Genomic DNA, 50,029 nt, shown 5'->3' with positions numbered 1-50,029 from the left:
CCGACTGTGCCTGGCGGACTACTTCCGCCCGGAGGAGTCGGGGGAGACCGACGTCGTCGGACTCCAGGTCGTCACCGTCGGCTCCCGGATCGGCGAGGAGACGGCCAAGCTGTTCGCCGCCGACTCCTACCGCGACTACCTCGAACTGCACGGCCTGTCCGTGCAGCTCGCCGAGGCGCTCGCCGAGTACTGGCACGCCCGCGTCCGCTCCGAGCTGGGCTTCGCCGGGGAGGACCCGGACCGGGTCGAGGACATGTTCGCCCTGAAGTACCGGGGCGCCCGCTTCTCGCTCGGCTACGGCGCCTGCCCCGACCTGGAGGACCGCGCCAAGATCGCCGACCTCCTCCAGCCGGAGCGGATCGGCGTCCACCTCTCGGAGGAGTTCCAGCTCCACCCCGAGCAGTCCACCGACGCCATCGTCATCCACCACCCGGAGGCGACGTACTTCAACGCCCGCTGACCTGCGGCGGCCTACCCCGGCGAACTGCGACGCCCGGGCGGGAAAACCCACGGCGCGCCCGGCGGTGAACACCGCGACGCACATTGATCGGACAAGTCGTACACTGGTCGGTCCACTCCAGGCCGGTTCCCCGTGAGGGAACCGGCCTGGTCGTCCCTTCAAGGAGGTACGTGGATGACCAGCACGGTCCCCGCACTCGGAACCCGAACGGCCGAAGGATCAGCCCTCCAGGCGGTGCTCCTGGACATGGACGGCACCCTCGTGGACACCGAGGGCTTCTGGTGGGACGTCGAGGTCGAGGTCTTCGCCGGCCTCGGTCACATCCTCGACGACTCCTGGCGCCATGTCGTCGTGGGCGGCCCGATGACCCGCAGCGCGGGGTTCCTCATCGAGGCCACCGGCGCCGACATCGCCCTCGCCGAGCTCACACTCCTGCTGAACACCGGGTTCGAGGCCCGGATCGCCCAGGCCCTGCCGCTCATGCCCGGCGCCGCCCGGCTGCTGGCCGAACTGTCCGAGTACGAGATCCCCACCGCCCTGGTCTCCGCCTCGCACCGACGCATCATCGACCGCGTCCTGACCTCGCTCGGCCCCCAGCACTTCGCCCTGAGCGTCGCCGGCGACGAGGTGGTCCGCACCAAGCCCCACCCCGACCCCTATCTCCTCGCCGCCGCGGGCCTCGGCGTGGACCCCGCCCGCTGCGCGGTCGTCGAGGACACCGCGACCGGCGTCGCGGCCGCCGAGGCCGCGGGCTGCCACGTCGTGGCCGTACCGTCCGTCGCCCCCATCGCTCCCGCCGCCCGCCGCACCGTGGTGCGCTCCCTCGAAGAAGTCGACCTGGCCTTTCTGCGCGGCCTGGTGACCCACACGGTCTGACCCCGTCACCCGGCGCGCCGGCCCCACCGCCGGACCCGTGATCCGGACGGAAACACCCCCACGACGCCCCGGGAGACCGGCCGACGACCAGCGCGCGGCCGGGCACGCATCCCTACCCCACCCCGAACAGTCGGCCATGTGACATTCGCCACCCCGAACGGGGTCGACAGGCAGGGTGGCATGTGCAGGCCGCCCCGCTTTCCCGAGCGCCGAAGCGGCTTTGTGTCCCGATTGATGAGATCGTGCACCAATCCTTCCACTGTCGGGTTTTCGGTGTGTCCGCGCCCGGTTTCACTCCGTGATGGAGCCGCGCGTCCTCCGGCTGTGAACCGTCCCGCCGGTCCGGACTAATCTCATCGCGAAACATCGGCCTACCCCCGTGACCCGTCGCAACACCCCTGCATGCCGGGTGCACGGACTTGAACAGCTGGAGAAACCCGAGCATGAACCGCAAGACTTTGGTGCTGCCGGCCGTGATCGGTCTCATCGCGCCCGTGCTCGCCGCCTGCGGCGGGTCCGACAGCGGGAGCAGCGGCGGCGACTCCATCGTCGTCGGCACCACGGACAGTTTCACCGCGACGAAGGACGCGCCCGCGCCGCTCGACCCGGCCTACGCCTACGACGTCGGCACCTGGAACGTCCTGCGCCAGACCGTGCAGACGCTGATGGTCCAGCCCAAGGGCGACGGCGACCCGGTGCCCGAGGCCGCCGAGAGCTGCAGCTTCACCGACGCTGGCAACGAGCGGTACGCCTGCAAGCTCCGCAGCGACCTGAAGTTCTCCAACGGCGACGCCATCACCGCGGCCGATGTGAAGTACTCCATCGACCGCGCCCGCGCCATCAAGTCCGACTCGGGCGTCTTCGCGCTGCTGTCGACCATCGACACCGTCGAGACGCAGGGCGACGACCAGGTGATCTTCCACCTGAAGACCGCCGACGCGACCTTCCCGTTCAAGCTGTCCACCCCGGTCGCGGGCATCGTGAACCCCGACGACTACCAGAAGGACAAGCTGCGCGACGGCTTCGAGGTGGACGGCTCCGGCCCCTACACCCTCAAGGCCGAGGTCCAGGGCGACAAGATGGTCAAGGCCGTCTTCACCAAGAACCCCAACTACAAGGGGTCGCTCAAGGTGAACAACGACAAGGCCGAGATGGTCTCCTACGAGGACTCCGACGCCCTCGGCGCCGCGCTCGACAAGGGCGACGTCGACCTCGTCTCCCGTGGTCTGACCCCGGCGCAGGTCAAGAAGTACATCAACGCCGGCGGCGACATCGACGTCGTGGAACTGCCCGGACTCGAGATCCGCTACCTCGGCTTCAACACCGACGCCTCGTCGGTGAAGGACAAGGCCGTCCGCGAGGCGATGGCCCAGGTCATCAACCGCAGCGAGATCGTCTCCAAGGTCTACGGTTCCCAGGCCGAGTCGCTGTACTCCCTGGTCCCGGCCAGCGTCACCGGACACTCCAACGCGTTCTTCAACAAGTACGGCGACCCGAGCGCCACCAAGGCCGCCTCCCTGCTGAGCAAGGCCGGCATCACCACCCCGGTGAACCTGACCCTGAACTACACGACCGACCACTACGGCGCGGTCACCAAGCAGGAGTTCGAGGTCATACAGAAGCAGCTGAACAACAGCGGCCTCTTCAAGGTCGAGATCAAGGGCACCACCTGGGACAAGTACGTCCCGGCCGAGCGCAAGGGCCAGTACGACGTCTACGGCATGGGTTGGTTCCCCGACTTCCCCGACGCGGACAACTTCCTCGCGCCGTTCCTCGACAAGGACAACTTCCTCAAGTCGCCGTACTCCAACAGCCAGATCATCAACGACCTGATCCCGCAGTCCCGCCGCCAGGCCGACCGGCTCACCGCCGCCTCCAGCCTGAACGACATCCAGGACATCGTGGCCCGGGACGTCCCGGTGCTGCCGCTCTGGCAGGGCAAGCAGTACGTCGTCGCCCGCGACGACGTCACGGGCACCGCGTACGCCCTGAACTCCTCCTCGACGGTCCAGCTGTGGGAGCTCGGCCGAGGCGCGAGCAGCTGACACCCACCCCCGCGAACCCCAGGCCCTGACCGGCCGCGGGAGGCGGACGAGCAACGACACGTCATCAGCACGTGGACCCGCGCAACCAGTGGCCGGTCCTGCCCCCACGGCAGGACCGGCCACCGGCGTTTTGGCCCCACCGGCCCCGGACACGGCCCCCGCCCCGCCGACCCCCGACGCCGACATCGGCGAGCACCGACCGCACACGACGAAAGGGCGCCCCCGAGCAGGGGGCGCCCTTCCACCCGTACCTCACACGGCCCGACGGACCGCCCCTACTGCGCGCCGGGACGCACCAACCCGCTCTCGTACGCGTACACCGCGGCCTGCACCCGGTCACGCAGCCCCAGCTTCGTCAGCACGTGACCGACATGCGTCTTGACCGTCGTCTCACTCACGAACAGATCCGCCGCGATCTCCGCGTTCGACAACCCCCGCGCCACCAGCTTCAGCACCTCGACCTCACGGTCCGTCAACGTGTGCAGCGTGTTCGGCACCGGCTCGTCCCCGGACGGCAGATGCGTGGCGTACTTGTCCAGCAACCGCCGCGTGATGCTCGGCGCGAGCATCGCCTCACCACCCGCCACCACCCGGATCGCCTGCAGCAACTCGTTCGCCGGCGCGTCCTTCAGCAGAAACCCGCTGGCCCCCGCCCGCAACGCCTCCACCACGTACTCGTCCAGATCGAACGTCGTCAGCACCAGCACCTTCGCCGGACCGTCCCGCCCCGGACCCGTGATCTGCCGCGTCGCCTCCACACCGTCCATCCGCGGCATACGGATGTCCATCAACACCACATCAGGCTGCAGGGCCCGCACCTGATCGAGCGCCTGCAGACCGTCGCCCGCCTCGCCGACCACCGCGATGTCCTGTTCCGCCTCCAGAATCATCCGGAAGCCCGTACGCAGCAGCGGCTGGTCGTCGACCAGTAGGACGCGGATGGCCACGTAGATCTCCTTCGCTAGTCCGGCCCCATTCTGCCCTGCTCCCCGTCCCCGGACGCCTCCGCCCTCACCGGCAGCGGATACGGCGGAGGCGTACCCCCGAACTCCGGACAATGCGCCTGGTGATCGCACCAACCGCACAACTTCGTCGGCCGCGGCCGCCACTCACCCGTCTCCGTCGCCAGCCGGATCGCCTCCCACAGCGCCAGCAGCTTGCGCTCCACCCGCTCCAGATCCGCGGGCACCGGATCGTAGGCGACCACATCACCGCTGCCGAGATACACCAGCTGCAACCGCCTCGGCAGCACCCCCTTCAGCCGCCACACCACCAGCGCGTAGAACTTCATCTGGAACAACGCACCCTCGGCATACTCCGGCCGCGGCGCCTTGCCCGTCTTGTAGTCCACGATGCGCACCTCACCCGTGGGCGCCACATCCACCCGGTCGATGATCCCGCGCAGCGTCAGCCCCGACTCCAGCTCCGCCTCGACGAACAACTCCCGCTCGGCCGGCTCCAGCCGCGTCGGATCCTCCAACGTGAACCAGCGCTCCACCAGCCGCTCCGCCTCACCCAGCCAGCGCGCCAGCCGCTCGCCCCCCGGATCGTCCGCGAACAGCTCCACCACCTCGGGACGGCTCTCCCGCAACCGCTCCCACTGACCCGGCACCAACGACCTCGCCCGCGGCGCCGTCCGCTCCACGGCCGGCGCGTCGAACAACCGCTCGAGCACCGCGTGCACCAGCGTCCCCCGCGTCGCCGCCTCACTCGGCCGCTCCGGCAACCGGTCGATCACCCGGAACCGGTACAACAACGGACACTGCATGAAGTCACTCGCACGCGACGGAGACAACGACGCGGGCGGCCGCGCCCCGGGCACCGACGCCCCCACCACCCCGGCCTGCGGGTCCTGCCCTGCCGTACCACCGCCGTCGGACGGCCCGGCGCCCTGCGCACTCGTCTCCATGCCCAGACCATACGGCCAGCCACCGACAACGACCCAGCCACCGCCAGAGCCGCAGCGACGGGCGACCGGGCAAACACAGGGGGTGCCGGGGCCGAACGCGTCACCACGGCCGCATACCATCGACCACAGACCTTCCGTCCGGCAGGCGCGGAAGACGCTTCGAACGAGGGGACATCGTGGACGAGAGCGGCGGGAGCGGGCAGCCGCGGTCGGGCAACGACGAACCGGCCGAGCGCCACCCTGGCCACCCGGCCCCGGCAGGCGACTCCGCACACCCGGACCCCACCCCACGCGACCGGCCCACCGGACCCGAACCCACCGGCCCCGGCACCCACCCCACCCCCGACGCCCCCGCCCCCGACACCCCCACGGACACCGGCCCCACCCCGTCCGACCCCACCGGACCCGAAGCGCCCACCCCCGCACCCGGCGCGCCCACACCCCCCACCGGCACCCACCACGACACCCCGGACACCCCCGGCCGGCGCACCCTCGCCCACTCACCCACCGGCAACAACCGGCCACCCCGACGCGCCCCCGAACCCCGCGGCGGACTCCTCATGGGACGCCCCTTCGGCGTACCCGTCTACGTCGCCCCCAGCTGGTTCCTCGTCGCCGCCCTGATCACCTGGGTCTTCGGCAACCAACTCGACCGCGTCCTGCCCGAACTCGGCGCCGCCCGCTACCTCGTCTCCCTCTTCTTCGCCGTCGCCTTCTACGCCTCCGTACTCGTCCACGAACTCGCCCACACCGTCGCCGCCCTCCGCTTCAAACTCCCCGTCCGCCGCATCCAGCTCCAGTTCTTCGGCGGCGTCTCCGAGATCGAGAAGGAAGCCGAGACCCCCGGCCGCGAATTCGTCCTCGCCTTCGTCGGCCCCCTGCTCTCCCTGATCCTCGCCGGCCTCTTCTACCTCGCCATGCGACCCGTCCAGCCCGGCACCGTCCCCGGCGTCCTCCTCGCCGGACTGATGATCTCCAACCTCATCGTCGCCGTCTTCAACCTCCTGCCCGGCCTCCCCCTCGACGGCGGCCGCATGCTCCGCGCCGTCGTCTGGAAAATCACCGGCCGCGCCATGAGCGGCACCGTCGCCGCCGCCTGGGTCGGCCGCGCCCTCGCCGTCTCCGTCCTCATCGGCCTGCCCCTGCTCACCCAGTCCGGCGCCCTCGGCTCCACCGCCGAGGACAGCGTCGGCATGGACACCGTCTTCGACGCCCTCCTCGCCGCCATCCTCGCCGCCATCATCTGGACCGGAGCCGGCAACAGCCTGCGCATGGCACGCCTGCGCGAACACCTCCCCGAACTGCGCGCCCGCAACCTCACCCGCCGCGCCGTCCCCGTCGAGACCACCACCCCCCTCTCCGAGGCCCTCCGCCGCGCCAACGCCGCAGGCGCCCGCGCCCTCGTCGTCGTCGACGCCGCCGGCGAACCCCTCTCCCTCGTCCGCGAAGCCGCCATCGTCGGCGTACCCGAGCACCGCCGCCCCTGGGTCGCCGTCAGCGGCCTCGCCCAGGACCTCACCGACGGCATGCGCGTCTCCGCCGAACTCTCCGGCGAAGAACTCCTCGACGTCCTGCGCGCCACCCCCGCCACCGAATACCTCGTCGTCGAGGACACCGGAGAGATCTACGGCGTCCTGTCCGCCGCCGACGTCGAGCGCGCCTTCGTCAAAGCCATGGCCCGCCCCAGCTGAGACCCGCCCCACAGCCCCCCGTCACACCGCCCGCATGGTCGGCGGCCCCTCCCGGGACCGGTAGGCTGGTCACATGTCCGAACCGACCGGTGCCGCCCGCAGGCGCGGGCCCTTCAAGGTCGGGGACCAGGTTCAGCTGACCGACCCCAAGGGCCGCCACTACACGTTCACGCTCGAAGCCGGGAAGAACTTCCACACCCACAAGGGTTCCTTCCCGCACGACGAACTGATCGGCTCACCCGAGGGCAGCGTTGTCCGCACCACCGGTAACGTCGCCTACCTCGCGCTGCGCCCCCTGCTCCCCGACTACGTCCTGTCCATGCCCCGCGGCGCCGCCGTGGTCTACCCCAAGGACGCGGGGCAGATCCTCGCCTTCGCCGACATCTTCTCCGGCGCACGCGTCGTGGAAGCGGGCGTCGGCTCCGGCTCGCTCAGCAGCTTCCTGCTGCGCGCCATCGGCGACCAGGGCATGCTGCACTCCTACGAGCGCCGCGAGGACTTCGCCGACATCGCCCGGCAGAACGTCGAGCGCTACTTCGGCGGACCCCACCCCGCCTGGCAGCTCACCGTCGGCGACCTCCAGGACAACCTGAGCGACACCGACGTCGACCGCGTCATCCTCGACATGCTCGCCCCCTGGGAATGCCTCGAGGCCGTCTCCAAGGCCCTCGTCCCCGGCGGCATCCTGTGCTGCTACGTCGCCACCACCACCCAGCTCGCCCGGACCGTCGAGTCCATCCGCGAGATCGGCTGCTTCAACGAGCCGACCGCCTGGGAGACGATGATCCGCAACTGGCACATCGAGGGCCTCGCCGTCCGCCCGGACCACCGGATGATCGGCCACACCGGCTTCCTGCTCACCGCCCGCCGCCTCGCCGACGGCGTCGAGCCGCCCATGCGCCGCCGCCGCCCCGCCAAGGGCGCCTACGGCGAGGACTACGCCGGCCCCAACGCCGACGGAGGCGCCGCCGGCCGCTGACACCTCGAGCACCTCGAGGCGGCCCGCCCCAACAACACCGCGCCGTGGCCGAGTTCCCGCACCACACCCCGGAACTCGACCACGGCGCCCTTGCGTTGCCCACCCACCACCGGCCGACGTCGGCCCGCGGAAACCCCCCACCCCGCCGTTCCCCCGCACTGTGACGTGTGGCACGATGCTGGCCACCCCACCCCGGCACAGTCCTCGCAGGAGACGCACCCAGTGCTGCAACAATCCGTCGTCCCGGAACTGGCACCCGACCACACCCGGCCGATCCACTGGGTCGCCACCGCGACCGCCGTCGCCGGCGTCGTCGCCCTCACCTCACTCCTGCAACCCCACCCCGCGACCGCCGCCCAGAGCCCCGGCGCCGACCCCACGGGCGCCCCCACCAGCGTCCCCACGAGCGCTCCGCCACCGGCCACCACCGGCGTCGACTTCCCCCTCGACTGCGGCCCCGTCACCGCCGTCGTCCAGCGCAAGGCGAGCGGAGACCTCGACGGCGACGGCCGCCCCGAGACCGTCGCCACCGTCCACTGCGACGCCGGCATGGGCACCCCGCCCGACGCCCTCTACGTCCTCACCCAGGCCGCAGGCGACCAGCACGCCCGTGTCGTCGCCACCCTCGTCGCCCCCAAGGACCGCTTCACCGTCAGCGGCCTCACCATCGCCGACGCGGCCGTGCACGCCACGGTCCTCGGCTACTCGTCGACCGACATACCCAGTTGCTGCCCCGACGTCACCGAGAGCGTGAAGTGGCAGTGGAAGAACGGCGTGTTCATCCGCTCGACATCCGCCGAAGCCGACGGCAGCTGAATCAGGCCACCGCGCCTGTGAGAAACCAGACACTCATCACAGAGCGTCTCCGTGCGGTCACTCCGCGTCCGGGCCGTACACCTCGACCCTGTCCGAAACCCGACGCACATGAATGCAGTCACCCGGACACTCCCGCGCCGAGTCCACCACATCCACCAGCAGCGGCAACGGCACCGGAACCGTCGCACCCGGCTCCTGCAACAGCTCCTCGTCGACACCCTTCACATAGGCCAGACCGTCGATGTCCAGCTCGAACACCTCGGGCGCGTACTGGGCACAGATGCCGTCACCGGTACAGAGATCCTGGTCGATCCAGACCTCCAGAGCCTCACCGTCGACACCGGCCACCTGCTGCACGTCATCTCTCCTGACCGTTTACTACACAGAGCCGCGGGAACGATGCGGACCCTGACGGGTGTTGAACACTTCGACCCTACCTCCGTCCGCTTTCCAATCATGTTCGGTGGGTATTCCCCTGGCGTGAGGGAGAGCGCAAGGGTGAAGATCGGACACACCCCGACAGTCTTTGTGATCTAGGGGTTTCAATCGACACCCACCCAGGTAGGGTCTGGAAGCGTCCAGCTCCCCTTGGAGGAGGTGAGGACCGTGGCAGCCCACGACGACGACATGAACCGCGGCATCCGCCCGGGACGAGGGTCCGACGACCCCGTCGGGCAGATTGCCTACCTTGAGCAGGAGATCGCCGTCCTGCGGCGCAAGCTCGCCGACTCTCCGCGGCACACGAGGATTCTCGAAGAGCGGATCGTCGAGCTCCAGACCAACCTGGCCGGCGTCTCCGCCCAGAACGAACGACTCGCCAACACACTCCGTGAGGCCCGCGACCAGATCGTGGCCCTCAAGGAGGAAGTCGACCGGCTCGCCCAGCCACCGGCCGGCTTCGGAGTCTTCCTCACGGCGAACGAGGACGGCACCGCCGACATCTTCACCGGAGGCCGCAAACTCCGCGTGAACGTCAGCCCCGGCGTCGAGCTCGACGAGCTCAGGCGCGGCCAGGAAGTGATGCTCAACGAAGCGCTCAACGTGGTCGAAGCCATGGAGTACGAGCGGGTCGGAGACATCGTCACCCTCAAGGAGATCCTCGAGGACGGCGAACGCGCCCTGGTCCTCGGGCACACCGACGAGGAACGGGTGGTGCGGCTCGCCGAGCCGCTGCTGGACGTCACCATCCGCCCCGGCGACGCCCTCCTGCTCGAACCCCGCTCCGGCTACGTCTACGAAGTCGTGCCCAAGAGCGAGGTCGAAGAACTCGTCCTCGAAGAAGTCCCCGACATCGGCTACGAGCAGATCGGCGGCCTCGGCAACCAGATCGAAGCCATCCGCGACGCCGTAGAGCTCCCCTACCTCTACCCGGACCTGTTCAAGGAGCACGAGCTGCGCCCGCCCAAGGGCGTCCTCCTCTACGGACCCCCCGGATGCGGCAAGACGCTCATCGCCAAGGCCGTCGCCAACTCACTGGCCAAAAAGGTCGCCGAAGTCACCGGCGCGGCCGCCGGCAAGAGCTTCTTCCTCAACATCAAGGGACCCGAGCTCCTCAACAAGTACGTCGGAGAAACCGAACGCCAGATCCGCCTCGTCTTCCAGCGAGCCCGCGAGAAGGCCAGCGAGGGCACCCCCGTCATCGTCTTCTTCGACGAGATGGAATCCCTCTTCCGCACCCGCGGCTCCGGCGTCAGCTCGGACGTGGAGAACACCATCGTCCCCCAGCTGCTCGCCGAGATCGACGGCGTCGAGGGCCTGGAGAACGTGGTCGTCATCGGCGCCTCCAACCGCGAGGACATGATCGACCCCGCCATCCTGCGCCCCGGCCGCCTCGACGTGAAGATCAAGATCGAACGTCCGGACGCCGAAGCGGCCAAGGACATCTTCGGCAAGTACCTCACCGAGCGCCTCCCGCTGCACTCCGACGACCTCGGCGAGCACGGCGGCAGCAAGGCCACCACCGTCCAGAGCATGATCCAGACGGCAGTGGAACACATGTACGCCGAATCCGAGGAAAACCGCTTCCTGGAAGTCACCTACGCCAACGGCGACAAGGAAGTCCTCTACTTCAAGGACTTCAATTCCGGCGCCATGATCGAAAACATCGTCGGCCGCGCCAAGAAAATGGCGATCAAGGACTTCCTCGACCACAACCAGAAGGGCCTCCGCGTCTCCCACCTCCTCCAGGCATGCGTGGACGAGTTCAAGGAGAACGAAGACCTCCCCAACACCACCAACCCCGACGACTGGGCCCGAATCTCCGGCAAGAAGGGCGAACGGATCGTCTACATCCGCACCCTCATCACCGGAAAGCAGGGCGCGGACACCGGACGCTCCATCGACACCGTGGCAAACACCGGACAGTACCTGTAAAACCAGGGCGGCTGCGGGTGCCCACCACGGGCACCCGCAGCCAACTGTTTTTCCGGCCACAGCAGCAACAAGGCAATGACGCAAATGATCTCCCCACCAGCGCAAAGCCGTTCTAGGCTCTTCCGTACCGCCGGATCGCGCAGTGCGGGGACGGGCACCGCACACGACCGGAGCACCACCGGTACTTGAGCGGCGCCCACGACCGAGGGTGCCGCCGGGCAAGGAGGGCCGCATGACCGTACGGCGAGTAATGGGCATCGAGACGGAGTACGGCATCTCCGTCCCCGGCCACCCCAACGCCAATGCCATGCTCACCTCGTCCCAGATCGTCAACGCCTACGCCGCGGCGATGCACCGGGCCCGCCGGGCCCGCTGGGACTTCGAGGAGGAGAACCCGCTACGGGACGCCCGAGGATTCGACCTCGCCCGCGAAGCCGCCGACTCCAGCCAGCTCACCGACGAGGACATCGGCCTCGCCAACGTGATCCTCACCAACGGCGCCCGCCTCTACGTCGACCACGCCCACCCCGAATACAGCGCACCCGAGGTCACCAACCCCCGCGACGCCGTCCTCTGGGACAAAGCCGGCGAACGGATCATGGCCGAAGCCGCCGAACGCGCCGCCCAGCTCCCCGGCGCCCAGCCCATCCACCTCTACAAGAACAACACCGACAACAAGGGCGCCTCCTACGGCACGCACGAGAACTACCTGATGAAGCGGGAAACCCCCTTCTCCGACATCGTGCGCCACCTCACCCCCTTCTTCGTCTCCCGCCAGGTCTTCGCCGGAGCCGGCCGCGTCGGCATCGGCCAGGACGGCCACGAACACGGCTTCCAGCTCAGCCAGCGCGCCGACTACTTCGAGGTCGAGGTCGGCCTGGAGACCACCCTCAAACGGCCCATCATCAACACCCGCGACGAACCCCACGCCGACGCCGAGAAGTACCGCCGCCTGCACGTGATCATCGGCGACGCCAACCTCTCCGAGATCTCGACCTACCTGAAACTGGGCACGACCGCCCTGGTCCTGTCCATGATCGAAGACGGCTTCATCGCCGTCGACCTCGCCGTCGACCAGCCCGTACGCACCCTCCACCAGGTCTCCCACGACCCCACCCTCAAGCGACTGGTCACCCTCCGCAGCGGCCGCACACTCACCGCGGTCCAGCTCCAGATGGAGTACTACGAGCTCTCGCGCAAATACGTGGAGGAGCGCTACGGCGCCGACGCCGACGACCAGACCAAGGACGTCCTCACCCGTTGGGAGGACACCCTCAACCGGCTCGAACACGACCCCATGAGCCTGGCCGGCGAACTCGACTGGGTCGCCAAGCGCGAACTCATGGAGGGCTACCGCCGCCGGGACGGCCTCGACTGGGACGCCGCCAAACTGCACCTCCTCGACCTCCAGTACGCGGACGTACGGGCCGAGAAGGGCCTCTACAACCGTCTGGTGGCCCGCGGACGCATCAAACGGCTCCTGGACGAGGCGGAGGTCGAGCGGGCCAGGACCGAGCCTCCCGAGGACACCCGCGCCTACTTCCGCGGCCGCTGCCTGGAGCAGTACGCGGACGACGTCGCGGCCGCCTCCTGGGACTCGGTGATCTTCGACCTGCCCGGCCGCGACTCCCTCCAGCGGGTACCGACCCTGGAGCCCCTACGCGGAACGCGAAATCACGTCAAGGAACTCCTGGACCGATGCCGTACCGCAGAAGACCTGGTCAGGGTCCTCTCCGGCGGCTGAACCAATCCTCGGACCGGTCCCCTTGCGCGGGTGGAAAACCCCGCGCAAGGGAATCATCGAGGTGGGCCCCGTGCGTTGTGGCAACTGCGGGGCCGATGTCGGGCCCGGCTTGTAGGGTCTGATCACCACCGATCGGCAGGAATGCCTACCTGTCGACCATGTCGGGCGAACTGAGCGGGGTGAGGGTTATGGCGACCAAGGACACCGGCGGCGGCCAGCAGAAGGCGACGCACTCCACGGAAGAGGTCGAGGAGCAGACGCAGGACGCGCAGGCGACCGGCGACCTCAAGGAACGGCACGAGAAGCTGAGCGACGACGTGGACTCGGTTCTTGACGAGATTGACGATGTACTCGAGGAGAATGCCGAGGATTTCGTGAGGTCATTCGTGCAAAAAGGTGGAGAGTAGAGGGTCTGCGGCGACTTCTGCCTTTGAATTCAAGGCGGCGGGGGAGCGGGAGTGGCTGGCGATCCGAACGTGAAGCGCTGCAGGGGTTGTCGGCGCGACTTGCCTTTCGGGGAGTTCGCGAACGACAGGAACCGGCGCGATGGCCTTCAGCCCCGGTGCCGGGAGTGTGTGGCGGAGTACAGCGCTGCGCACTACCGGCGCCGCCGGGAGGTCATGGGCAAGCCGGTGCGGGAGAAGGTGGACGTTCCGCCCGGGCACAAGCTCTGCCGGACGTGCGGTGAGGTCAAGCCGCACAGCGAATGGCATCGCAACGCCACCGCATCGGACGGGCTGTCCACACGCTGCAAGGCGTGCCGGGCGGTCCAGGGGCGGCAGCGCCATCTGAAGCGCAACTACGGCCTCACCGAAGCCGAGCGTGACGCGCTGATCGCTTCTCAAGGGGGCGTCTGCTGCATATGTTTGTCAGCCCCGGCGGCTCATGTGGATCACTGCCACGAGACGGGTAGGGTCCGAGGCGTACTGTGCTTCAGCTGCAATGCCGCACTGGGGCAGTTCAAGGATCGGCCCGATGCCATAAGGCGGGCTGCCGCATACGTGGAAGGAAACGCGTGGAAGCCAACACTCGTAGCACCGGGCGTCTACCAGCTGCCTTCCTGACGCCTGGGTCGTCGTCCTTCATGGACTTTCTCTCCGAGCACCAGCCGGAGATGTTGCCCGGCAAGCGGCAACTGCCCCCGACGCAGGGCGTGATCGAGGCGCCGCACGGCACCACGATCGTCGCCGTGACCTTCCCGGGCGGTGTCGTGCTGGCCGGTGACCGCCGGGCGACGATGGGCAACATGATCGCGCAGCGGGACATCGAGAAGGTGTTCCCGGCGGACGAGTACTCGGCGGTGGGCATCGCCGGCACGGCCGGTCTGGCCGTGGAGATGGTGAAGCTGTTCCAGCTGGAGCTGGAGCACTTCGAGAAGGTCGAGGGCGCCCAGCTTTCGCTGGAGGGCAAGGCGAACCGGCTGTCGACCATGATCCGTTCCAACCTCGGCATGGCGATGCAGGGGCTGGCGGTGGTGCCGTTGTTCGCCGGGTTCGACGTGGACCGGGCGAAGGGGCGGATCTTCTCGTACGACGTCACGGGTGGCCGTTCCGAGGAGCACGGTTACGCGGCGACGGGGTCGGGTTCGATCTTCGCGCGGGGCGCGATGAAGAAGCTCTACCGTGAGGACCTCACCGAGGACCAGGCCACCACGCTGGTGGTGCAGGCTCTGTACGACGCGGCTGACGACGACTCGGCGACCGGTGGTCCCGATGTCGCCCGCCGGATCTATCCGATCGTCACCGTGATCACCGAGGACGGTTTCCGTCGGCTCACCGAGGGTGAGTCCTCCGAGATCGCCCGTTCGATTCTGGAGCGCCGTCTGGAGCAGCCGGACGGCCCGCGTGCCGCGCTGCTGTAGTGGGCGGTCGTGCTTCTTTCAGGTGATCTTGTGACTTCGACAGAAAGGGACGGATAACCGGTGTCGACGCCGTTCTATGTCTCACCCCAGCAGGCGATGGCCGACCGGGCGGAGTACGCCCGCAAGGGCATCGCGCGTGGCCGCAGTCTGGTCGTGCTCCAGTATGCCGACGGCATCGTGTTCGTCGGTGAGAACCCGTCCCGTGCGCTGCACAAGTTCAGCGAGATCTACGACCGGATCGGTTTCGCGGCCGCCGGCAAGTACAACGAGTACGAGAATCTGCGGATCGGTGGTGTGCGCTATGCGGATCTGCGTGGTTACACCTATGACCGTGACGACGTGACGGCGCGTGGTCTGGCGAACGTCTATGCCCAGACGCTGGGCACGATCTTCTCCAGTGCGGCCGAGAAGCCGTACGAGGTGGAGCTGGTCGTGGCGGAGGTCGGTGAGACGCCGGAGGGTGATCAGATCTATCGGCTGCCGCATGACGGGTCGATCGTGGACGAGCACGGCTCGGTGGCGGTCGGCGGTAACGCGGAGCAGATCAGTACGTATCTGGATCAGCGCCATGAGGACGGGATGAGCCTGTCGGAGGCGTTGAAGCTGGCGGTGCAGGCGTTGTCGCGGGACACCAACGGCACTCAGCGGGAGATTCCCGCCGAGCGTCTGGAGGTGGCGGTGCTGGATCGTACGCGTCCGCAGGCGCGGAAGTTCAAGCGGATCGTGGGTCCGCAGTTGTCGCGGTTGCTGGCGGCGCAGGGTGCGACGTCGGAGGCGGAGAGCGCCGACGAGGGCGCTGATGGTGCTGGGGACGTCGGCAAGGAGTTGTAGTTCGTTCCTGGTTCGCTCCGTGTGTGCCCCCGGCCGGTGACGGCGGTCGGGGGCACGGTGCTGTCCGGGGCGGTTCCGTCCGTGCGGGCCGTCAGGGGGTGCTGGGGGGTGCTGTGGAGCCGCGGACGACGAGTTGGACGGGGATGTCGCCGGCTTGGGGGGTTGTGCCGTCGAGGACGGCGAGGAGGGCTTGCATGCCGCGTTCGCCGAAGAGTTCGGCGTCGAGGCGGACGGTGGTGAGTTCGGGGTCGATGGCGGTGGCGAGGGCGAGGTCGTCGACGCCGGTGACGGAGATGTCGTCGGGGACGCGCAGGCCGAGGCGGCGGATGGCTTTGTAGGCGCCGGCGGCGAGTTTGTCGTCGTCGCAGACGAGGGCGGTGGGGTGGGGGCCGGGGGTGTCGAGGGCTGTGGTGGTGGCTGTGACCGCGTCTTCGATGGAGATGGGTGCGCGGGCGGTGGTGATGGTGGTGCCGGGTACGGCGGTGATGCGGGTGGTGAGTTCGCGGGCGCGGACTTCGAAGGTCCAGGAGGGGATGTCGGCCGCGAGGTGGAGGAAGCGGCGGTGGCCGAGGGTGAGGAGGTGGTCGGCGATCTGGCGGGCGCCGTCGGCGATGTCGAGGTTGACGGTGGCGGCGCCGAGGCTGCCGTGGGGGTCGCTGTCGAGCATGACGAGGGGGAGGCGGTCGCCGCCGCGCAGGGCGGTGAGGGCGTCGGCGGCCATGGAGGAGGCGATGACGCCGTCGAGGGCGCTCTGGGCGGAGGCGAAGGGGTCGCGGGCGGGGCCGATGCCTTCGGGGGAGGGGTAGAGGACGAGGCCGAAGCCGTGGTCGGCAGCGATGCGGGCGGCTCCGGTGTAGACGCCGGCGAAGAATTCGGTGGTGAGGGCGGGGATGACGAGGAGGACGGTGCGGGTGTGGCCGAGGCGGAGGTTGCGGGCGGCGAGGTTGGGGCGGTAGCCGAGGTCGTCTGCGGCTCGGCGGACGCGTTCGGCGGTGGTTGCGGAGACGCGGCCGCGCCATTTGTCGCCGAGTACCAGGGAGACCGCGGCCTGGGAGACGCCGGCGGCCTGGGCGACGTCGCGGCTCGTGGGGCGTGTGCTTCCTGGTGCCACCGGCTGCTTGCTCCTTCGTCTGGACTGGTGAACAGCGCACATGGTACGTATGGGCGAGGGGGTTATACGTAACACGTCGGGGCGGCGCACGGTCCCGGCAAGGCGATGGAGGCAGGCGGATGGCCGCGGGTTACCTGGAGATCCTCAGGGCGAGGCATGCCGCCCGGTTGTTGGTGGGCACGTTGGTGGGCCGGTTGCCGAACGCGACGGCGGCCATCGCGATCGTGCTGTTCGTGCGGGCGCAGGGCGGTACGTACAGCCTGGCGGGCGTGCTGGCGGCGGTGTACGGGGTGGCGAACGCGGTGGGGCAGCCGGTGCTGGGGCGGCTGGTCGACCTGTACGGGCAGCCGCGGGTGCAGTTGCCGGCGGCGGTGGCCTCGGCGCTGGCGATGGCGGTGTTCGCTGTCGTGGGCCTCGGCACGCTGCCGGCGGCGTATGCGGCGGTGGCGGCGGCCGGGCTGTTCACGCCGCCGCTGGAGGGTGGTCTGCGGGCGTTGTGGCCGGGGGTGCTGCGCGGGGAGGAGCGGGTGCACACGGCGTACGCGATGGACGCGGTGGCGCAGGAGGTGATGTTCACGGTGGGGCCGCTGCTGGTGACGGTGTGCGTGTCGTTGTGGTCGGAGCGGGCGGCGTTGCTGGTGCTGAACGGGGTGGGTGTGCTGGGGGCGCTGTCGGTGGTGGTGTCGGCGCCTTCGCGTGCGTGGCGTTCGGAGCCGCGGGAGGCGCACTGGCTGGGTGCGCTGCGCTCGCCGGGTCTGCTGGCGCTGCTGGGTGCGTTCTTCTTCGTGGGGATCGCGTTGGGTTCGATCACGGTGGCGTCGGTGCCGTATGCGGACGCGCACGGTGGTGACGTGGTGTACGGGTGGCTGATGGCGGCGATCGGGCTGGGTGCGCTGGTGGGGGGTCTGGTGTACGGGGCGCGGTCGTGGCCGGGGGTGCCGGAGCGGCGGTTGCGGGTGCTGGTGGCGTTTCTGGCGGTGTGTTACGTGCCGTTGATGTCGATGCCGGGTGCGGTGGCGATGGTGGCGTTGACGGCGCTTGCGGGGGTGTTCCTGGCGCCGGCGATCGCGTGTGCGTTCGTGATCGTGGATCGGCATGCGCCGCGGGGGACGGTCACCGAGGCGTTCTCGTGGCTCGTGACGACGTTCACGGTGGGTGCGTCGCTGGGGACGGGGCTGGCGGGGCCGGTCGTCCAGGCGGGTGGTGCGGTGTGGGGTTTCGCGGTTCCGGGGGTGGCGGGGGCGGTGTCGTTGCTGGTTCTGCTGGCCACGGGGCGGGTCCTCGCAGTTCCTGTGGGGGGTGCTGTGGTTGCGGCTTCATCGGAAAATGATCCAAATCGTGCTGTCGAACCCCGTTTCAGCTCGGGGGATCGGGCGTAATGTTCAGTCATGGACCGCCGCATTTTCGGGCTGGAGAACGAGTACGGCGTCACGTGCACGTTCAGGGGACAGCGCCGCCTGTCGCCTGACGAGGTGGCGCGGTACCTCTTCCGCCGTGTCGTGTCATGGGGCCGCAGCAGTAATGTCTTTCTGCGAAACGGTGCCCGCCTGTATCTCGATGTCGGGTCACATCCGGAATACGCGACACCCGAGTGTGACAACGTGACCGAGCTGGTCACTCATGACAAAGCCGGCGAGCGCATTCTCGAGGGACTCCTGGTGGACGCGGAACGACGCCTGCACGAGGAGGGAATCGCGGGCGACGTCTACCTCTTCAAGAACAACACCGACTCGGCGGGCAACTCCTACGGTTGCCACGAGAACTATCTGGTGGCGCGGCACGGGGAGTTCTCCCGGCTCGCGGACATCCTTATTCCGTTCCTGGTCACGCGCCAGTTGCTGTGTGGTGCGGGCAAGGTTCTGCAGACTCCGCGCGGGGCTGTGTACTGCGTGAGTCAGCGGGCGGAGCACATCTGGGAGGGCGTCTCCTCGGCGACGACCCGGTCCCGGCCGATCATCAACACGCGTGACGAGCCGCACGCGGACGCGGAGCGTTACCGGCGGCTGCATGTCATCGTGGGCGACTCGAACATGTCGGAGACGACGATGCTGCTGAAGGTCGGGGCGACCGACCTGGTGCTGCGGATGATCGAGGCGGGCACGGTGATGCGGGATCTGACGCTGGAGAACCCGATCCGGGCGATCCGTGAGGTCAGTCATGACATCACGGGGCGTCGCAAGGTGCGTCTGGCGAGCGGCCGGGAGGCCTCCGCGCTGGAGGTGCAGCGGGAGTACTACGAGAAGGCCGTGGACTTCTGTGAGCGCCGTGGTATCCGCACCGGTACGGTCGAGCAGGTCCTGGAGCTGTGGGGCCGTACGCTGGACGCGATCGAGGCGGAGGATCTGGACCGGATCGGCACCGAGATCGACTGGGTGATGAAGTACCAGTTGATCGAGCGGTACCGGGCGAAGCACAACATGACGATGTCGCATCCCCGGGTGGCGCAGATAGACCTCGCGTACCACGACATCCATCGGCGTCGTGGTCTGTACTACCTGCTGGAGAAGAAGGGGCAGGCCGCTCGTATCTGCAACGACCTGAAGATCTTCGAGGGCAAGTCGGTGCCTCCGCAGACGACCAGGGCGAGGCTGCGCGGTGACTTCATCCGAAGGGCCCAGGAGCAGCGTCGTGACTTCACGGTGGACTGGGTGCATCTGAAGCTGAACGACCAGGCGCAGCGCACGGTGTTGTGCAAGGACCCGTTCCGTTCGGTGGACGACCGGGTGGAGAAGCTGATCGCCGGGATGTGAGCGGGGCGTTCCGGTGCTGTGCCGGAACGCAACGCGGGCGCCGTACGTTTTCCGTACGGCGCCCTTTTGACGTCGTAGAGTTGCGCGCACGCCATCCGCAAGATCGACCGATTACGAGGCTTACACCGTGCGCCGACGCTCTCTCATCCTTGCCGCAGTTCCCGCTGGACTGGTCACGCTCGCCGGGTGCGGTGACGGCAAGTCCGACAAGAGCAAGACGAGCGTCAGCGAGTCGCCGTCTGCCGAGGCTCCGTCGTCGGCGCCGCCGCCGAAGATCGTCGACGGTCCGCTGCCGGCGATCACGGCGGGGACGAAGTTCGGTGAGAAGCCGACGGTGGCCAAGGGGACGGGTGAGCCGTCGGATCAGCTGGCGGTGAAGACGGTGATCGCGGGCGGCGGTCAGACGGTCGCGGAGAACGACTACATCCAGGCGAACTACCTGGGGCAGATCTGGGACACGGCGAAGGTGTTCGACAACTCCTGGGACCGTAAGACGCCGTTGGTCATCCAGTTGGCGCAGGGCAGCATCATCGATGGCTGGCGGTATGCGCTGACGGGTAAGAAGGCGGGCAGCCGGGTGGAGTTCTCGGTGCCGCCGACCTGGGGTTACGGCAAGGGCGGCAACTCTCAGGCGGGTATCAAGGGCACCGACACGCTGGTGTTCGTGGTCGATCTGCAGGACACGTTCAACGCGAAGAGCTCCGCCAAGGGCAAGGCTGTGGCGCAGGACGACGCGAAGCTGCCGAAGGTGGGGACGAACACCGACGGCAACGCGCCGTCCATCGAGGTGCCGAAGGCGGATCCGCCGAAGGATCTGGTGGCGAACTACGTCCTGGAGGGTGACGGTGACGCGGTGGGGGCGCAGGACAGTGTGCTGGTGCAGTACAAGGGTGTGCTGTGGGACAACGGCAAGGAGTTCGACTCGACGTACGGGCGCAAGTCGCTGACGTCGTTCGGTCTTTCGCAGGTCGTCAAGGGGTGGGCGCAGGGGCTGACGGGCAAGAAGGTGGGCAGCCGGGTGCTGATCGTGGTCCCGCCGTCCCTGGGTTACGGGGACAGCCCGCCGCAGGGCAGTGGCATCGGCAAGGACTCCACGATGGTTTTCACGGTGGACATCCTCGCGAAGATGTGAGGCCGCGTGATGTAAGACTGTGATCGTTGCTTTATCCAGACAAGCAGGAGCTAGAGACGTGAGCATCGAGAAGCCCGAGATCGACTTTCCGGAGGGCAACCCCCCGGCGGACCTCGAGATCAAGGACATCTGGGAGGGCGACGGTCCGGTGGCCGAGGCGGGGCAGACCGTCACGGTGCACTACGTGGGTGTCGCGTTCAGCACGGGTGAGGAGTTCGACGCGAGCTGGAACCGGGGCAACCCGTTCCGCTTCCCGCTCGGTGGCGGCCGGGTCATCAAGGGCTGGGACCAGGGTGTGCAGGGCATGAAGGTCGGCGGCCGTCGCCAGCTGACGATTCCCGCCCACCTCGCCTACGGCGACCAGAGCCCGACCCCGGCGATCCAGCCGGGTGAGACGCTGATCTTCGTGGTCGACCTGCTCGGAGTCTGATCGTCGAGCGATCGGACCCGATCGCCTGGGGCCCATGCCTGTCGGGCATGGGCCCTCGGCTTTTGCCGCGGCACCGCTGGGCGGTACGGTCATCGGTCGGAAGCACCATAGGGAAGGCGAAGGGCGTCGATGGCCATTGCCAAGGCCGAGCGGCTGATGAACCTGGCGTTGTGTCTGCTGGGGACGCGGCGGCCGCTCAGCAAGCGTGAGCTGCGTGAGTCCATCGAGGCCTATCTGGAGGCCGGGAGCGACGACTCCTTCAACCGCATGTTCGAGCGGGACAAGGACGACCTGCGCGAGCTCGGTCTGGTCATCGAGACGGTCGAGAACCTGGACGGCGAGGTCGGCTATCTGGCCCGCCGTGACAGCAACCGGCTGCCGCCCATCACGCTCGACGCCGAGGAGGCCGCCGCGCTCGGCCTGGCCGCCAAGGTCTGGCAGCAGGCCCGGCTGGCCGGCGCCGCCAGCGGCGCCCTGCAGAAGCTGCGCGCGGCCGGACTGCCCGAGGACGTCGACCCCTACGAGGCCCACGGCGCCCTGGAGCCCCGGATCCCGGTGCACGAGGCCGCCTTCGAGCCGCTGATGCTGGCCTGCCGCGACCGCCGTCCGGTCGTCTTCGACTACCGCAAGGCCACCGCCGCCCGCCCCGAGCCCCGGCAGGTCGAGCCGTGGGCCCTGGAGTGCTGGCGCGGCCACTGGTACCTGGCGGGCTGGGACCGCGACCGGGGGGCCGAGCGGGTGTTCCGGCTGTCCCGGATCACCGGCAAGGTGCGCAGCCGGGGCGGCCGCTTCACCGCCGAGGTCCCCGACGTGGTCACCGTGCGCGAGACGGTGGCGAGCTGGGCGGGGGAGACCGCCGACCGCAGCGCCCTGATCCGGCTGCGCCAGGGCGCGGGCTACCCGCTGCGGGCGAAGGCCACCGAGGTGCGGGAACTCGGTCAGGGCTGGGACGAGTTGGAGATTCCGTACGGGCACGGACTGGACGCGTGGCTGGTGGAGTTCGGGCCGGACGTGGTGGTCCTGGAGCCCGCGGAGCTGCGGGCCGACGTGCTGGAGCGGCTGCGCGCCGTGGCCAAGGGCTGAGGGGGAGCGAGCAACACAGTGGCAGGCAAACCGGTCAGGCCCACGAACGCCATCGACCAGACCCGGCGGATGCTCTCGTTGGTGACGTATCTGCGGGAGCGTCCCGGCGCCCGGATCGAGGACGTGGCGCGCGCCTTCGGCATCAGCGAGGACGAGCTGGTCTCGGACCTCGACGTGCTGCCCATGTGCGGCACCAGTTTCCGCGGCGGCGATCTGCTCGACATCGACACCGACGGCGAGCGGATCTGGTGGCACAACCCGGCGGCGCTCGGGGCGGACGCGGCCGAGCCGCTGCGGCTGGCCGCGGACGAGGCGACGGCCCTGCTGGTGGCCGCGCGTGCCGTGTCGACCCTGCCGGGGCTGCGTGAGGGCGACCGGCAGGCGCTGCTGCGGGCGACCGCCAAGGTGGAGGCGGCGGCAGGCGAGGCGGCCGGGGCCAGCTCCCGGCTGTCGGTGACCTTCGAGTCCGAGGGCGGGGTCTTCGCCGACGTCGACCGGGCGATCTCCGAGCGGCGCCGGCTGCGGATCCGCTACTACTCGCCCGCGCGTGACGAGGTCACCGAGCGTGAGATCGACCCCATCCGGCTCGTCAGCGTGGGACACACCTATGTTGAGGCCTGGTGCTACCGCTCGGAGGGCCGACGGACCTTCCGGCTCGACCGGGTCGCCGAGATCCAGGTCCTCGACGAGCCGTCCGCGCCGCCGGAGGTCGAGCTCAGGGACCTGTCGGAGGGGCTGGTCCAGCCGGCCGCCGAGGATCCGGAGGTCGTCGTCGAGGTCGGTCCCGGCGGGCGCTGGGTCGCCGAGTACTACCCGCACGACAGTGCCGATGAACTTCCCGACGGCGGTCTGCGTATCACTCTGCGTACGCCCGACCCGGCCTCGCTCAGACGGCTGGCACTGCGGCTCGGCCCGGACGGGCGGATCGTGTCGCCGCCGGAGCTGGCCGACAGCGCGCGCCGGGCGGCCCGCGAGGCACTGACGGCGTACGACGGGATCGAGGGGGCCGGCGGGTGAGCGGCGCGGGGGCGCGCGGGGACCGTGCCGGACGGGACGACAGGCGGGAGCCGAGTTCTTGAGCGAGTCGTTGAGGTCCGGGGTCCGGGGCATGTCGGTGGCGGCCGCGTTCGCGGGGATGAGAAGCGTGGGGCCGGTGGTCTTCAGAGCCGGCTGCCCGGACTGCCGGGGCCGCTTCGAGCTCGCCGCGAGCGCTCTGCGCCTGGCGATCGGTGCCAGCAGCCGCACCACCTTCTACTCCTTCACCTGCCCCGGCTGCGGCGTGTCCGTCCGCAAGCCGGCCGGCGAGCGCATCGTGGAACTGCTGACCGGAGGCGGAGTCAGCACCTTGCGGCTGCACTCCGCCTAGGGCGTGTTTCGAAAGTCCCGTCTGCCCGGCGACGCCTGGCACGCGCTCCCCCGGAGGGGGCACCCCCAGCTGCGTTGTCGGGATCGCCCCGATACAACCAGTATCGGGGCGACCCTCCGCCTTGCGATCGCACCAGACGCCGCCGGGCCCGCCCTTCGGGCGGACGACGCTACTTTCGAAACACGCCCTAGCACCCTTTCGGGAGAGCCCGACACGCCGGGCACGCGGCACAGGTGGGGCGGGCCCGGGGGAGCGGCTGCGGTGGCCGGTGCGGGACCTACTAGGCTCGGCCCATGTTCTGGCCGATGTTCGCGGTAGCTGTGGGTTTCCTGGGTCTCGCCGTGCTGGGCGTGTTCGCCGTGCGGGTGTTCCTGGAGGCGCAGCGTCTCGGCCGGCAGGTCGCGGACTCGGCACGCCGTATCAACAGGGCGGCCGAGGACCTGGAGAAGGCCGCGGTGAGCACCGCCCGCGCCGTGGACGCGCTGTGAGCGGCGCTGTGGCGTTGGTATGGGCCTGGTGTGAGTCCGTACAGGGCGGCGTTTCGCGGGACTTCGCCCTGTCGTTCGGGTCGCCGGGGCAGGTACCCTGCTGATCGCGGTGCGGAGAACGAGGCCCACGCCGCGGACCGGGAGTACGCACGGGGATTGCTTCGCGTTCACCCCTGAGCGTTACGATCGCTGAGACGATCGTTCGGATATGCGTCCGACTGGTCGGACAGCACGTCCCACCCAGCCGCCTCGGTGAGAAGGTAAAGACTTATGTTCGGAAGGCTCGGAGCTCCCGAGATCATTCTCATCCTCGTCGTCATCATCCTGCTGTTCGGCGCGAAGAAGCTTCCGGACATGGCGCGTTCGCTCGGCAAGTCCGCGCGGATCCTCAAGAGCGAGGCCAAGGCGATGAAGGAAGAGGGCAGCACCGCCCCGGCCCAGGCTCCCGCCACCGACGAGCAGCCCCCGGCGCAGCGCACCATCCAGGCAGCCCCCGGCGACGTGACCAGCTCCCGCCCGGTCGCCGAGCCGACGGACACCACCAAGCGCTGACGCGGGGCCGGTGAACCCCGGCCCGCCGTACGAGATGGGAACGTGGGTTGCTGAAGCCTGCCCGCAGTCAGGAGAAGGACCCGGAGGGGCGGATGCCCCTCGCGGATCATCTTCGCGAGCTCCGCAACCGGCTCGCGAAGGCGATGCTCGCCATCGTCGTCGTGACGGTCGTCGCCGCCTTCTTCTACAACGAGATCATCAACTTCCTCACCAAGCCGATCCTGGACTCGGTCGGCTGCGGGAAGTCCTTCGAGGAACTGGCCGCACAGACCGCGGACGGGCAGCAGTGCGCGCGGATCACGATCAACGGCCTCCTCGCCCCCTTCACGCTGGCCCTCCAGGTCTCCCTGATGGCCGGCGTGGTGTTCGCCTCGCCGGTCTGGCTCTACCAGCTCTGGGCGTTCGTCGCGCCCGGACTGCACCGTAGCGAGAAGAAGTACGCCTACGGCTTCGTGGCGAGCGGCGTGCCGCTGTTCCTCGGTGGCGCGTACTTCGCCTACCGGGTGCTGCCGACCACGGCGCAGGTGCTGATGCAGTTCACGCCGCACGGCGTCGACAACCTGCTGCCGCTGGACGACCTGCTCCAGCTCGTCACGCGCATGGTGGTCGTCTTCGGCCTCTCCTTCGAACTGCCGCTGTTGCTGATCATGCTCAACCTGACCGGTGTCCTCACCGGTACCCGCATGCTCGGCTGGTGGCGCGGCATGATCATGGGCATCACGGTGTTCGCGGCCGTGGCCACGCCCAGTACCGACCCCATCTCCATGCTGGCGCTGGCCGGACCGATCTGGGTGCTCTACTTCGCCGCGGTCGTCTTCTCCCTGATGAACGACCGGCGCAAGCGCCGCCGTGCGGAAGCGGGTCCCGGCGACGACGAGGCGTCCGAGCTTGACCTCACTCCCGAGGACATCGGCGAGACCGAGGCCGTGGCGGCCGGGCGGCAGCTGCCGGAGCAGGCGACCACGGACCGGGTCAACGGATACGACGACGTGACCTGACGGGCGGACGGCCCGGGCGGGCGGCGCCCACCGGCGGCAGGCGCAAGGCCGGCCGCGGACGGCACGCCCCCGCCCCGCCGGCTCCTCTCCGCCCCCTCTCAGCCCCCTCTTGAGGATCTTCGGCTCCACCGCGGAACGCGGCCGGGGCGCCCACCGGGCGTCGCCGGCCGTTCTGCGCTTCCGGGGCCCGGCCGGGCGTCCCGCCTCGGGCGGGACCGCGCGTCCCGCCCCGGGCGAGGTCGTGCGCCCACCCCGGACAGCAGGCCGCCACCGACGCCGTGAGCTGGGCGGATCCAAGGTTTCACGGACCTGGATCCGGATAATGATCGTCCTGTTGTCAGTGGCGCCCGGTACGCTCGAAAGCACGATGACAGAGGACCTCTCACCGGCCGAGCGGTACGCCGCCGCACGCAGGCGTGCGGCCGAGCAGGCCACCGCGCTCGCCTCCTTCCGCGAGATGTACGACTTCGGCCTCGACCCGTTCCAGATAGAGGCCTGCCGGGCGCTCGAGGCGGGCAAGGGCGTGCTGGTCGCCGCACCCACCGGCTCCGGCAAGACGATCGTGGGCGAGTTCGCCGTCCACCTCGCCCTGCAAGAGGGCAAGAAGTGCTTCTACACGACACCCATCAAGGCGCTGTCGAACCAGAAGTACGCCGATCTGTGCCGCCGTTACGGCGCTGACAAGGTCGGCCTGCTCACCGGCGACAACAGCGTCAACTCCGAAGCCCCGGTGGTCGTGATGACCACCGAGGTGCTCAGGAACATGCTGTACGCCGGCTCGCAGACCCTGCGGGGCCTCGGGTACGTGGTCATGGACGAGGTGCACTACCTCTCCGACCGCTTCCGCGGCGCGGTCTGGGAAGAGGTGATCATCCACCTGCCCGAGTCGGTCACCCTCGTCTCGCTGTCGGCGACCGTGTCCAACGCCGAGGAGTTCGGCGACTGGCTCGACACCGTCCGCGGCGACACCGATGTGATCGTCTCCGAGCACCGGCCGGTCCCGCTGTTCCAGCACGTGCTCGCCGGCCGGCGGATGTACGACCTGTTCGAGGAGGGCGAGGGCCGCAAGCGGGCGGTCAACCCCGATCTCACCCGGCTGGCCAGGACGGAGGCGAGTCGGCCCTCCTACCAGGACCGCAGACGCGGCCGCGCCATGCGCGAGGCGGACCGGGAGCGCGAGCGCAGGCAGCGCTCGCGGATCTGGACGCCCAGCCGTCCCGAGGTGATCGAACGCCTCGACGCCGAAGGGCTGCTGCCCGCCATCACGTTCATCTTCAGCCGCGCCGCCTGCGAGGCAGCCGTGCAGCAGTGCCTCTACGCGGGCCTGCGGCTCAACGACGACGAGGCGCGGGCCAAGGTGCGCCGGATCGTGGAGGAGCGCACCGCCTCCATCCCCTCCGAGGACCTGCACGTCCTGGGCTACTACGAGTGGCTGGAGGGCCTGGAGCGGGGCATCGCCGCCCACCACGCGGGCATGCTGCCGACGTTCAAGGAGGTCGTCGAGGAACTCTTCGTCCACGGCCTGGTCAAGGCCGTGTTCGCCACCGAGACCCTCGCCCTCGGCATCAACATGCCCGCCCGCTCGGTGGTGCTGGAGAAACTCGTCAAGTGGAACGGCGAGCAGCACGCCGACATCACCCCAGGCGAGTACACGCAGCTGACCGGCCGGGCCGGCCGACGCGGCATCGACGTCGAGGGCCACGCGGTGGTGCTGTGGCAGCGCGCCATGAACCCCGACCACCTGGCCGGACTCGCCGGCACCCGCACGTATCCGCTGCGCTCCAGCTTCAAGCCGTCGTACAACATGGCGGTCAACCTGGTGGAGCAGTTCGGCCGGCACCGCTCGCGCGAACTGCTGGAGACGTCCTTCGCCCAGTTCCAGGCCGACAAGTCGGTCGTCGGGATCTCCCGTCAGGTGCAGCGCAACGAGGAGGGACTGGAGGGCTACAAGACCTCCATGACCTGCCACCTCGGCGACTTCGAGGAGTACGCCGGGCTGCGCCGCGAACTCAAGGACCGCGAGACCGAGCTGGCCCGCCAGGGCGCGACGCAGCGGCGCGCCGAGGCCGCCGTGGCCCTGGAGAAGCTCAAGCCCGGTGACGTCATCCACGTGCCCACCGGCAAGTACGCCGGTCTGGCCCTGGTCCTGGACCCCGGGCTGCCCGCCGGGCGGTCCAACGGTCACCGCGGCTTCGAACAGCACGACGGACCGCGCCCCCTGGTGCTGACCGCCGAACGGCAGGTCAAGCGGCTGGCGTCGATGGACTTCCCGGTGCCCGTCGAGGCCCTGGAGCGGATGCGGATCCCGAAGTCCTTCAACCCGCGCTCCCCGCAGTCCCGCCGGGACCTCGCCTCCGCGCTGCGCACCAAGGCCGGGCACATCCCGCCGGAGCGGGCCCGCAAGCAGCGTTCGCCGGCCGCCGACGACCGGGAGATCGCCCGGCTGCGCACCGCGCTGCGCGCCCACCCCTGCCACGGCTGCGACGAGCGGGAGGACCACGCCCGCTGGGCCGAGCGCTACCACCGGCTGCTGCGCGACACCTCGCAGCTGGAGCGCCGTATCGAGGGCCGGACGAACACCATCGCCCGCACCTTCGACCGCATCGTCGCGCTCCTGACCGAGCTGGACTACCTGCGCGGCAACGAGGTGACCGAGCACGGCAAGCGGCTCGCCCGGCTGTACGGCGAACTCGACCTGCTGGCCAGCGAATGTCTGCGCGCCGGTGTCTGGGAGGGGCTCGCCCCGGCCGAACTCGCCGCGTGCGTCTCGGCGCTGGTGTACGAGGCGCGGGTCGGGGACGACGCGATGGCGCCGAAGGTGCCCTCGGGCAAGGCCAAGGCCGCGCTCGGCGAGATGGTCCGCATCTGGGGCCGGCTGGACGCGCTGGAGGAGGACTTCCGGATCAACCAGACCGAGGGCGTCGGCCAGCGCGAGCCCGATCTCGGCTTCGCCTGGTCCGCGTACATGTGGGCGTCCGGGAAGGGCCTCGACGAGGTGCTGCGCGAGGCGGAGATGCCGGCCGGTGACTTCGTGCGCTGGTGCAAGCAGGTCATCGACGTGCTCGGGCAGATCGCGGCGGCCCCACAGGCGGAGGGTTCCACCGTGGCGAAGAACGCCCGCAAGGCCGTCGACCTGCTGCTGCGGGGCGTGGTCGCCTACTCGTCGGTGGGATAGCCGCACGGCTGAACGGGTGCGGGGGGTGAGCCGCCGCACCCGGGCGGCCCCCTCAGGGAGCTTGCCGTCCAGCGTCCAGATACGCCCGCCAGCCGCCGTACGACGTGATGTCCTGGGCGTCGGCGAGCGCGCCCGGCTCGCACAGGAAGCCGGGCACCCGGCTGCCGTCCGCCAGTTCCACGCCGCCCAGGGCCATCGGGCGTGGAAGGGCGGTCAGCAGCAGGCCGAGGCCCTCCGCCGGGAGGCTCCAGATCTCCGTCTCGATCCCGGCACCCCCCTCGCCCACGTGGACGAGCCCCGGCTTGGGCGGATCGGTCCGCAGGGCGTGCAGCCGGTAGAGCGGCGCCGTCGTGGTCGTACGCTCGAGTCGGGCGCCCAGCGCCAGGAGCTGCGGGTTGAGGGGCTGACCCGACAGGTGTGCCCCGACCACCGCCAGCCGCGCCGGGGGCCTGAGCAGTGCGGCGATCCGGACCAGCCGCTCGTCCGTGTGCGCCGGGCCCACCAGCATCATGCCGAACGGCAGACCGTTCACCTCCCCGGCCGGGACGGCGACCGCGGCCAGGTCGAACAGGTTGGTGGAGTTGGTGAAGCGGCCGAGGCGGGCGTTCGCGCCCAGCGGGTCGGCGGCCACCTCGGCGAGGGTGGGATGCCCCGGTGCGGTGGGCAGCAGCAGGGCGTCCGCGTCGGCGAGCTCCGCGAGCGCCCGGCTGCGCAGGGCGGCCAGGCGGTCCTGGTCGGCGTAGAGCCGGTGTGCCGGGATGTCGCGGGCCCGGGTGATGATGCCGGCCACGGTGGGGTCGAGGCCGTCACCGCCCTCGGCGAGCAACTTGTCGACAAAGCTGCCGACCGCGGTGTACCGCTCGGCGACGAACGCGCCGTCGTAGAGCATCGTGGCGGCCTCGGTGAACGGGGCGAGGTCGATCGTCCGTACGTCGGCACCCGCCGCGGCGACCCGGGTGACGGCCGCCGCGCAGGCCTCGGCCCAGCCCGGGTCGAGCTCGCCGAGCTGCTCCGGCGCCGGGACCGCGACCCGCCACGGGCCGGGGGCGCGCGCGGGGACCGGCCGGCCGGGCGGCACCGTCATGTGCGCGAGCGCCTCCTCGGCCTCCGGGAGCGTACGGGCGAACACCGTCACGCAGTCGATCGACGCGCAGGCCGGGACCACGCCCGCGGTGGGGACCAGCCCGCGGGTCGGCTTCAGGCCGACGATGCCGTTGAAGGCGGCCGGTACCCGGCCCGAGCCCGCGGTGTCCGTGCCCAGGGCGAGATCGGCGATCCCGAGGGCCACCGCGACGGCCGAGCCGGAGCTGGAGCCGCCGCTGATCCGGTCCGGGGCGTGCGTGTTGCGGACGGCGCCGTAGGGGGAGCGGGTGCCGACCAGGCCGGTCGCGAACTGGTCCAGGTTGGTGGTGCCCAGGACGAGCGCGCCGGCCGCGCGCAGCCGGGCCACGACGGGGGCGTCGGCCTGCGGCGCGTAGGCGTACCCGGGGCAGCCGGCCGTGGTGGGCAGACCGGCCACGTCGATGTTGCCCTTCACCGCCAGCAGGCGCCCGGCGAGCGGCAGCCGCTCACCGGCGGCCACCCGCGCGTCGATCGTCTCGGCCTCGGCCTCGACCTCGGCGCGCGGCCGTAGACCGATCCAGATCTCCGGGCGGTCGACGGCCTCGATGCGCCGGTGGGCGGCCCGGACTCGGGACAGGACGGAGGGCATGGGTGCTCCTTCGATCTCGGCGGCCCGGGCGGTGAACGGGCCGTCGGGCGGGTCGGGCGGGTCGGTCGGGGCCGGACGGCGGGGCCCGGAGGGTGCGGGCGGGGTGGGGGCGTGCGGAGAGGTCAGGGCCGGTCGGCCGGGGCCAGGACGAGCAGCGCCGTGCCCGCCTCCACCTGGTCGCCGGGCCTGGCGAGGATCTCCGAGACGACACCCGCGGTCGGCGCGTGCACCCTGGACTCCATCTTCATCGCCTCCAGCGCGAGCAGCGACTGTCCGGCGGCCACCTCGTCGCCCGGCGAGACGTTCACCTGCCAGACGGAGGCCGCGAACTCCGCCTCGATCAGCCGGCCGCCGGGCGGGACCGTCACCGCGGCCGGGGGAGCGGCGGGCGCGGCGGCCGCCTCCGCCCGGGTGAACTCGCCCGCCGCCGCCCAGGCTTCCCGTTCGGCGGCGAACGCCGACTGCTGCCGTTCCTTGAACTCCCCTATGGAGTCGGCGTGTTCGGTGAGGAAGTCCTGGTATGCGGCGAGGGAGAAGGTGCCTTCCTCGATCCGGGGCACGAAGCGTCCGGAGGTGATGTCGGCGCGCAGCTCCAGCAGTTCGTCCGCGTCCACCGGGTACCACTTGATCCGGTCGAAGAAGCGCAGCAGCCAGGGCGAGCCCGGCTCGAAGGCGCCGCGCTGCTGCCAGGGCGACCACACCTGGGTCGTACGGCCCACGAACTGGTAGCCGCCGGGCCCCTCCATGCCGTAGACGCACAGGTAGGCCCCGCCGATGCCGACCGAGTTCTCGGCGGTCCAGGTGCGGGCCGGGTTGTACTTCGTCGTCACCAGGCGGTGGCGCGGGTCCAGCGGTGTGGCCACCGGCGCGCCCAGATACACATCGCCCAGGCCCAGGACCAGGTACTCCGCGTCGAAGACCGTGCGGTACACGTCCGCGACCGACTCCAGGCCGTTGACGCGGCGGATGAACTCGATGTTCCACGGGCACCAGGGCGCGTCGTCGCGCACGCCCGCCATGTAGCGGGCGATCGCCTCGCGGGTGGCCGGGTCGTCCCACGACAGCGGGAGGTGGACGGTGCGCGAGGGGACCACGAGCCGGTCGGTGGGCGGCAGCGCGGCGACCGTCTCCCGTACGCGGGCGAGGAGTTCGGGCAGCGCCAGGCGCCGGGGGTCGGTGTGGATCTGGAGCGAGCGGATGCCGGGGGTGAGGTCGACGATCCCGTCCGGCCCGGCCTGGGCCACCGCTTCCATCAGCGCGTGGACGCGCATGCGCAGCGCCAGGTCCAGCTGCATCGGGCCGAACTCGACCAGCAGGTTGTCGTCGCCGCTGCGCCGGTAGGTCACGTCGCCGTCCCGGGCCAGGATCCCGCCGTCGGTGATCTCGGCGCGCGGCGAGCCGTCGACGTCCACGGGCACGAAGCGCACGGTGTCGCCGGGGCGCAGTTGGCCCAGCTTCCACCGCTCGCCGCTCAGCACGGTCGCCGGGCACACGAACCCGCCCAGCGAGGGCCCGTCCGGGCCGAGCAGCACCGGCATGTCGCCGGTGTAGTCGACGGCGCCGACGGAGTACGGGGTGTCGTGGATGTTGGACGGGTGAAGGCCCGCCTCGCCGCCGTCGGTACGGGCCCAGCGGGGCTTGGGCCCGACCAGGCGCACTCCCGTGCGCGCCGAGTTGAAGTGGACCTTCCAGTCGGCGGCGTAGAAGGCGCGGATGTCGTCGGGGGTGAAGAACTCCGGTGCCGCGTGCGGGCCTTCGGCCGCGCCCAGGTGCCAGATGGCGCCGTGGGCGGGCCGGTCGGCGAGGGGCACGGGGGTGCCCTCGGCGACCGTGCCGCCGTGCAGCACGTCGCCGGTGCGCAGGGTCCGCCCGCCGTGCCCGCCGAAGCGGCCGAGGGTGAAGGTGCTCGCGCTGCCGAGGAAGGCCGGCACGTCGAGGCCGCCGCCCGCGAACAGGACGTAGGTGCGCAGGCCGTGCTCGGCGGGTGCCCCGACCGCGAGGACGCCGCCCGCCGGCACGGTCACCGGCTCCCACTGGGCGACGGGCGTGCCGTCGACGGTGACCGGTGCGGCGGCGCCGGTCACGCACACGGTCGTGGCGTGGCTGAACCGCAGCGTCGGGCCCTGGAGGGTGCACTCCAGGCCGGGCGCGCTCTCAGGGTTGTGCAGCGCGCGGTTGCCGAGCCGGAAGGACAGGTCGTCCATCGGGCCGCAGGGCGGTACGCCGACCTGCCAGTGGCCGGTGCGGCCCGGCCAGTCCTGCACGGTGGTCAGGGTGCCGCCGGAGACGACCTCGACGCGCGGGGTCGGATCGGTGACCTGGGCGAGGGTGGCGGTGGAGTGGGCCGCGGTCCGGAAGTCCCGGTCCGCCAGCGCGGCGCGCACCAGGCCCAGGTTGGTCTCGATGCCGTCGACCCGGGTGCGGGCGAGGGCCTCGTCGAGCCGCCGCAGCGCGTGTTCCCGGTCGGGGCCGTGGGCGATGACCTTGGCGAGCATCGGGTCGTACGACGTCGTCACCTCGGTGCCGGTCTCCACCCAGCCGTCGACGCGCACCCCGGACGGGAACTCCACGCGGGTCAACAGGCCTGCGCTGGGCCGGTAATCGCGGGTGGGGTCCTCGGCGTAGAGGCGGGCCTCGACGGCGTGGCCGCGCGGGGTGCCGGGGTCGCGCACCACGTCGCGTTCGCCGCGGGCCAGCCGCAGCATCCAGGCGACCAGGTCGACGCCGTACACCTCCTCGGTGACCGGGTGTTCCACCTGGAGGCGGGTGTTCACCTCCAGGAAGTACGCCTCCTCGCGGGCCGCGTCGTAGACGAACTCGACGGTTCCGGCGGAGCGGTAGTCGACGGATGCGCACAGCATGCGTGCGGAGTCGGCGAGTTGTGCGCGGACCGGCGCGGGGAGTCCGGGGGCCGGCGCCTCCTCCAGGACCTTCTGGTTGCGGCGTTGCAGGGAGCAGTCGCGGTCGCCGAAGGTGACCACCCGGCCCGCGCCGTCGCCGAAGACCTGGACCTCGACATGGCGGGCGTGTTCCACGAGCCGTTCCAGGAAGACCCCGGCCGAGGCGAAGGAGGCGGCGGCCACGCGCTGGACGCGGTCCCAGGCCTCGGTGAGTTCGGCGGCGGAGCGGCAGGCGGACATGCCGATGCCGCCGCCACCGCCGGTGGCCTTGAGCATCACGGGGTAGCCGATGCGCTCGGCGGCCGCCACCGCCTCCTCGACGGAGGCCAGCAGTCCGGTGCCGGGGGCCAGGGCCACCCCGGCCCGCTCGGCCGCCGCCCGCGCGGTGTGCTTGGCGCCGAACAGTTCGAGCTGGTCCGGGGTCGGGCCGACGAACACGATGCCGGCGTCCTCGCAGCGGCGCGCGAAGGCGGCGTCCTCCGAGAGGAAGCCGTACCCGGGGTGGATCGCGCCGGCGCCGGTGTCCTTGGCGGCCTTCAGCACCAGGTCGGCGTCGAGGTAGGACTCCTTGGCGGGGGCCGGGCCGAGCCGCACCGCCTCGTCGGCGAGCCGGACGTGCGGGGCGCCGCGGTCGGGGTCGGAGTACACGGCGACGGTGCGCAGTCCGAGGTCGCGGGCGGTGCGGATGATCCGTACGGCTATCTCGCCCCGGTTGGCGACCAGCAGGGTGTCGAAGGTCATGCGTCCGCTCCGGTGATCGTCATCTCCACGGCGGTCGGTTCGAAGCCGTTGCAGGGGTTGTTGATCTGGGGGCAGTTGGAGACGAGGACCAGGACGTCGCGTTCGGCGCGCAGGGTGAGGGCCAGGCCCGGCGCGGAGCGGCCGTCGACGATGCCGAGGGTGCCGTCCTGTTCGACGGGCACGTTCATGTACCAGTTGACGTTGGAGACGAGGTCGCGTTTGCCGAGGCCGTGCCGGGCGCCCTCGGCGAGGAAGTTGTCCACGCAGGCGTGCTGCGACCAGGTGTGGTGGCCGTAGCGCAGGGTGTTGGACTCCTTGGAGCAGGCACCGCCGATCGTGTCGTGCCGCCCGACGTCGTCGGCGAGCACGGTCATCAGAGGGGTGTGTTCGTTGGACAGCAGCACGCTGCCCGTGGTGAGGAAGACGTTGCCCTGGGCGTGGACCGTGTCGGGCGCGCTGTAGCGCACGGACGTGTCGTGGGCGTCGTAGACGAGGAAGTCGACGGCCTGGTTGCCGTGCAGGTCGGTGATGGTGAGCGTGTCACCGGCGCGGACGACGCAACTCCAGGCCGCACGGGCGGGGACCACGGTCTTGGTGTTCATGCGAGCCCCTTCGCGGCGAGGAATCCGGTGGTGTTCAGGAAGGCGCGGCGGCCCTCGGGGGTGGCGTCCCACAGCGGGTCGCCGGGACCGGTGGGCGCCGCGCGCCAGGCGAGCACCTCCAGTGGGGTGCTGAGGTAGTCCGGGCGGGGGTCGGCCGGGTGCGGCACGTTGGCGATCAGCACGGTCACGTCCTGCTCGGCGCGCAGGGTGACACTGCCGCCGGGGCCCGCGGAGCCGGTGAAGCCGAGGGCGCCGTCCGGGCCGACCCGTACGCCCTGGAAGAAGGAGAGGGACGGCGGCAGGTCGCGGGGGGCCAGGCCGTTCTTGGCGGCGGCGAGCTTGAACAGTTCGCGTCCGGCCGGGGAGGCGGACTGCGCGGTGCCGTCGCCGTAGCGCGCGGTGTTGCGTACGAGGGTGGAGGTGCCGCACAGGGTGTCGTGCCGGCCGGAGGTGTCGACGACGACCGAGGCGAGGACCCGGCCCTGGTCGGAGAGGAGCAACTGCCCCTCGCCCAGGTAGGCGTTCCACTGGACCTTGACCGTGTCGGCGACGTTGAGGCGCTCCCAGGGGCGGTCGGCGGCGAACAGCAGCAGATGCGCGCAGGCGTCGCCGCGCAGGTCGGTCAGGCGCAGTTCGGTGCCGCGGGCGAGGACCCGGTGGGTGTAGTTGCCGCCGGCCACGGTCTCGGCCCACACCATCAGGCCCGCCTCGCAGGGCGGGGCCGGCCAGTTCCCGGCAGGTACGACGGGCATGGCGTCGGCGTGTCCGCCCGCCTGGGCGCGCGCATGGGCGCGGGCTTGGTGTGTGGTCGCTGTCGCCATCGCGGGACCTCCGGCTCGGGTTCGCTCGTGCGGCTGGTCTTCGGTGTTCACTCGTGCCGGTGTCGATACGCACGGCCGAGTTTCTGTCGCCCGACAGAAATTAGGTGCGGGCCGCGTCACCGGCGTTGCCCGCGCGTTGCCGGGCGGTTACCGAGCCCTCACGGAGATCGGCGGCCGGGGGGTGTGTGCGAGGATCGAACGCATGGGGACGAGCAGCGGGCGCAGGGTCGGCCGGCCGCGGGCCGCGCAGCGGCCGGACAGCGGTCTGGAACCGCGCGCCGAACTGCTCGCCGCCGCCGCGGAGTTGTTCACGACGCAGGGGTATGCGGCCACGACGACACGGGCCGTGGCCGAGCGGGCGGGGATGCGGCAGGCGTCCATGTACCACTACGTCTCCGGCAAGGAGGAACTCCTCGCCGCGCTGCTGGAGTCCACCGTCACGCCGTCCCTGGCCTACGCCCGTGAGCTGCTCGCCGACGACACGGCCCCGGCCGAGGGGCGGCTGTGGCGGCTGTGCCGGACCGACGTGGAGCTGCTGTGCGGCGGGCCGCACAACCTGGGCGGTCTCTATCTGCTGCCCGAGGTGCGCACCGAGCGGTTCGCCGGCTTCCATGCCGTGCGCGCCGAACTCAAGGACGCCTACCGGCAGTTGCTGGCCGCGACCGGTGCGGGCGGCGCGCTCGCCAAGGGTGAGCTGGAACTGCGTACGGATCTGGTGTTCGGGCTGATCGAGGGCGTCATCCTGGTGCACCGCTCCGACCCGGAGCGGCCGGTGTCGGTGTTCGCCGAGGCCACGGCGGACGCGGCGCTGCGGATCGCGGGGGTCTGAACCGGCCGCCGCTTCTCACCCCCTTCGGCAGGGGTCTCGCACACCCGGCTCCGGTCACGCGGCGTGTTCGAACGAGGGCTCGGCGTGTAAATGGGGCTGAGCATACTCCTGTTGCGTGGGCGATTTCAGATGCTTGCTGAATATGACACTGCGTTGATCCGGTCGGACTAGGCTCGCCCGCAGCGCACCGGCTTGGCATGTATTCGTGCGTTTGTTCCTTATTGGTGAACAGATCCCGATTCGTTTCGAGGGCCTACATGGTGAGTGTCCAGTCCCCTCCAGACCGCCGCGAACCCCCTTACGCGCGGGTGCTGTTGCTGCCCGCCATGCTGATGGCGACGGCGACCGGGGCCGCCGTCGCCCTGGTGGCGAACCCGGCCCGGATCGCCGTCGGCCTGTGCGGTGCCCTCGCCACGGCCCTGGTGACGGCCGTCGGCGCCGAGGCGGTCCGCCGGGGCCGCCGACTGCGCCGGGCGCACGCCGACCACGCCCGTCATTGCGCGTATCTGGAGAGCCGGGTCGCCGCCCACGACGAGGTCAACCGCCGCCTCGCCCAGGAGGTCCTGCCGACCGCGCTGAAGGTGATGCGCGGCGGGAACACGCCCGGCGAGGTGATGCGGCACTTCATCGACCCGGACCCCGCCTACAGCGACCTCTCCGAGGCCCACCGCACCGTCGTGAAGACGGTGCTGGAGATCGTCGACCGCGAGGAGATGATGCGCGACTCCGCGCAGCGCGCCTTCGTCAGCGTCGCCCGGCGGGTCCAGGCCATCGTCCACCAGCAGGCCGGTGAGCTGCGGGAGATGGAGGAGGACCACGGCCGCAACCCCGAGGTCTTCGACGACCTGCTGCGCATCGACCACGGCACCTCGCTGATCGGCCGGCTCGCCGACTCCATCGCCATCATCGGCGGCGGCCGCCCCGGCCGCCAGTGGCCCCAGCCCGTCCCGCTGTACAGCGTGCTGCGCGGCGCGATGTCCCGCATCCTGGAGTACCGCCGCATCAAGCTGGACTCCATCGCCAAGGTCAACATCCGCGGCATCTCCGTCGAGCCGCTCATCCACGCGCTCGCCGAACTCATGGACAACGCCACCCGCTACTCGCCGCCGCAGACCGACGTCCACGTCAACGCCGTCGAGGTGCAGACCGGCATCGCCATCGAGATCGAGGACGCGGGCGTCAGCCTCGGCGAGGAGGCCCGCGCCAGGGCCGAGGGCCTGCTGGAGGCGGCCAAGGCCGGCGTCGACGTCCAGGACCTCAGCGACACCCCGCGCCTGGGCCTCGCGGTCGTCGGCCGGCTGTGCACGTCGTTCAACCTCCAGGTGTCGCTGCGCGCCTCCGCGTACGGCGGGGTCCGCGCCGTCCTCGTCGTGCCCGCCGAGATGATGACCGCCGACCCCGCGCCCGGCTTCGCGCACGGCATCGGCGCCACCGCCGTACCCACGATCGACCTGGGCGCGCTGGAGGGGCCCAAGCGGCCGCCGAAGAAGCGCCGTCCCACCAGCCCGCGCATCCCGGACCAGGTCACCGCGCAGGACGACGTCCCCGAGGTCACGGAGTGGACCGGGAAGGGCCTGCCGCAGCGCCGCAGCCGGGTGAAGACCCCGCTCAGCCAGCGCTACGCCGAGGCCGCCGCCGCCGAGGCCGCCGCCGAGCGCGCCGCCCGTGAGGGCACGCCCGGCACCTGGACGCGGACGGAGGCCGAAGCCGAGCCCGAGCCGAAGAAGGACGAGCGGGAGCCCGGACTGTGGGTCGAGGCCTTCTGGGAGGGCCTGAAGAAGGACAACCCGGGCCCGGACCCGACGGACTTCACGCGCAACCCGACCGCGTACACGCATCTGATCGACAAGCCGGCCCGTTCCGGGGCCGACGACGAGGGGGGCCTCAAGTGATCCAGCAGCGAGCGAACTTCGACTGGATGCTCGCGGAGCTCTACAAGAGCGTTCCGGGCATCGAGATGATCGTGGTGCTCTCGGCCGACGGGCTGCGCATCGCCCGCTACGCCGGTGACGAGGACGCCGCCGACCGGGTCGCGGCCGCCTGCGCGGGTCTGCAGAGCCTGGCCGGCGCCGTCGCCCAGGAACTCCCCACCAGCGACGGCGAGATGAAGGTCGTCATCATCGAACTGAACGGCGGCTACTTCTATCTGATGGCCGCCGGAGCCAACGCCTATCTCGCGGTCCTCGCCGACGTCGTCTGCGAACCCGGCAACATGAGCGCCCACATGCGCGACCTCGTCGTACGCATCGGCTCCCATCTGACCAGTCCGCCCCGGCGCAACGGGCAGACCGTATGACTCCTCCGCAACGCCGGCGGCGACAACCCCCGCAACCGTCCTCCCCGCAACCCCGGCGACCGCCCCCCGCGCAGCCGTTCTCCGCACAGCCCCCGGAGGAGGGGGAACGCAAGAACCCCGAGCGGCTGTACGTCATCACCGGACCCGACGGCGAGCGCGCGCCCCTGGACCTGGTGTCCCTGGTCGTCGCGCGCGGCGAGCCGCCCACGTCCGCCACCCCGGAGCAGGCGGCGGTGCTCCGGCTGTGCGCCGACCCGCTGTCGGTGGCCGAGCTGTCCGCCTACCTCGGCCTGCCGTTCAGCGTGGTGACCGTGCTGGTCACCGAGATGCTGGCGGTCGAACTCGTGCAGGTGCGCGCCCCCATCGTCCGCCGGCCGCTCCCCGACCGTTCCCTCCTCGAAGCGGTGATGCATGGACTTCAAAGCCTCTGACGCGATCCCGGGCCCACGGGCCGAGGACCGTCTGCCGCACACGGCGCAGGCCGCGGCCAAGATCGTCATCGTCGGCGGCTTCGGTGTCGGCAAGACCACCATGGTCGGCTCGGTCAGCGAGATCAGGCCGCTGACCACCGAGGAGACCATGACCCAGGCCGGTATCGGGGTCGACGACAACTACGGCTCCGACACCAAGACCGCCACCACCGTGGCCATGGACTTCGGCCGCATCAGGATCACCGACCAGGTCGTCCTGTACCTCTTCGGCACCCCGGGCCAGGAACGCTTCTGGTTCCTGTGGAACGGCCTGTTCGAGGGCGCGCTCGGCGCCGTCGTCCTCGTCGACACCCGCCGGCTCGAAGTCAGTTACGACGTCATGGGGCAACTGGAGGAGCGCGGAGTGCCGTTCGTGGTCGCCGTCAACTCCTTCCCCGACGGCCCGCGTCACCCGATCGAGGACCTGCGCGAGGCGCTCGACCTGGCGCCCGAGATCCCGATCGTCGAGTGCGACGTGCGCCGACGCGCCTCCAGCCGCGACGTCCTGCTGACCCTGATGCGCTTCCTGCACTCCATGGCCCTGTCCGGCAGCCTCGTCTGAACCTCCGCCCGCCGGCCCACCCCCGGATCGACCCCCAGCTTTCCCGGAGCGACCACCGTGACCTCTGAACACCACTCCCCGACCGGTGCGGACGACCTCGTGACCGGCCCGCCCCCCGGCTGTCCCGCACACGGCCGCGGCCCCGGCGGACTGCACCGGATCTACGGCCCGGAAGCCGCGGACCTGGGCGGCCTCTACGAGCGACTGCGCGAGGAGTACGGCCCCGTGGCCCCCGTGCTGCTCCACGAGGACGTACCGATGTGGGTGGTGCTCGGCCACGCCGAGAACATGCACATGGTGCGCACCCCCTCGCAGTACACCCGGGACAGCCGAATCTGGACCCCGCTGCTGGAGGGCCAGGTCAAGCCCGACCATCCGCTCATGCCGCACATCGCCTGGCAGCCCATCTGCTCCCACGCCGAGGGCGACGAACACCTGCGACTGCGCGGCGCGGTCATCGGCGCCATGTCGACGATCGACCCCCGCGGCCTGCGCCGCCACATCTACCGCCACACCCAGCGCCTGGTGAACGGCTTCTGCCTCAAGGGACACGCCGACCTGGTCAGCCAGTTCGCCGAGCACCTGCCGATGGCCGTGCTGTGCGAGATCCTCGGCATGCCCGAGGAGTACAGCGACCGGCTGGTCCTCGCCGCCCGCGACGCGCTGAAAGGCACCGAGACGGCCATCGCCAGCCACGGCTACGTCATGGACGCGCTGAGCCGGCTCACCGCACGGCGCAGGGCCCGGCCCGAGGAGGACTTCACCAGCCACCTCGTCAACCATCCGGCGCGGCTCACCGACGACGAGGTCAGGGAACACCTGCGGCTGGTGCTCTTCGCCGCCTACGAGGCCACCACCAACCTGCTCGGCAACGTGCTGCGCCGGGTGCTGACCGACCCGGGCTTCGTGGCCCGGCTCAACGGCGGTCAGATGACGGTGCCCACGGCGGTCGAGCAGTCCCTGTGGGACGAGCCGCCCTTCAGCACCGTCCTGGGCTACTTCGCCAAACAGGACACGGAGTTGGGCGGCCGGCGCATCCGCCGCGGCGACGGGCTGCTGTTCGCCCCGGCCCCGGGCAACGTCGACCCCCGCGTCCGCCCCGACCTGTCCGCCGACATGCAGGGCAACCGCTCCCACCTCGCCTTCGGCGGCGGCTCGCACGAGTGCCCCGGCCAGGACGTCGGGCGGGCCATCGCCGACGTCGGCGTCGACGCCCTGCTCAGGCGGCTGCCGGACGTCCAGCTCGACTGCGACGAGGACGAGTTGCGCTGGACCACCTCCATCGCCTCACGGCATCTGGCCGAACTGCCGGTGGCGTTCGAACCCAAGCCGGAGCAGGACGTCCGGGTCACCCCGACCCACGGCAACCCGATCCCGCCACAGCGCTCCACCTGGCAGGTCGGCCTGCCCGAACCGCAGCCCGCGCCCGTCATCGCCGCGCAGCCCGGGCCGGTCGAACCGCAGTCCACGCGGGTCGGTGCCGCGCGACCGGCGCCGGCCGCCGACCGGCCCGCCCAGCCCGACCGGCCCGCCCCGGCGCCACCGGAGCCGGCCCATCGGCCGGGCGCCTGGCAGCGGCTGCTGCGCTGGTGGCGCGGCTACTGACCGGCCGACGCCCCGGTGTGCCCGTCGGCCCACTCTTGGTACGCGGACCACGCGGCCAGCGTCCGCCCGCTGTGGAACCGGTGCGCCACCCCTGTGACCGGATCGGTGAACTCCAGCTCCCGCGCCAGCAGTTGCAGCGGCCGCCGGAAGTCACCGGCCGGCCCGGGAGCGGTCACCACCGGATACAGCGGATCGCCCAGGATCGGCGCGCCCAACCTGCTCAGATGCACCCGCAGCTGATGGGTCTGCCCGGTCTCGGGCAGCAGCCGGTACCGGCCGAGCGCGCCGTGCGGACCGGGCCGCCGGTCGAGCAGCTCGATGCGGCTGACCGCGTTCGGCTCGCCCTCGACCTCCTGCGCGGCCAGCATCCCGCGCTCCTTCACGATCCGGCTGCGCACCGTCCTGGGCAGCATCAGCGCCGGATCGTACGGGGCGACGGCCTCGTACTCCTTGCGCACCCGGCGGTCACGGAACAGCGCCTGGTACGCGCCGCGCTCCTCGGGCCGTACCGTGAACAGCACCAGCCCGGCCGTCAGCCGGTCCAGCCGGTGCGCGGCGGTCAGGGCCGGGATGCCGAGCTCGTGCCGCAGCCGGGCCAGCGCGGTCTGGGCGACATGGCCGCCGCGCGGGGTGGTGGCCAGGAAGTGCGGTTTGTCGACGACCACGATGTGCGCGTCGCGGTGGACCACCTCCAGCGGGAACGGCACCGGCACCTCGGCGGGCAGCTCCCGGTGGAACCACACATACGCCCCCGGTGCGTACACCGCGTCCGACGGCAGGGGCCGCGCGTCCGCGCCGACCACCAGCCCCGCCTCGAACAGCCCTGCGACCGCACCCGACGGCGCCCCCGACATCCGCTCCACCAGATAGGCGCGCACCGTGGGCCACGGCCCCCGGAGGGGCAGTCGCACCCGTACCGGGTCCACGCCGTCGCGCTGCGGCAGCGGGGAGGGCGGTGGCGGGGTTCGGCGTCTCATCGCCGCCCAGCCTACGAGGCCGACGGCGCCCCGGGAAAACCGCTGGGCGCGTCCGGGGCGGCCGGGCAGGATGCCGACCATGCCCTTCCTGACGAACGACGTACTGCCCGCGGGCATCCTCGCCCGCACCCCCCAGCCCGTCCTGGACACCGGTGACGGTCTGCGGTTGCGCCCCTGGCGGGCGGCGGACGCGCCCGCCGTGCACCGCGCGTTCCAGGACCCGGCCCTGCACCGGTGGCATCTGCGGGCCGCCGACTCCGAGGACGAGGCCGCCGGCTGGATCGAGGAGTGGCGGCTGGCCTGGACCGGCGAACGCGGCGCGCAGTGGGCCGTCGTGGACGAGGCCACCGACCGGCTGCTCGGCCGGGTCGCGCTGCGCGAGATCGTGCTCGCCGACGGACTGGCGGAGGTCGCCTACTGGACCGTGGCCGACGCGCGCGGCCGGGGAGTGGCCGCACGGGCCACGGCGACCCTCGCCGCCTGGGCGCTGGACGGGATCGGCTTCCACCGCCTCGAACTCACCCACGCCACCGCCAACGAGGCGTCCTGCCGGGTCGCCGCCAGGACCGGTTTCGCCCTGGAGGGCACCAAGCGCAGCGCTGGACTCCACCGCGACGGCTGGCACGACATGCACCTGCACGCGCGGGTGCGGGGCGACCGGACGTAGCCCCGCGCCCCGCGGCCGGGCAGGCCGGCCGGGGCCGGCCGGGGACCGGCGGACGTGGACGTGCCGCCGTGCTGCGGGGCCCGCACGCCGAGCCGTACGGGCGACGGCTCCCCGCACCCGTGAGGGCGCGGGGAGCGCGGTCGGCCACCCGGACCCGCCCGGCTTGGAGGTCCCGGCTCGGACCGCCTGGCTCGGACCGGCCTGTCAGGTCGCCGACGCGGGCACCGGCTCGATCGCGGTCGCCGGGGCCGCCGCCCGTTTCCGGTACGTCCGCCAGGCCCCGCCCGCCGCGACCGTCACGGCCAGGAACAGCACCGTGAACCACTGGAAGTACCAGTGCCCGCCCGCCGGGTCGTACACCGCGGCACGCGGCCAGGCGAGGTTGACGGTCATGAACAGGCCGTACACGAGCGCGAGCGCGTTGACGGGGACGCCCCAGCGGCCCAGGGAGAACAGCGGGGCGCCCGTCTCGTCGGTGCCGTGGACGGCGAACTCCCCGCGCAGCCGGCGTACCAGCAGGGGGCCGGTGACCATCGCGTAGGCCAGGTAGAGCATCACGATGCAGGTGGTGCCGATGGCCAGGAACGCATCCGGGGAGGCGAAGTTCAGCAGCAGCAGGACCGCCGCGAGGACGCCCACGACCAGCGCGGGGCCACTGGGCATGCCGGTGCGCGGGTCGACCTTCGCCAGGCGGGCGGAGAAGGGCAGCCGGCCGTCGCGGGCCATCGAGAACAGCATCCGGCAGGCCGCGGTCTGGATCGCCAGAGTCGCCACCGCGATCGCCACCACCACGTCGGCCAGCAGCAGCTTGCCGACGCCGTCGCCCAGGCTGCTGGTCAGGACGTAGCTGAGACCGTCCGCCGCCAGATGCCCGTCGGTGAGGCTGGGCGCGGCGAGCAGCCCGCCGAGCACGATCAGCCCGCCGAGCAGGCCGGCCGCGCCGAGCGCGGTGAGGATCGTGCGGGGTGCGGTGCGCCGGGGCTGATGGGTCTCCTCGCTCATCTCGCCCGCGCTGTCGAAGCCGATCATCACGTAGGCGGCCGTGAACGAGCCCACCAGCAGCGCGCCGAACAGGCCGTCCTGGGCGGCACCCGCGGTGTGGAAGGTGATGCCGGGGGAGCGTTCGGAGTGGGTGAGCAGCAGGACCACGATGAGTACCGCGCCGATGATCTCGGCGGTCACGCCGATCCGGTTGACCAGGGACATCACCCGGTTGTCGAGGATGTTCACCAGCGTCGTCAGGACCAGCAGGAGGACGCCGAGCAGCGCCGCGTTGGCCGCGCCGTCCGCGGACGTGGGGGCCGGGTCGGTGCCGATCAGCTGGAAGCCGGACCAGATGGCCGGGAGCACCATCTGCAGGGCCAGCGCCGCCGCGGCGACCACCACGATCTGCCCGATCACCATGATCCAGCCGGCGAACCAGCCGAAGGCGGCGTTCGACAGGCGTGAGGACCACTGGTAGATGGCGCCCGAGATCGGGTAGCGGGCGGCGAGTTCCGCGAAGCAGGCGGCCACCAGCAACTGCCCGACCAGCACGGCCGGCCAGGCCCAGAAGAAGACGGGGCCGCCGAACGCGTACCCGAAGGCGAAGAACTGGAAGACGGTCGTCAGTACGGAGATGAAGGAGAACCCGGCGGCGAACGACGCGTACCGGCCGAGGCTGCGGTGCAGTTCCTGGCGGTAGCCGAACTCCGCGAGGGACTGGTCGGCGGGGGGCTTCGGGGGGTCGGGACGTACGTCGGAAGCGGCTGTGGTCGTCACGGCGGCACCTGCCTTGGGCACGTAATTCCTGTCGGGCGACAGAAATTAGGGACCGCCTGTTTCGTCCGCGTCACGCCGTCGTGTCCGGAGCGGGCCCAAGTCCTCACGCCCTCGCGGCCGTTCACGGAGCGAGGGTGCCTGGACACGACGAAGCGGCGGTACCCCGAGGGGTGCCGCCGCTTCGTCGTAGGTGTCGCGTCACGCCGGGGGCGCGGAACCTTCCTGCTCCTCTTCCACCCGCGCGTTCCACTCCCGCTTGGAGGCCTGCCAGCCGTCCTCGTTGTGGCCGAGCCGCCAGTAGCCGGAGATCGACAGGTCCTCGCGCGGGATCTCCCGTTCCACCCGCAGCAGTCGGCGCAGTTCCTTCACGAAACCGGCCTCGCCGTGCACGAAGGCGTGGACGCGGCCCTCCGGGAAGTCCAGGCCGCGGACCGCCTCGACCAGCTTCTCGCCGACCGGCGCCTCGCCGCGGTGCAGCCAGACGATCTCCGCGTCGGAGTCGACCTTCTGCGCCTCCTCCGGACCCGGGACCTCCACGAAGGCGTGCGCCACGGCGCCGTCCGGCAGGCTCTCGAGCGCGGCCGCGATGGCGGGCAGCGCGCTCTCGTCGCCGGCCAGCAGATGCCAGTCGGCGCCCGCGTCGGGGGCGTAGGCGCCGCCGGGGCCCATGAAGTGGACGGTCTCGCCCGGCTGGACGCGGGCCGCCCACGGCCCGGCGAGGCCCTCGTCGCCGTGGATCACGAAGTCCAGGGTCAGTTCGCGGTGCTCGGGGTCCCAGGCGCGAACGGTGTACGTCCGCGTCACCGGCCACTGCTCACGCGGGTACTCGGCCCGGATCCGCTCCACGTCGAAGGGCTCCGGGTAGGTCGCGCCCGCGGCCGGGAAAAGCAGCTTCACATAGTGATCGGTGCAGGTCCCGGCGGTGAACTCGGCCAGCCCTTCGCCGCCCAGCACCACCCGCTGCATGTGCGGGGTCAGCCGTTCGGTGCGAACGACCTGCGCGGAGTGCGGCTTCCGCGGCTTGCGTGCCGGACGCTCTGCCATGACGGCCTCCCAGTCGCTTTCTAGCTTAGGCTTACCTAAGTTAGCATCACTTCCCCTGACGTGGCCCTCCCGGCGGACAGGTTCATGAATCTCTCAGGCAGATCATGACTCCTCGTCCTCAATGGGGACAGGTCCGCCCGCGGGAACAATGATCACGCGCCCGACGTGTCCAGCGTGGTCAGCAGCCGGTTCAGCGACCCGCCCAGCCCCCAGCGCGCCGCCAGCGCGTCCAGTGCCTGCGGGTCGCGCGCCCGGCGCGGCAGCGCCGTGTCGACGTCCGGCAGCGGGACGTCGTCGGCGACCCGGACGACCTTGGGGGCCACCGCGAGATACGGCCGCGCCTCGTCGAGCCGTCTGCGCTGCGTCGGGGTCAGCCGGGCCGCGGGGTCGTCCACGGCCGCCATGATCCCGGCCAGGTCGCCGAACTCGGCGAGCAGCTTGGCCGCCGTCTTCTCGCCGACCCCGGGCACCCCCGGCAGGCCGTCGCTCGGGTCGCCGCGCAGCAGTGCCAGATCCGCGTACCCGCGTCCGTCGACACCGTACTTCTCCCGCAGCAGCGCCTCGTCGGTCAGCTGGAGCGTGCCGACCCCCTTGAGCGGATACAGCACGCGCACCCCGCGCGCGTCGTCCACGAGCTGGTACAGGTCGCGGTCGCCGGTGACGATGTCGACCGGGCCCTTCGCCCGCGCGGTGAACGTGCCGATCACGTCGTCCGCCTCGTACTCCGCGACGCCCACGCGGGCGATGCCCAGCGCGTCCAGGACCTCCTCGATGACCGGCACCTGCGGGGACAGCGTGTCGGGCACCTCCTCCTCGTCCGGTCCGGCCGCGCGCTCCTCGGCGACCCGGTGCGCCTTGTACGACGGGATCAGCTCGACCCGCCAGTGCGGCCGCCAGTCGGCGTCCATGCAGGCCACCAGGTGCTCCGGGTGATGGTCCTTGACCAGTCTGTCGATGAACTCAAGCAGCCCGCGCACCGCGTTCACCGGGGTGCCGTCCGGTGCCTTCACGGAGTCCGGCACGCCGAAGTAGGCGCGGAAGTACAGGGAGGCGGTGTCGAGGAGCATCAGTCGTCCGGTCACGCTCGCATCATGCCGTACGGCACCGACAACCACTCGCCAGGGCGACAGCCGGGCGAGCACGTGGCGGATGTGAACGCATTGTGAGCTGGACCACGGGTGTGTTTGGCAGGTGAGAGCCGGGGCAGGCGCCGCTTCGGAGCGACGGAGATTGCAAACTCGACGTTTGCGATCGACGGTCCCTCCGCGCCCTGTCCCCGAGAGCAAGAGGCCCGCGTGTCAGCCAGACTTGAAGCCGAACATCTCTACAAGGTGTTCGGCAGACGACCGGACCAGGCAGTCGAGCGGCTGCGCGACGGAGCCGACCGGGAGGAACTGCGCGCCGACGGCGCCACGGCCGCCGTGATCGACGCCTCCTTCACCGTGGAGCCAGGCGAGATCTTCGTCGTCATGGGCCTGTCCGGGTCGGGTAAGTCCACGCTGCTGCGCATGCTCAACGGCCTGCTCCCGCCGACGGCCGGGCAGGTCCGCTTCGGCGGCCAGGACCTGACCGCACTCGGCGCCCGCGCCTTGCGCGAGGTCCGCTCCAAGAAGATCAGCATGGTCTTCCAGCACTTCGCGCTCTTCCCGCACCGCAACGTCCGCGACAACGCCGCCTACGGTCTCGCGGTGCAGGGCGTGCCCCGCGCGGAGCGCGCACGCCGCGCCGACGAGGCGCTCGCCCTGTGCGGCCTGGCCGGCTGGGAGAACTCCTGGCCCGACGAACTGTCAGGCGGTATGCAGCAGCGCGTCGGTCTGGCCCGCGCCCTCGCCACCGACGCCGAACTGCTCCTCATGGACGAGTCGTTCAGCGCGCTCGACCCGCTGATCCGGCGCGACATGCAGGACCAGCTCCTCGAACTCCAGAAGACGCTGAAGAAGACGATCGTCTTCATCACCCACGACCTCAACGAGGCGATGCGCCTGGGCGACCGCGTCGCGGTGATGCGCGACGGCCGGGTCGCGCAGATCGGCACCGCGCAGGACATCCTCGTGCGCCCCGCCGACGACTACGTCGCCTCCTTCACCCAGGACGTCGACCGCTCCCGGGTGCTGACCGCCGACGCCGTCATGGACCGCGCGGTACGCGGCGACGAGGCCGACTGCAACTGCGAGACCGCGACACCTCACACCCCGTTCACCGAACTGTGCGCGATCAGCGCGCGCGTACCGCATCCCGTCGCCGTGCTCGACGCCGGGCACGACCTCGTCGGGGTCGTACCGCGACAGCGCCTCCTCGGCTTCCTCGGCGACGAGCCGGCCACCGCGCCGGACCGCTGCGACACGCCACACGCGACGGCCACGCCGACGGACAGCGCGAAGGCCACGCCCACGGACAAGCCGACGGACTGCGCGAAGGCCGCGTCGGCGGACAGCGCGAAGACCGGCACGAAGGCGGTGGCCCGTGCCTAGGATTCCGCTCGGCGACTGGGTCAACAGCGCGGTCGACTGGCTGCTCGGCCATGTGTCCTGGCTGTTCGACCTTCTCAAGGCCGTCTTCACCGGCGCCTACGACGGTCTCGACGCCGTACTCCAGGCCCCGCAGCCGCTGCTGCTGGCCGGGATCTTCGCCGTGCTGGCCTTCTGGCTGCGCGGCACCCTCGCCGGTGTCCTCACGTTCGTCGGATTCGCCTTCATCGACTCCCTCGGACTGTGGGAGGACGCGATGGTGACCCTGTCGCTCGTCCTCGTCGCCACGGTCATCGCCCTGGTGATCTCGGTCCCGCTGGGCATCTGGGCGGCCCGCTCCGAGCGGGTCGGCGCGCTGGTCCGCCCGGTCCTGGACTTCATGCAGACGCTGCCCGCGATGATCTACCTCATCCCGGCGATCCTCTTCTTCGGCACCGGCGCCTCCGCGGGCATCGTCGCCACCCTGATCTTCGCGCTCGCCCCGGGCGTGCGCATGACCGAACTGGGCATCCGGCAGGTCGACAGGGAACTGGTCGAGGCCGCCGAGGCGTTCGGCACCACGCCCCGGGACACCCTGCTGCGCGTCCAGCTCCCGCTGGCCCTGCCCACCGTGATGGCGGGCGTCAACCAGGTCATCATGCTCGGCCTGTCCATGGCCGCGATCGCCGGCATGGTCGGCACCGGCGGCCTCGGCGGCGACGTCAACGAGGCCATCGGCCAGCTCGACGTCGGCCTCGGCTCCGAAGCCGGTGTCGCCATCGTGATCCTCGCGATCTACCTCGACCGGATGACCGGCGCGCTCGGCACCCAGGTCTCCCCGCTCGGCCGCCGCGCCGCCCTCAAGGCGCGCGCCGCCCGGGGGCCGCGGATCTGGTCCTACCGTCCCCGCCCGCAGTTCGCCGTGATCGGCATCGTCGTCCTCGGCCTGGTGGCCGGCGGCATGGGCGTCCTCGACGGCTCGGGCGGCACGCAGGCCGTCGCCGACGGAAAGGACGTCGGCCAGGGCGAGAAGATCACCATCGGGTACATCCCCTGGGACGAGGGCGTCGCCTCCACCTTCCTGTGGAAGGAGATCCTCGAACGGCGCGGCTTCCAGGTGGACGCGAAGCAGTACGACGCCGGGCCGCTGTACACCTCGCTCGCCCAGGGCGACGTCGACTTCGAGACCGACTCCTGGCTGCCCACCACCCACGCCCAGTACTGGAAGAAGTACGGCGACCGCCTCGACGACCTCGGTTCCTGGTACGGCAGGACGTCGCTGGAGCTGAGCGTGCCCTCGTACGTGAAGGGCGTCGACTCCCTCGACGACCTCAAGGGCCAGGCGTCGCGGTTCGGCGGGAAGATCACCGGCATCGAGTCCAGCGCCGGCGAGACGGCCCTGCTCAAGGGCAAGGTCCTCGAGGAGTACGGCCTGGACCAGGAGTACAAGGTCGTCGACAGCTCCACGCCCGCGATGCTGGCCGAGCTCAAGCGCGCCTACAGCAGGAAGGAACCGATCGTCGTCACGCTCTGGTCGCCGCACTGGGCGTACAACGACTACGACCTGAAGAAGCTGAAGGACCCCAAGGGTGCCTGGGGCACGGGCGACGGCGTGCACACGCTGGCCCGCAAGGGCTTCGCGGCCGACAACCCGGTCGTCGGCAGGTGGCTGAAGGACTTCAGCATGACCGAGAAGCAGCTCACCGGCCTGGAAGCGGCGATCAACAAGGCGGGCAAGGGCAGGCAGCAGGAAGCCGTGCGCGCCTGGCTCAAGGACAACCCGGGCGTCGTCGACAAGGCGGCCCCCGTCCCGGCCAAGTCCTAGGGCACCACCGGATCGGGCCCGGCACCGGTGGGACGAACCTCCGAGGGGGCGGGGGGTTGGGGGCGGCCGGGTAGCGCGCCGGGCGGCCCCCCCCCACTGAA

43 protein-coding genes and 1 pseudogene are annotated in these 50,029 nt (G+C 70.9%); 32 read left to right on the top strand and 12 right to left on the bottom strand.

Going from position 1 to position 50,029, the window contains the following annotated elements:
• The 3 genes from ACWC24_RS37540 to ACWC24_RS37530 form a co-directional block, all read left to right on the top strand.
• Positions 1-460, top strand: a 460-nt coding sequence (locus tag ACWC24_RS37540; RefSeq protein ID WP_450667392.1) for a vitamin B12 dependent-methionine synthase activation domain-containing protein, incomplete at its 5' end; no start/stop codon positions are given.
• Positions 461-634: 174 nt separating this feature from the next.
• Positions 635-1,336, top strand: coding sequence for an HAD family hydrolase (locus tag ACWC24_RS37535; protein ID WP_450667391.1), 702 nt, complete (start codon positions 635-637; stop codon positions 1,334-1,336).
• Positions 1,337-1,779: 443 nt separating this feature from the next.
• Positions 1,780-3,381, top strand: a complete 1,602-nt coding sequence (locus ACWC24_RS37530; protein ID WP_450667390.1) for an ABC transporter substrate-binding protein — start codon at positions 1,780-1,782, stop codon at positions 3,379-3,381.
• A 275-nt stretch (positions 3,382-3,656) separates the two neighbouring features.
• On the opposite strand, the gene ACWC24_RS37525 is transcribed toward ACWC24_RS37530, so the two are convergent.
• Together ACWC24_RS37525 and ACWC24_RS37520 are read right to left on the bottom strand one after the other, a co-directional pair.
• Entirely contained in the window at positions 3,657-4,328 is a 672-nt protein-coding gene (locus ACWC24_RS37525) for a response regulator (RefSeq protein ID WP_450667389.1), read from the bottom strand.
• A 14-nt stretch (positions 4,329-4,342) separates the two neighbouring features.
• Positions 4,343-5,290 carry a RecB family exonuclease gene (locus tag ACWC24_RS37520; RefSeq protein ID WP_450667388.1) on the bottom strand — a complete coding sequence of 316 codons (948 nt, stop codon included), beginning with the start codon at positions 5,288-5,290 and terminating at the stop codon, positions 4,343-4,345.
• Positions 5,291-5,466: 176 nt separating this feature from the next.
• On the opposite strand from ACWC24_RS37520, the gene ACWC24_RS37515 reads away from it, so the two are divergent.
• The 3 genes from ACWC24_RS37515 (at position 5,467) to ACWC24_RS37505 (ending at position 8,776) form a co-directional block, all read left to right on the top strand.
• Positions 5,467-6,981 carry a site-2 protease family protein gene (locus ACWC24_RS37515; RefSeq protein ID WP_450667387.1) on the top strand — a complete coding sequence of 505 codons (1,515 nt, stop codon included), beginning with the start codon at positions 5,467-5,469 and terminating at the stop codon, positions 6,979-6,981.
• Between the two features lie 73 nt (positions 6,982-7,054).
• The gene (locus ACWC24_RS37510; protein ID WP_351602679.1) at positions 7,055-7,960 is read left to right on the top strand and encodes a tRNA (adenine-N1)-methyltransferase; all 906 of its coding nucleotides are present in this window, start codon (positions 7,055-7,057) and stop codon (positions 7,958-7,960) included.
• Positions 7,961-8,185: 225 nt separating this feature from the next.
• Positions 8,186-8,776: a hypothetical protein gene (locus ACWC24_RS37505; protein WP_450667393.1), complete on the top strand. Its 591-nt coding sequence runs from the start codon at positions 8,186-8,188 to the stop codon at positions 8,774-8,776.
• Between the two features lie 57 nt (positions 8,777-8,833).
• Here the strand turns inward: ACWC24_RS37505 and ACWC24_RS37500 are convergent, their stop codons facing one another.
• Positions 8,834-9,133, bottom strand: a complete 300-nt coding sequence (locus ACWC24_RS37500; RefSeq protein ID WP_450667386.1) for a ferredoxin — start codon at positions 9,131-9,133, stop codon at positions 8,834-8,836.
• A gap of 249 nt (positions 9,134-9,382) precedes the next feature.
• On the opposite strand from ACWC24_RS37500, the gene arc reads away from it, so the two are divergent.
• From arc to prcA, 6 genes are all read left to right on the top strand, one after another.
• Complete coding sequence (gene arc / locus ACWC24_RS37495; RefSeq protein WP_450667385.1) at positions 9,383-11,149, top strand: proteasome ATPase; 1,767 nt, start codon at positions 9,383-9,385, stop codon at positions 11,147-11,149.
• Between the two features lie 232 nt (positions 11,150-11,381).
• On the top strand, positions 11,382-12,893 hold the full coding sequence (dop, locus tag ACWC24_RS37490) for a depupylase/deamidase Dop (RefSeq protein ID WP_450667384.1): 1,512 nt from the start codon (positions 11,382-11,384) through the stop codon (positions 12,891-12,893).
• A 188-nt stretch (positions 12,894-13,081) separates the two neighbouring features.
• Positions 13,082-13,300, top strand: coding sequence for a ubiquitin-like protein Pup (locus tag ACWC24_RS37485; RefSeq protein ID WP_152895289.1), 219 nt, complete (start codon positions 13,082-13,084; stop codon positions 13,298-13,300).
• 51 nt (positions 13,301-13,351) lie between these two features.
• Positions 13,352-13,957 (top strand): endonuclease VII domain-containing protein, encoded by a 606-nt coding sequence (locus ACWC24_RS37480; protein ID WP_450667383.1) that lies wholly within the window; start codon positions 13,352-13,354, stop codon positions 13,955-13,957.
• Positions 13,909-14,754 carry a proteasome subunit beta gene (gene prcB / locus ACWC24_RS37475; RefSeq protein WP_351620632.1) on the top strand — a complete coding sequence of 282 codons (846 nt, stop codon included), beginning with the start codon at positions 13,909-13,911 and terminating at the stop codon, positions 14,752-14,754. Before ACWC24_RS37480 ends, prcB begins: the two co-directional genes overlap by 49 nt.
• 60 nt (positions 14,755-14,814) lie before the next feature.
• Positions 14,815-15,585 (top strand): proteasome subunit alpha, encoded by a 771-nt coding sequence (gene prcA / locus ACWC24_RS37470; protein WP_450667382.1) that lies wholly within the window; start codon positions 14,815-14,817, stop codon positions 15,583-15,585.
• 91 nt (positions 15,586-15,676) lie between these two features.
• Here the strand turns inward: prcA and ACWC24_RS37465 are convergent, their stop codons facing one another.
• Entirely contained in the window at positions 15,677-16,696 is a 1,020-nt protein-coding gene (locus ACWC24_RS37465; RefSeq protein ID WP_450667381.1) for a LacI family DNA-binding transcriptional regulator, read from the bottom strand.
• Between the two features lie 119 nt (positions 16,697-16,815).
• Between ACWC24_RS37465 and ACWC24_RS37460 the strand changes: the two genes are divergently transcribed.
• The 11 genes from ACWC24_RS37460 to ACWC24_RS37410 all read left to right on the top strand — a co-directional run bounded on the left by ACWC24_RS37460 (position 16,816) and on the right by ACWC24_RS37410 (position 28,670).
• Positions 16,816-18,075 carry an MFS transporter gene (locus ACWC24_RS37460; protein WP_450667380.1) on the top strand — a complete coding sequence of 420 codons (1,260 nt, stop codon included), beginning with the start codon at positions 16,816-16,818 and terminating at the stop codon, positions 18,073-18,075.
• A gap of 9 nt (positions 18,076-18,084) precedes the next feature.
• Entirely contained in the window at positions 18,085-19,446 is a 1,362-nt protein-coding gene (gene pafA, locus ACWC24_RS37455) for a Pup--protein ligase (protein WP_067429457.1), read from the top strand.
• Between the two features lie 127 nt (positions 19,447-19,573).
• Positions 19,574-20,578 (top strand): FKBP-type peptidyl-prolyl cis-trans isomerase, encoded by a 1,005-nt coding sequence (locus ACWC24_RS37450; protein ID WP_450667379.1) that lies wholly within the window; start codon positions 19,574-19,576, stop codon positions 20,576-20,578.
• Positions 20,579-20,636: 58 nt separating this feature from the next.
• Positions 20,637-21,008, top strand: coding sequence for an FKBP-type peptidyl-prolyl cis-trans isomerase (locus ACWC24_RS37445; protein WP_351607766.1), 372 nt, complete (start codon positions 20,637-20,639; stop codon positions 21,006-21,008).
• A gap of 129 nt (positions 21,009-21,137) precedes the next feature.
• Complete coding sequence (locus tag ACWC24_RS37440; RefSeq protein ID WP_450667378.1) at positions 21,138-22,091, top strand: helix-turn-helix transcriptional regulator; 954 nt, start codon at positions 21,138-21,140, stop codon at positions 22,089-22,091.
• A gap of 18 nt (positions 22,092-22,109) precedes the next feature.
• On the top strand, positions 22,110-23,108 hold the full coding sequence (locus ACWC24_RS37435) for a helix-turn-helix transcriptional regulator (RefSeq protein WP_450667377.1): 999 nt from the start codon (positions 22,110-22,112) through the stop codon (positions 23,106-23,108).
• Between the two features lie 58 nt (positions 23,109-23,166).
• A complete protein-coding gene (locus tag ACWC24_RS37430) occupies positions 23,167-23,457 on the top strand; it encodes a hypothetical protein (protein WP_152895484.1) in 291 nt (96 codons plus the stop codon).
• 293 nt (positions 23,458-23,750) lie between these two features.
• Positions 23,751-23,945, top strand: a complete 195-nt coding sequence (locus tag ACWC24_RS37425) for a hypothetical protein (RefSeq protein ID WP_450667376.1) — start codon at positions 23,751-23,753, stop codon at positions 23,943-23,945.
• A 270-nt stretch (positions 23,946-24,215) separates the two neighbouring features.
• Positions 24,216-24,497: a Sec-independent protein translocase subunit TatA gene (tatA, locus tag ACWC24_RS37420; RefSeq protein WP_152894193.1), complete on the top strand. Its 282-nt coding sequence runs from the start codon at positions 24,216-24,218 to the stop codon at positions 24,495-24,497.
• Positions 24,498-24,544: 47 nt separating this feature from the next.
• A complete protein-coding gene (gene tatC, locus ACWC24_RS37415; RefSeq protein ID WP_450667375.1) occupies positions 24,545-25,495 on the top strand; it encodes a twin-arginine translocase subunit TatC in 951 nt (316 codons plus the stop codon).
• Between the two features lie 322 nt (positions 25,496-25,817).
• A complete protein-coding gene (locus ACWC24_RS37410; RefSeq protein ID WP_450667374.1) occupies positions 25,818-28,670 on the top strand; it encodes a DEAD/DEAH box helicase in 2,853 nt (950 codons plus the stop codon).
• 52 nt (positions 28,671-28,722) lie between these two features.
• Here ACWC24_RS37410 and atzF read toward each other — a convergent pair whose 3' ends face one another.
• The 4 genes from atzF to ACWC24_RS37390 form a co-directional block, all read right to left on the bottom strand.
• Positions 28,723-30,381, bottom strand: a complete 1,659-nt coding sequence (atzF, locus tag ACWC24_RS37405; protein WP_450667373.1) for an allophanate hydrolase — start codon at positions 30,379-30,381, stop codon at positions 28,723-28,725.
• A 122-nt stretch (positions 30,382-30,503) separates the two neighbouring features.
• Positions 30,504-34,022, bottom strand: coding sequence for a 5-oxoprolinase/urea amidolyase family protein (locus tag ACWC24_RS37400; protein ID WP_450667372.1), 3,519 nt, complete (start codon positions 34,020-34,022; stop codon positions 30,504-30,506).
• Complete coding sequence (locus ACWC24_RS37395; protein WP_450667371.1) at positions 34,019-34,624, bottom strand: urea amidolyase associated protein UAAP2; 606 nt, start codon at positions 34,622-34,624, stop codon at positions 34,019-34,021. The genes ACWC24_RS37400 and ACWC24_RS37395 overlap by 4 nt, the downstream gene beginning before the upstream one ends.
• Positions 34,621-35,445, bottom strand: coding sequence for an urea amidolyase associated protein UAAP1 (locus tag ACWC24_RS37390; protein WP_450667370.1), 825 nt, complete (start codon positions 35,443-35,445; stop codon positions 34,621-34,623). The genes ACWC24_RS37395 and ACWC24_RS37390 overlap by 4 nt, the downstream gene beginning before the upstream one ends.
• A gap of 202 nt (positions 35,446-35,647) precedes the next feature.
• On the opposite strand from ACWC24_RS37390, the gene ACWC24_RS37385 reads away from it, so the two are divergent.
• From ACWC24_RS37385 to ACWC24_RS37360, 6 genes are all read left to right on the top strand, one after another.
• Positions 35,648-36,274, top strand: a complete 627-nt coding sequence (locus ACWC24_RS37385) for a TetR/AcrR family transcriptional regulator (protein ID WP_450667369.1) — start codon at positions 35,648-35,650, stop codon at positions 36,272-36,274.
• Positions 36,275-36,531: 257 nt separating this feature from the next.
• Complete coding sequence (locus ACWC24_RS37380) at positions 36,532-38,166, top strand: ATP-binding protein (RefSeq protein ID WP_450667368.1); 1,635 nt, start codon at positions 36,532-36,534, stop codon at positions 38,164-38,166.
• The gene (locus tag ACWC24_RS37375; protein ID WP_450667367.1) at positions 38,163-38,570 is read left to right on the top strand and encodes a roadblock/LC7 domain-containing protein; all 408 of its coding nucleotides are present in this window, start codon (positions 38,163-38,165) and stop codon (positions 38,568-38,570) included. Before ACWC24_RS37380 ends, ACWC24_RS37375 begins: the two co-directional genes overlap by 4 nt.
• Entirely contained in the window at positions 38,567-39,001 is a 435-nt protein-coding gene (locus ACWC24_RS37370) for a DUF742 domain-containing protein (protein WP_450667366.1), read from the top strand. Before ACWC24_RS37375 ends, ACWC24_RS37370 begins: the two co-directional genes overlap by 4 nt.
• Positions 38,982-39,602, top strand: coding sequence for a GTP-binding protein (locus tag ACWC24_RS37365; RefSeq protein ID WP_450667365.1), 621 nt, complete (start codon positions 38,982-38,984; stop codon positions 39,600-39,602). Before ACWC24_RS37370 ends, ACWC24_RS37365 begins: the two co-directional genes overlap by 20 nt.
• 57 nt (positions 39,603-39,659) lie before the next feature.
• Positions 39,660-41,207 carry a cytochrome P450 gene (locus tag ACWC24_RS37360; RefSeq protein ID WP_450667364.1) on the top strand — a complete coding sequence of 516 codons (1,548 nt, stop codon included), beginning with the start codon at positions 39,660-39,662 and terminating at the stop codon, positions 41,205-41,207.
• Here ACWC24_RS37360 and ACWC24_RS37355 read toward each other — a convergent pair.
• Positions 41,201-42,184, bottom strand: coding sequence for an RluA family pseudouridine synthase (locus tag ACWC24_RS37355; RefSeq protein WP_450667363.1), 984 nt, complete (start codon positions 42,182-42,184; stop codon positions 41,201-41,203). The two genes, ACWC24_RS37360 and ACWC24_RS37355, sit on opposite strands and share 7 nt — an antisense overlap.
• A 79-nt stretch (positions 42,185-42,263) precedes the next feature.
• On the opposite strand from ACWC24_RS37355, the gene ACWC24_RS37350 reads away from it, so the two are divergent.
• Positions 42,264-42,851, top strand: a complete 588-nt coding sequence (locus ACWC24_RS37350; RefSeq protein ID WP_450667362.1) for a GNAT family N-acetyltransferase — start codon at positions 42,264-42,266, stop codon at positions 42,849-42,851.
• Positions 42,852-43,055: 204 nt separating this feature from the next.
• On the opposite strand, the gene ACWC24_RS37345 is transcribed toward ACWC24_RS37350, so the two are convergent.
• From ACWC24_RS37345 to ACWC24_RS37335, 3 genes are all read right to left on the bottom strand, one after another.
• Positions 43,056-44,612, bottom strand: coding sequence for an amino acid permease (locus ACWC24_RS37345; protein WP_450667361.1), 1,557 nt, complete (start codon positions 44,610-44,612; stop codon positions 43,056-43,058).
• A 198-nt stretch (positions 44,613-44,810) separates the two neighbouring features.
• Positions 44,811-45,656, bottom strand: coding sequence for a siderophore-interacting protein (locus ACWC24_RS37340; protein ID WP_450667360.1), 846 nt, complete (start codon positions 45,654-45,656; stop codon positions 44,811-44,813).
• Between the two features lie 152 nt (positions 45,657-45,808).
• On the bottom strand, positions 45,809-46,738 hold the full coding sequence (locus ACWC24_RS37335; RefSeq protein WP_450667359.1) for a 5'-3' exonuclease: 930 nt from the start codon (positions 46,736-46,738) through the stop codon (positions 45,809-45,811).
• 213 nt (positions 46,739-46,951) lie between these two features.
• Between ACWC24_RS37335 and ACWC24_RS37330 the strand changes: the two genes are divergently transcribed.
• Together ACWC24_RS37330 and ACWC24_RS37325 are read left to right on the top strand one after the other, a co-directional pair.
• Positions 46,952-48,127 (top strand): quaternary amine ABC transporter ATP-binding protein, encoded by a 1,176-nt coding sequence (locus ACWC24_RS37330; RefSeq protein ID WP_450667358.1) that lies wholly within the window; start codon positions 46,952-46,954, stop codon positions 48,125-48,127.
• Positions 48,120-49,913: pseudogene (locus ACWC24_RS37325) on the top strand (ABC transporter permease/substrate binding protein); the annotation flags it as partial. The gene ACWC24_RS37330 and the pseudogene ACWC24_RS37325, both read left to right, overlap by 8 nt.
• Positions 49,914-50,029: the final 116 nt, after the last annotated feature.

The sequence above is a fragment of the Streptomyces sp. NPDC001443 genome, assembly GCF_053597355.1.
The sequence above is the reverse complement of the archived record's forward strand: the minus strand, read 5'-3'. Positions and strand labels throughout refer to the sequence as shown.

Coding starts and splice junctions, on each gene's coding strand:
- ACWC24_RS37410 (WP_450667374.1), top strand. CDS start 25,818: ATGATCGTCCTGTTGTCAGTGGCGCCCGGTACGCTCGAAAGCACGATG.
- tatA (WP_152894193.1), top strand. CDS start 24,216: ATGTTCGGAAGGCTCGGAGCTCCCGAGATCATTCTCATCCTCGTCGTC.
- ACWC24_RS37340 (WP_450667360.1), bottom strand. CDS start 45,656: ATGGCAGAGCGTCCGGCACGCAAGCCGCGGAAGCCGCACTCCGCGCAG.
- ACWC24_RS37425 (WP_450667376.1), top strand. CDS start 23,751: ATGTTCTGGCCGATGTTCGCGGTAGCTGTGGGTTTCCTGGGTCTCGCC.
- ACWC24_RS37535 (WP_450667391.1), top strand. CDS start 635: ATGACCAGCACGGTCCCCGCACTCGGAACCCGAACGGCCGAAGGATCA.
- ACWC24_RS37395 (WP_450667371.1), bottom strand. CDS start 34,624: ATGAACACCAAGACCGTGGTCCCCGCCCGTGCGGCCTGGAGTTGCGTC.
- ACWC24_RS37440 (WP_450667378.1), top strand. CDS start 21,138: ATGGCCATTGCCAAGGCCGAGCGGCTGATGAACCTGGCGTTGTGTCTG.
- atzF (WP_450667373.1), bottom strand. CDS start 30,381: ATGCCCTCCGTCCTGTCCCGAGTCCGGGCCGCCCACCGGCGCATCGAG.
- pafA (WP_067429457.1), top strand. CDS start 18,085: ATGGACCGCCGCATTTTCGGGCTGGAGAACGAGTACGGCGTCACGTGC.
- ACWC24_RS37400 (WP_450667372.1), bottom strand. CDS start 34,022: ATGACCTTCGACACCCTGCTGGTCGCCAACCGGGGCGAGATAGCCGTA.
- ACWC24_RS37520 (WP_450667388.1), bottom strand. CDS start 5,290: ATGGAGACGAGTGCGCAGGGCGCCGGGCCGTCCGACGGCGGTGGTACG.
- ACWC24_RS37355 (WP_450667363.1), bottom strand. CDS start 42,184: ATGAGACGCCGAACCCCGCCACCGCCCTCCCCGCTGCCGCAGCGCGAC.
- ACWC24_RS37370 (WP_450667366.1), top strand. CDS start 38,567: ATGACTCCTCCGCAACGCCGGCGGCGACAACCCCCGCAACCGTCCTCC.
- ACWC24_RS37365 (WP_450667365.1), top strand. CDS start 38,982: ATGGACTTCAAAGCCTCTGACGCGATCCCGGGCCCACGGGCCGAGGAC.
- ACWC24_RS37350 (WP_450667362.1), top strand. CDS start 42,264: ATGCCCTTCCTGACGAACGACGTACTGCCCGCGGGCATCCTCGCCCGC.
- ACWC24_RS37390 (WP_450667370.1), bottom strand. CDS start 35,445: ATGGCGACAGCGACCACACACCAAGCCCGCGCCCATGCGCGCGCCCAG.
- ACWC24_RS37380 (WP_450667368.1), top strand. CDS start 36,532: ATGGTGAGTGTCCAGTCCCCTCCAGACCGCCGCGAACCCCCTTACGCG.
- dop (WP_450667384.1), top strand. CDS start 11,382: ATGACCGTACGGCGAGTAATGGGCATCGAGACGGAGTACGGCATCTCC.
- ACWC24_RS37510 (WP_351602679.1), top strand. CDS start 7,055: ATGTCCGAACCGACCGGTGCCGCCCGCAGGCGCGGGCCCTTCAAGGTC.
- ACWC24_RS37385 (WP_450667369.1), top strand. CDS start 35,648: ATGGGGACGAGCAGCGGGCGCAGGGTCGGCCGGCCGCGGGCCGCGCAG.
- ACWC24_RS37530 (WP_450667390.1), top strand. CDS start 1,780: ATGAACCGCAAGACTTTGGTGCTGCCGGCCGTGATCGGTCTCATCGCG.
- ACWC24_RS37460 (WP_450667380.1), top strand. CDS start 16,816: ATGGCCGCGGGTTACCTGGAGATCCTCAGGGCGAGGCATGCCGCCCGG.
- ACWC24_RS37485 (WP_152895289.1), top strand. CDS start 13,082: ATGGCGACCAAGGACACCGGCGGCGGCCAGCAGAAGGCGACGCACTCC.